The organism is Streptomyces zaehneri (assembly GCF_032248645.1).
GTDB lineage: Bacteria > Actinomycetota > Actinomycetes > Streptomycetales > Streptomycetaceae > Streptomyces > Streptomyces coriariae.
Genome location: NZ_JASTTJ010000027.1, coordinates 57,672 through 114,176, shown reverse-complemented (window position 1 = coordinate 114,176; position 56,505 = coordinate 57,672). Strand labels below are relative to the sequence as shown.

At 71.3% G+C, this 56,505-nt stretch carries 52 protein-coding genes (2 of these 52 running past the window's edge); 33 read left to right on the top strand and 19 right to left on the bottom strand.

Features of this window, described 5'->3' with window-relative positions; genetic code table 11:
- Positions 1-466, bottom strand: partial view of a hypothetical protein gene (locus QQM72_RS34300; protein ID WP_314224735.1) — the 5' portion only. 407 nt of this gene lie to the left of the window's left edge; only the first 466 of its 873 coding nucleotides appear in the window; its start codon is at positions 464-466; its stop codon lies beyond the left edge, outside the window.
- 439 nt (positions 467-905) lie between these two features.
- Here QQM72_RS34300 and rplM point away from each other — a divergent pair, with 439 nt between their 5' ends.
- The 3 genes from rplM to glmM all read left to right on the top strand — a co-directional run bounded on the left by rplM (position 906) and on the right by glmM (position 3,542).
- Positions 906-1,349 carry a 50S ribosomal protein L13 gene (gene rplM / locus QQM72_RS34295; protein WP_020132189.1) on the top strand — a complete coding sequence of 148 codons (444 nt, stop codon included), beginning with the start codon at positions 906-908 and terminating at the stop codon, positions 1,347-1,349.
- Positions 1,350-1,389: 40 nt separating this feature from the next.
- A complete protein-coding gene (gene rpsI / locus QQM72_RS34290; protein WP_020132188.1) occupies positions 1,390-1,911 on the top strand; it encodes a 30S ribosomal protein S9 in 522 nt (173 codons plus the stop codon).
- A 272-nt stretch (positions 1,912-2,183) separates the two neighbouring features.
- The gene (gene glmM, locus QQM72_RS34285) at positions 2,184-3,542 is read left to right on the top strand and encodes a phosphoglucosamine mutase (RefSeq protein WP_314224734.1); all 1,359 of its coding nucleotides are present in this window, start codon (positions 2,184-2,186) and stop codon (positions 3,540-3,542) included.
- Positions 3,543-3,792: 250 nt separating this feature from the next.
- Here glmM and QQM72_RS34280 read toward each other — a convergent pair whose 3' ends face one another.
- Both QQM72_RS34280 and coaA read right to left on the bottom strand, forming a co-directional pair.
- Positions 3,793-4,731: a DUF389 domain-containing protein gene (locus QQM72_RS34280; RefSeq protein ID WP_314224733.1), complete on the bottom strand. Its 939-nt coding sequence runs from the start codon at positions 4,729-4,731 to the stop codon at positions 3,793-3,795.
- Positions 4,732-4,747: 16 nt separating this feature from the next.
- Complete coding sequence (gene coaA / locus QQM72_RS34275) at positions 4,748-5,716, bottom strand: type I pantothenate kinase (protein ID WP_314224732.1); 969 nt, start codon at positions 5,714-5,716, stop codon at positions 4,748-4,750.
- A 162-nt stretch (positions 5,717-5,878) separates the two neighbouring features.
- Here coaA and glmS point away from each other — a divergent pair, with 162 nt between their 5' ends.
- Entirely contained in the window at positions 5,879-7,726 is a 1,848-nt protein-coding gene (gene glmS, locus QQM72_RS34270) for a glutamine--fructose-6-phosphate transaminase (isomerizing) (RefSeq protein ID WP_314224731.1), read from the top strand.
- Between the two features lie 306 nt (positions 7,727-8,032).
- On the opposite strand, the gene QQM72_RS34265 is transcribed toward glmS, so the two are convergent.
- Both QQM72_RS34265 and QQM72_RS34260 read right to left on the bottom strand, forming a co-directional pair.
- Positions 8,033-9,787: a M16 family metallopeptidase gene (locus QQM72_RS34265; protein ID WP_314224729.1), complete on the bottom strand. Its 1,755-nt coding sequence runs from the start codon at positions 9,785-9,787 to the stop codon at positions 8,033-8,035.
- Entirely contained in the window at positions 9,784-10,773 is a 990-nt protein-coding gene (locus QQM72_RS34260) for a hypothetical protein (RefSeq protein ID WP_314224728.1), read from the bottom strand. The genes QQM72_RS34265 and QQM72_RS34260 overlap by 4 nt, the downstream gene beginning before the upstream one ends.
- Positions 10,774-10,918: 145 nt before the next feature.
- Here QQM72_RS34260 and QQM72_RS34255 point away from each other — a divergent pair, with 145 nt between their 5' ends.
- The 6 genes from QQM72_RS34255 (at position 10,919) to tsaE (ending at position 16,930) form a co-directional block, all read left to right on the top strand.
- Positions 10,919-11,290 carry a holo-ACP synthase gene (locus QQM72_RS34255; RefSeq protein WP_314224727.1) on the top strand — a complete coding sequence of 124 codons (372 nt, stop codon included), beginning with the start codon at positions 10,919-10,921 and terminating at the stop codon, positions 11,288-11,290.
- Positions 11,291-11,459: 169 nt separating this feature from the next.
- A complete protein-coding gene (locus tag QQM72_RS34250; protein WP_314224726.1) occupies positions 11,460-12,899 on the top strand; it encodes an NAD(P)H-hydrate dehydratase in 1,440 nt (479 codons plus the stop codon).
- Between the two features lie 194 nt (positions 12,900-13,093).
- On the top strand, positions 13,094-13,924 hold the full coding sequence (locus QQM72_RS34245) for a L,D-transpeptidase family protein (RefSeq protein ID WP_314224725.1): 831 nt from the start codon (positions 13,094-13,096) through the stop codon (positions 13,922-13,924).
- Positions 13,925-13,958: 34 nt separating this feature from the next.
- Entirely contained in the window at positions 13,959-15,122 is a 1,164-nt protein-coding gene (gene alr / locus QQM72_RS34240) for an alanine racemase (protein WP_314224723.1), read from the top strand.
- A gap of 55 nt (positions 15,123-15,177) precedes the next feature.
- Positions 15,178-16,431, top strand: coding sequence for an alpha/beta hydrolase (locus tag QQM72_RS34235; protein ID WP_314224722.1), 1,254 nt, complete (start codon positions 15,178-15,180; stop codon positions 16,429-16,431).
- A complete protein-coding gene (gene tsaE, locus QQM72_RS34230) occupies positions 16,397-16,930 on the top strand; it encodes a tRNA (adenosine(37)-N6)-threonylcarbamoyltransferase complex ATPase subunit type 1 TsaE (protein WP_314224721.1) in 534 nt (177 codons plus the stop codon). The genes QQM72_RS34235 and tsaE overlap by 35 nt, the downstream gene beginning before the upstream one ends.
- 72 nt (positions 16,931-17,002) lie before the next feature.
- On the opposite strand, the gene QQM72_RS34225 is transcribed toward tsaE, so the two are convergent.
- Positions 17,003-17,173, bottom strand: coding sequence for a hypothetical protein (locus tag QQM72_RS34225; protein WP_314224720.1), 171 nt, complete (start codon positions 17,171-17,173; stop codon positions 17,003-17,005).
- A 163-nt stretch (positions 17,174-17,336) separates the two neighbouring features.
- A complete protein-coding gene (locus QQM72_RS34220; protein WP_314224719.1) occupies positions 17,337-17,888 on the bottom strand; it encodes a hypothetical protein in 552 nt (183 codons plus the stop codon).
- Between the two features lie 111 nt (positions 17,889-17,999).
- Between QQM72_RS34220 and tsaB the strand changes: the two genes are divergently transcribed.
- The 4 genes from tsaB to QQM72_RS34200 are packed head-to-tail and all read left to right on the top strand — an operon-like array spanning position 18,000 to position 20,590.
- Positions 18,000-18,653 (top strand): tRNA (adenosine(37)-N6)-threonylcarbamoyltransferase complex dimerization subunit type 1 TsaB, encoded by a 654-nt coding sequence (gene tsaB / locus QQM72_RS34215; protein ID WP_314224718.1) that lies wholly within the window; start codon positions 18,000-18,002, stop codon positions 18,651-18,653.
- A gap of 41 nt (positions 18,654-18,694) precedes the next feature.
- A complete protein-coding gene (locus QQM72_RS34210; protein ID WP_314224748.1) occupies positions 18,695-19,225 on the top strand; it encodes a GNAT family N-acetyltransferase in 531 nt (176 codons plus the stop codon).
- Positions 19,218-20,321 (top strand): tRNA (adenosine(37)-N6)-threonylcarbamoyltransferase complex transferase subunit TsaD, encoded by a 1,104-nt coding sequence (gene tsaD / locus QQM72_RS34205; RefSeq protein WP_314224717.1) that lies wholly within the window; start codon positions 19,218-19,220, stop codon positions 20,319-20,321. The genes QQM72_RS34210 and tsaD overlap by 8 nt, the downstream gene beginning before the upstream one ends.
- A complete protein-coding gene (locus QQM72_RS34200) occupies positions 20,318-20,590 on the top strand; it encodes a hypothetical protein (protein WP_314224716.1) in 273 nt (90 codons plus the stop codon). The genes tsaD and QQM72_RS34200 overlap by 4 nt, the downstream gene beginning before the upstream one ends.
- 186 nt (positions 20,591-20,776) lie before the next feature.
- Here the strand turns inward: QQM72_RS34200 and QQM72_RS34195 are convergent, their stop codons facing one another.
- Entirely contained in the window at positions 20,777-23,080 is a 2,304-nt protein-coding gene (locus QQM72_RS34195; RefSeq protein ID WP_314224715.1) for a beta-xylosidase/alpha-l-arabinosidase, read from the bottom strand.
- 152 nt (positions 23,081-23,232) lie between these two features.
- On the opposite strand from QQM72_RS34195, the gene QQM72_RS34190 reads away from it, so the two are divergent.
- The 6 genes from QQM72_RS34190 to QQM72_RS34165 all read left to right on the top strand — a co-directional run bounded on the left by QQM72_RS34190 (position 23,233) and on the right by QQM72_RS34165 (position 31,214).
- The gene (locus tag QQM72_RS34190; RefSeq protein ID WP_314224714.1) at positions 23,233-24,291 is read left to right on the top strand and encodes a LacI family DNA-binding transcriptional regulator; all 1,059 of its coding nucleotides are present in this window, start codon (positions 23,233-23,235) and stop codon (positions 24,289-24,291) included.
- A gap of 112 nt (positions 24,292-24,403) precedes the next feature.
- A complete protein-coding gene (locus QQM72_RS34185) occupies positions 24,404-25,759 on the top strand; it encodes an endo-1,4-beta-xylanase (RefSeq protein WP_314224713.1) in 1,356 nt (451 codons plus the stop codon).
- Between the two features lie 117 nt (positions 25,760-25,876).
- Positions 25,877-26,932: an LCP family protein gene (locus tag QQM72_RS34180; RefSeq protein ID WP_314224712.1), complete on the top strand. Its 1,056-nt coding sequence runs from the start codon at positions 25,877-25,879 to the stop codon at positions 26,930-26,932.
- Between the two features lie 161 nt (positions 26,933-27,093).
- Positions 27,094-27,450, top strand: a complete 357-nt coding sequence (locus tag QQM72_RS34175) for a YciI family protein (protein ID WP_314224711.1) — start codon at positions 27,094-27,096, stop codon at positions 27,448-27,450.
- Between the two features lie 232 nt (positions 27,451-27,682).
- Positions 27,683-28,912 (top strand): RNA polymerase sigma factor, encoded by a 1,230-nt coding sequence (locus QQM72_RS34170; RefSeq protein WP_314224747.1) that lies wholly within the window; start codon positions 27,683-27,685, stop codon positions 28,910-28,912.
- A gap of 250 nt (positions 28,913-29,162) precedes the next feature.
- Positions 29,163-31,214: a cell wall-binding repeat-containing protein gene (locus tag QQM72_RS34165; protein WP_314224710.1), complete on the top strand. Its 2,052-nt coding sequence runs from the start codon at positions 29,163-29,165 to the stop codon at positions 31,212-31,214.
- Here the strand turns inward: QQM72_RS34165 and QQM72_RS34160 are convergent.
- Positions 31,192-32,388, bottom strand: a complete 1,197-nt coding sequence (locus QQM72_RS34160) for a class I SAM-dependent methyltransferase (protein ID WP_314224709.1) — start codon at positions 32,386-32,388, stop codon at positions 31,192-31,194. The genes QQM72_RS34165 and QQM72_RS34160 overlap by 23 nt on opposite strands.
- A gap of 141 nt (positions 32,389-32,529) precedes the next feature.
- On the opposite strand from QQM72_RS34160, the gene QQM72_RS34155 reads away from it, so the two are divergent.
- From QQM72_RS34155 to QQM72_RS34135, 5 genes are all read left to right on the top strand, one after another.
- The gene (locus QQM72_RS34155) at positions 32,530-33,519 is read left to right on the top strand and encodes a polysaccharide deacetylase family protein (RefSeq protein WP_314224708.1); all 990 of its coding nucleotides are present in this window, start codon (positions 32,530-32,532) and stop codon (positions 33,517-33,519) included.
- Entirely contained in the window at positions 33,516-34,340 is an 825-nt protein-coding gene (locus QQM72_RS34150; protein WP_399079685.1) for a polysaccharide deacetylase family protein, read from the top strand. The genes QQM72_RS34155 and QQM72_RS34150 overlap by 4 nt, the downstream gene beginning before the upstream one ends.
- 404 nt (positions 34,341-34,744) lie before the next feature.
- Positions 34,745-35,053: a co-chaperone GroES gene (gene groES, locus QQM72_RS34145; protein ID WP_020132158.1), complete on the top strand. Its 309-nt coding sequence runs from the start codon at positions 34,745-34,747 to the stop codon at positions 35,051-35,053.
- Between the two features lie 111 nt (positions 35,054-35,164).
- Positions 35,165-36,790: a chaperonin GroEL gene (gene groL / locus QQM72_RS34140; protein ID WP_020132157.1), complete on the top strand. Its 1,626-nt coding sequence runs from the start codon at positions 35,165-35,167 to the stop codon at positions 36,788-36,790.
- 961 nt (positions 36,791-37,751) lie between these two features.
- On the top strand, positions 37,752-38,078 hold the full coding sequence (locus tag QQM72_RS34135) for a DUF397 domain-containing protein (RefSeq protein ID WP_314224707.1): 327 nt from the start codon (positions 37,752-37,754) through the stop codon (positions 38,076-38,078).
- A 273-nt stretch (positions 38,079-38,351) separates the two neighbouring features.
- On the opposite strand, the gene QQM72_RS34130 is transcribed toward QQM72_RS34135, so the two are convergent.
- The 4 genes from QQM72_RS34130 to QQM72_RS34115 all read right to left on the bottom strand — a co-directional run bounded on the left by QQM72_RS34130 (position 38,352) and on the right by QQM72_RS34115 (position 41,050).
- Positions 38,352-38,789: a hypothetical protein gene (locus tag QQM72_RS34130; protein ID WP_314224706.1), complete on the bottom strand. Its 438-nt coding sequence runs from the start codon at positions 38,787-38,789 to the stop codon at positions 38,352-38,354.
- A 45-nt stretch (positions 38,790-38,834) separates the two neighbouring features.
- Positions 38,835-39,695: a helix-turn-helix domain-containing protein gene (locus QQM72_RS34125; RefSeq protein ID WP_314224705.1), complete on the bottom strand. Its 861-nt coding sequence runs from the start codon at positions 39,693-39,695 to the stop codon at positions 38,835-38,837.
- Between the two features lie 569 nt (positions 39,696-40,264).
- Complete coding sequence (locus tag QQM72_RS34120; RefSeq protein ID WP_314224704.1) at positions 40,265-40,693, bottom strand: hypothetical protein; 429 nt, start codon at positions 40,691-40,693, stop codon at positions 40,265-40,267.
- Positions 40,694-40,708: 15 nt separating this feature from the next.
- Positions 40,709-41,050 carry a PadR family transcriptional regulator gene (locus QQM72_RS34115; protein WP_314224703.1) on the bottom strand — a complete coding sequence of 114 codons (342 nt, stop codon included), beginning with the start codon at positions 41,048-41,050 and terminating at the stop codon, positions 40,709-40,711.
- A 134-nt stretch (positions 41,051-41,184) separates the two neighbouring features.
- Between QQM72_RS34115 and QQM72_RS34110 the strand changes: the two genes are divergently transcribed.
- The gene (locus QQM72_RS34110; RefSeq protein ID WP_314224702.1) at positions 41,185-41,391 is read left to right on the top strand and encodes a hypothetical protein; all 207 of its coding nucleotides are present in this window, start codon (positions 41,185-41,187) and stop codon (positions 41,389-41,391) included.
- A 494-nt stretch (positions 41,392-41,885) separates the two neighbouring features.
- Here the strand turns inward: QQM72_RS34110 and QQM72_RS34105 are convergent, their stop codons facing one another.
- The 3 genes from QQM72_RS34105 to QQM72_RS34095 all read right to left on the bottom strand — a co-directional run bounded on the left by QQM72_RS34105 (position 41,886) and on the right by QQM72_RS34095 (position 44,460).
- Positions 41,886-42,593 carry an ester cyclase gene (locus tag QQM72_RS34105; RefSeq protein WP_314224701.1) on the bottom strand — a complete coding sequence of 236 codons (708 nt, stop codon included), beginning with the start codon at positions 42,591-42,593 and terminating at the stop codon, positions 41,886-41,888.
- Positions 42,594-42,682: 89 nt separating this feature from the next.
- A complete protein-coding gene (locus QQM72_RS34100) occupies positions 42,683-43,456 on the bottom strand; it encodes an SDR family NAD(P)-dependent oxidoreductase (protein ID WP_314224700.1) in 774 nt (257 codons plus the stop codon).
- Between the two features lie 305 nt (positions 43,457-43,761).
- Complete coding sequence (locus QQM72_RS34095) at positions 43,762-44,460, bottom strand: MOSC domain-containing protein (RefSeq protein WP_314224699.1); 699 nt, start codon at positions 44,458-44,460, stop codon at positions 43,762-43,764.
- A gap of 80 nt (positions 44,461-44,540) precedes the next feature.
- Between QQM72_RS34095 and QQM72_RS34090 the strand changes: the two genes are divergently transcribed.
- Positions 44,541-45,476, top strand: a complete 936-nt coding sequence (locus tag QQM72_RS34090) for a LysR family transcriptional regulator (protein ID WP_314224698.1) — start codon at positions 44,541-44,543, stop codon at positions 45,474-45,476.
- Positions 45,477-45,558: 82 nt separating this feature from the next.
- Here QQM72_RS34090 and QQM72_RS34085 read toward each other — a convergent pair whose 3' ends face one another.
- Positions 45,559-45,888, bottom strand: coding sequence for a WhiB family transcriptional regulator (locus QQM72_RS34085; protein ID WP_020132152.1), 330 nt, complete (start codon positions 45,886-45,888; stop codon positions 45,559-45,561).
- A 379-nt stretch (positions 45,889-46,267) separates the two neighbouring features.
- Here QQM72_RS34085 and QQM72_RS34080 point away from each other — a divergent pair, with 379 nt between their 5' ends.
- The 4 genes from QQM72_RS34080 (at position 46,268) to QQM72_RS34065 (ending at position 50,832) form a co-directional block, all read left to right on the top strand.
- Positions 46,268-46,879, top strand: a complete 612-nt coding sequence (locus QQM72_RS34080; protein ID WP_003948568.1) for a response regulator transcription factor — start codon at positions 46,268-46,270, stop codon at positions 46,877-46,879.
- A gap of 443 nt (positions 46,880-47,322) precedes the next feature.
- Positions 47,323-47,910 carry a sigma-70 family RNA polymerase sigma factor gene (locus QQM72_RS34075; RefSeq protein WP_028807228.1) on the top strand — a complete coding sequence of 196 codons (588 nt, stop codon included), beginning with the start codon at positions 47,323-47,325 and terminating at the stop codon, positions 47,908-47,910.
- A gap of 164 nt (positions 47,911-48,074) precedes the next feature.
- A complete protein-coding gene (gene guaB / locus QQM72_RS34070; RefSeq protein WP_314224697.1) occupies positions 48,075-49,580 on the top strand; it encodes an IMP dehydrogenase in 1,506 nt (501 codons plus the stop codon).
- 127 nt (positions 49,581-49,707) lie between these two features.
- On the top strand, positions 49,708-50,832 hold the full coding sequence (locus tag QQM72_RS34065) for a GuaB3 family IMP dehydrogenase-related protein (protein WP_020132149.1): 1,125 nt from the start codon (positions 49,708-49,710) through the stop codon (positions 50,830-50,832).
- A 671-nt stretch (positions 50,833-51,503) separates the two neighbouring features.
- Here the strand turns inward: QQM72_RS34065 and QQM72_RS34060 are convergent.
- On the bottom strand, positions 51,504-52,712 hold the full coding sequence (locus QQM72_RS34060; RefSeq protein WP_054242381.1) for a nucleotide sugar dehydrogenase: 1,209 nt from the start codon (positions 52,710-52,712) through the stop codon (positions 51,504-51,506).
- Positions 52,713-53,091: 379 nt separating this feature from the next.
- Here QQM72_RS34060 and QQM72_RS34055 point away from each other — a divergent pair, with 379 nt between their 5' ends.
- Complete coding sequence (locus tag QQM72_RS34055; RefSeq protein WP_314224696.1) at positions 53,092-54,798, top strand: glycerol-3-phosphate dehydrogenase/oxidase; 1,707 nt, start codon at positions 53,092-53,094, stop codon at positions 54,796-54,798.
- Positions 54,799-54,992: 194 nt separating this feature from the next.
- On the opposite strand, the gene QQM72_RS34050 is transcribed toward QQM72_RS34055, so the two are convergent.
- Entirely contained in the window at positions 54,993-56,036 is a 1,044-nt protein-coding gene (locus tag QQM72_RS34050) for a serine hydrolase domain-containing protein (protein ID WP_314224695.1), read from the bottom strand.
- Positions 56,037-56,289: 253 nt separating this feature from the next.
- Here QQM72_RS34050 and QQM72_RS34045 point away from each other — a divergent pair, with 253 nt between their 5' ends.
- Positions 56,290-56,505, top strand: partial view of a serine/threonine-protein kinase gene (locus tag QQM72_RS34045; RefSeq protein ID WP_314224694.1) — the start only. Its footprint extends 1,974 nt past the window's final position; the window shows 216 of its 2,190 coding nt (coding positions 1-216); the start codon lies at positions 56,290-56,292; its stop codon lies beyond the right edge, outside the window.

Sequence of the window (56,505 nt, the reverse complement as noted above, 5' to 3'; positions counted from 1 at the left end):
CGCAGGTGGTGCTGTCGGCCTTGGGGCCCTTCTTGTACACGGCCGATCCCATGGTCAGCTGCGTGCCGGGGAAGAGCAGGTCCGGCCCGTTGGGGGCGGTGTCCTTGGCCTTGCTGGCGACGAACTCCTTCGGGTCCAGCGGGGGCGGGGCGCTGGTCGGCGCGAAGGAGGGCGTGGTGGACGCGCTCGGCAGGCCGGTCGCGGGCACTGAGGAAGTCGGCTTGTTCGCCTCGTCGCTGCCGTTCGCCGACACCACGGCCATGGCCACGGCGGTGCCGATGGCGACCGTGGCGAGCACGCCGCCGCCTATGAAGAACAGCCGACGGCGTCTGTTGCGCGTCTCGGACGCCTCCGCGAGCGCGGCCCAGTCCGGGGTCCTGCCGTCATCACCGCTGGTCCACGGCTGCTGGGAGTTCGGTTTCCACGGATCCCACTGGGACTGAGGTCCCCCCTGCCCATAGCTCATGGGCCGCATCTTAGACGGGGAGCGGGGGATGCTGTTCCGCCTCAACCGGCGCCGAAGTCCGCGGTGTTCCCGGCGCGAGTGCGGGCAAACGTGACATCTCCGGGTGGTTGGTGCGGCATATTCGCAGGCCGCGACCTGTAGTGTGGCGCAGGCCACTCCGGGAGGGGGTTTCCGGGGGCGGGTTCCGGTCAGGCTGACATGCTCACGTGTGATCGGATGGCAGGCCCGTTTTGACCCGGCCCCCGAGACGCGGGTATCCTGCATCTTCGTTGTGTATTGGCTTGCTCTTCTCACGGGACGGGCCCTTACACCGGTCCACCGGGCCGATGACCAGCGACCAGCACGCGGTTTGCGTCACCGCAGTGCGGTCTGGGCTGTCGTGATCGTCTTCGGTGACCTTGTCAGGACCAATTCACTGAAGAAGCGAAGGCTACGAACCGTGCGTACGTACAGCCCCAAGCCCGGCGATGTGACGCGCCAGTGGCACGTCATCGACGCTCAGGACATCGTCCTGGGCCGTCTCGCCACCACTGCCGCGTCCCTCCTCCGGGGCAAGCACAAGCCGATCTACGCGCCCCACGTCGACACCGGTGACTTCGTCATCATCATCAACGCCGACAAGGTGCACCTCTCCGGCAACAAGCGGACCCAGAAGATGGCGTACCGCCACTCCGGGTACCCGGGCGGTCTGCGCTCCGTGCGCTACGACGACCTTCTCGCGAACAACCCCGAGAAGGCCGTCGAGAAGGCCGTCAAGGGCATGCTCCCCAAGAACACGCTGGGCCGTCAGATGCTGTCGAAGCTGAAGGTCTACAAGGGTGACGTGCACCCGCACGCGGCTCAGCAGCCCGTGCCGTTCGAGATCACCCAGGTCGCGCAGTAATTCCGGCCACACCCCTAGCTGAAAAGAACTGAGGAGAACCGTGGCCGAGACCACTGCCGAGCAGCCGCTCGAAGAGACCGAGCTCGTCGACATCGACAGCTACACCACCGAGTCCGAGGTCCCCGTCGAGGGTGAGTACACCTCGGAGTCCCTGGCCTCCCGCTTCGGCGAGCCCCAGCCGGCCGCCGGCCTGGGTCGCCGCAAGAACGCCATCGCCCGCGTCCGGATCGTTCCGGGCACCGGCAAGTGGAAGATCAACGGTCGCACCCTCGAGGACTACTTCCCGAACAAGGTGCACCAGCAGGAAGTCAACGAGCCCTTCAAGGTGCTCGAGCTCGAAGGCCGCTACGACGTCATCGCCCGTATCTCGGGTGGCGGCGTCTCCGGTCAGGCCGGTGCGCTCCGTCTCGGTGTCGCCCGCGCGCTGAACGAGGCCGACGTCGACAACAACCGCGGCGCCCTCAAGAAGGCCGGCTTCCTCACGCGTGACGACCGTGCGGTCGAGCGCAAGAAGGCCGGTCTCAAGAAGGCCCGCAAGGCCCCGCAGTACAGCAAGCGCTAGGCTTCGCTGCCTGCTCGTACGTATTCCGGGTCGGACCCGCGCGGTTCGCTCGTACGTACTCCGAACGCCCCGGCGGCACGCCACAGTGTCGCCGGGGCGTTCGTTTTCTCGCAGCCGTGGGCGTATAACGGCACAAGGTGCTCAAAGGCTTGTGTGATCGGATGTTCAGGGCATCCAATGCCTGGACGCGGAGCCGCCGTCGACCGACTGATCGGTCGATCGTCCGACGCACCCGCACGGCTTTTGAAACTGACGCTTCCTCAGGAGGACAAGTGGGACGACTCTTCGGCACGGACGGCGTGCGCGGTGTCGCCAACGCGGATCTGACGGCGGAGATGGCGCTCGGCCTGTCCGTCGCGGCGGCGCATGTGCTGGCCGAGGCGGGCACGTTCGAGGGTCACCGGCCGGTGGCAGTCGTCGGACGGGACCCGCGCGCGTCCGGGGAGTTCCTGGAGGCCGCCGTGGTGGCAGGCCTGGCGAGCGCCGGCGTGGACGTGCTGAAGGTCGGCGTGCTGCCGACGCCCGCGGTCGCCTATCTCACCGGAGTGCTGGGCGCCGACCTCGGCGTGATGCTCTCCGCCAGCCACAACGCCATGCCCGACAACGGCATCAAGTTCTTCGCCCGCGGCGGCCACAAGCTGGCCGACGAGCTCGAGGGCAGGATCGAGTCCGTCTACGACGAGCACCGCACCGGCGCGCCCTGGAGCCGGCCGACCGGCAGCGGCGTCGGACGCGTGCGGACGTACGACGAGGGCTTCGACCGCTACGTCGCGCACCTCATCGCCGTGCTGCCCAACCGGCTGGACGGGCTGACGATCGTCCTCGACGAGGCGCACGGCGCCGCCGCCCGGGTGTCGCCGGAGGCGTTCACGCGGGCCGGCGCGGAGATCGTGACCATCGGGGCCGAGCCGGACGGGCTCAACATCAACGACGGGTGCGGGTCCACGCACCTGGACAAGCTGAAGGCCGCGGTCATCGAGCACGGGGCCGCCTTCGGCATCGCGCACGACGGGGACGCCGACCGGTGCCTCGCCGTGGACCACACGGGTGACGAGGTCGACGGCGACCAGATTCTCGCCGTGCTCGCGCTGGCCATGCGGGAGCGGGGCGCGCTGCGGTCCGACACCGTTGTCGCGACCGTCATGTCCAACCTCGGCTTCAAGCTGGCCATGGAGCGGGAGGGGATCCAGCTCGTGCAGGCCGCCGTCGGCGACCGGTATGTGCTGGAGGAGATGAAGGAGCACGGGTACGCGCTCGGCGGCGAGCAGTCCGGGCACGTGATCATCCTCGACCACGCGACGACCGGTGACGGGACGCTGACGGGGCTGATGCTGGCGGCTCGGGTCGCCGAGAGCGGGCGTTCGCTGCGGGAGCTGGCCTCGGTGATGGAGCGGTTGCCGCAGGTGCTGATCAATGTGCCCGACGTCGACAGGTCGCGGGTGGGGGACTCCGCCGAGCTGGCGGCTGCCGTCGGCGAGGCGGAGCGGGAACTCGGTGCCACCGGGCGGGTGCTGCTGCGGCCTTCCGGGACCGAGCCGCTCGTGCGCGTGATGGTCGAGGCCGCGGATATCGACCAGGCTCGGTCTGTCGCCGGGCGGTTGGCCGATGTCGTCAAGTCGGCGCTGGGTTAAGCGGCGGGGCCGGTCTTCGGGGCGGGTTCGGGGCGGGGTTCTGTGTGTTGCGGGCTGCGGCAGCGTCGTGGCTTGTCGCGCGGTTCCCCGCGCCCCTGAAGGTGCTGCGCCTGGGCGGTGTTGACCGTTGCGTCGTGCCTCTGAAGGCCGTGTGGCCGGCGGTGTCGACCCGTTGCGTGGTGCCTTTGACGGCCGTGTGGCCAGTGGCGACGACCCGTTGCGTCGGGCCCTTGAGAGCAGGGCGCTCGCGCTAGGTCGCGTCGACCCGTTGGCGTTGTCTGGACCAGAGCCATTTCTGGGCCAGCAGGGTCAGGGTGCCCGCCAGGATGATGCCCAGGAGGTTCAGCAGGAGTTGTTCTGTCGAGCCCCGGGTCTGTGTCATGTCGCCGAAGCTGAGGGCCACGGCGGCGTTGGCGGCTGCCGGGACCGTCGTGACCGAGATGGCCACGCCCACCAGGGCGCCGGACTTCGCCGAGGTCAGGGAGAGGGTGCCGGCGGCGCCCGCCAGGACGGCCACGATGAAGGAGAAGGCGTCGGGGGCGTAGACGAAGCCGGTCTGGGGGCGGTCGGCCTCCAGTTGCTCCTTGCTGAACAGGTCGATCGCGTCCATGAAGAGGCTGAAGCCCACCGTCGCCGCCATCGCCACCGCGAAGCCGACCAGCAGGGCGATCAGCGAGCGCAGGGCCAGGCGGGGAGCGCGCTGAACGATCGAGGTGCAGACGCCGGCCAGGGGGCCGAACTCCGGGCCCACGGCCATCGCGCCCACGATCAGGACCGCGTTGTCGAGCACCACACCGCAGGCCGCGATCATCGTGGCGAGCGTGATGAACGCGAGATAGGTGACGGAGAGCGTCGACTCCTCGTGGGTGGCGTCCGTGAGGTGCTCCCACAGGACCGCGTCGGCGCCTTCGCCCGGCGCCTCCGCCTCGGCCTTGTCGGCACGCAGCGAGAGCGACAGGTCGATGTTCTCCACGGCGATCGAGCCGGTCTCGTCGAGGCCCAACTCCTGTAGTTTGGTGAGGAGTTCGTCGCCGGCTTCGCGTGCCACGTCGCACATCACGACATCGCCGGCCGGGTTGCGGGCCGCCCCCGGCACCACCACGAGGTGGGTGGTGCCGACGGTGTTCTCGATCAGGGCGACCACGTCGTCGGTTCTGCCCGACGGGGTGATCAGACGCAGGTGCAGCATGGAGGCAGGGTAGCCGTCAGAGTTTTCGCAGGCTCAGGCGCTGCACCTTGTGATCCTGGCCCTTGCGGACGATCAGGGTGGCCCGGCCCCGGGTGGGCGCGATGTTCTCCACCAGGTTGGGCTTGTTGATGGTGCGCCAGAGGGTGCGGGCGTAGTCGACGGCCTCGTCCTCGGAGACCTGGGTGTACTTCCTGAAGTACGAGTCCGGCTTCTGGAAGGCCGTCTGACGGAGTTTCCGGAACCGGCTGAGGTACCAGCGCTCGATGTCCTCGGCGCTCGCGTCGACGTACACGCTGAAGTCGAAGTAGTCGGCGAGGCCGACGCGGGTGCGGCCGTCCTTGCCGGGCAGGGCGGGCTGAAGGACGTTCAGGCCCTCGACGATGAGGATGTCGGGGCGCCGGACGGTGAGCTTGCGGTCCGGGACGATGTCGTAGATCAGGTGGGAGTAGACGGGCGCGGTGACCTCGCCCTTGCCCGCCTTGATGTCGGCCACGAAGCGGGTCAGCGCGCGGCGGTCGTAGGACTCGGGGAAGCCCTTGCGGGACATCAGCCCGCGGGCCTCCAGTTCCCTGGTGGGGAGCAGGAAGCCGTCAGTGGTGACCAGCTCCACGCGGGGGTGTTCCGGCCAGCGGGACAGCAGGGCCTGGAGGAGCCGGGCGACGGTCGACTTGCCGACCGCCACCGAGCCCGCGACGCCTATCACGAACGGGGTGCCGGACTGGGAGCCCTGCTCGCCGAGGAAGGTGTTGAGGGCGCCGCGCAGGCCGTCGGTGGCGCCCACGTAGAGATTGAGCAGGCGCGACAGCGGCAGGTAGATGTCACGTACCTCGTCGAGGTCGATGACGTCACCGAGGCCGCGCAGCTTCTCGACCTCCTCGGCGGTCAGCGGCAGCGGAGTCTTCTCGCGCAGCGCGCTCCACTCGGATCGGGTGAGGTCGACGAAGGGAGTCGCCTCCGGCCTGTGCCGGTGGGCGCTCCGGGGCATCGGGGAGACCGGAGAGATCACAGTCCATTGTTAACGGAGTTTGAACAGGATGGTGGGTGGGGTCCGTCACGCCCGGCCGAGAGGGCGTACAGCCGTGGGAATTTCCGAAATCGGGCACGCGGAGGCTCTTTGTGGGCGTGATTCGGTCGTAGGCTGCCGCGCATGTGCGGAATCGTGGGATACGTGGGGTCTCAGTCGGCGCTGGAGGTCGTGATGGCCGGGCTGAGGCGGCTGGAGTACCGGGGCTACGACTCGGCGGGCATCGCCGTGCTGGCGGACGGCGGGCTGGCCGCCGCGAGAAAGGCGGGCAAGCTCGTCAATCTGGAGAAGGAGCTCGCGGCCCGGCCACTGCCGACCGGGACGACGGGCATCGGGCACACCCGGTGGGCCACACACGGCGGGCCGACGGACGCCAACGCGCATCCGCATCTCGACAACGCCGGGCGGGTCGCCGTCGTGCACAACGGGATCATCGAGAACTTCGCCGTACTGCGGGCCGAACTGGCCGAGCGGGGGCACGAGCTGTCCTCCGAGACCGACACCGAGGTCGTGGCCCATCTGCTCGCCGAGGAGTTCTCGGTGACGGCCGACCTCGCCGAGGCCATGCGGCTGGTGTGCCGGCGGCTGGAGGGGGCGTTCACGCTGGTCGCGGCGCATGCCGACGAGCCGGACGTGGTGGTCGGCGCGCGGCGGAACTCGCCGCTCGTGGTGGGCGTCGGGGAGGGCGAGGCGTTTCTCGCCTCGGACGTCGCCGCGTTCATCGCGCACACCCGGTCGGCTATCGAGCTGGGTCAGGACCAGGTCGTCGAGCTGCGGCGGGACGGTGTGACGGTGACCGGCTTCGACGGGCGCCCGGCGGACGTCCGGTCGTACCACGTCGACTGGGACGCGTCGGCCGCGGAGAAGGGCGGCTACGACTACTTCATGCTCAAGGAGATCGCCGAGCAGCCCAAGGCCGTCGCCGACACCCTGCTCGGCCGCATCGACGCCTCCGGCGCGCTGTCGCTCGACGAGGTGCGGATCCCGGCCTCCGAGCTGCGGGAGGTCGACAAGGTCGTCATCGTCGCGTGCGGTACGGCCTTCCACGCGGGCCTCATCGCCAAGTACGCCATCGAGCACTGGACGCGGATCCCGTGCGAGGTGGAGCTGGCCAGTGAGTTCCGCTACCGGGACCCGATCCTCGACTCGCGGTCCCTCGTCATCGCCATCTCCCAGTCCGGGGAGACGATGGACACGCTCATGGCGCTGCGGCACGCGCGGGAGCAGGGGTCCAAGGTGCTGGCGATCTGCAACACCAACGGCTCGACGATCCCGCGGGAGTCGGACGCGGTGCTGTACACGCATGCCGGGCCGGAGGTGGCCGTCGCCTCGACCAAGGCGTTCCTGACGCAGTTGGTGGCCTGCTATCTCGTCGCGCTGTATCTGGGCCAGGTGCGCGGCACCAAGTGGGGCGACGAGATCCGGGCCGTCATCCGGGACCTCGCGCAGATCTCCGGCGCGGTCGAGCGGGTGCTGGAGACCATGGGGCCGGTGCGGGAGCTGGCGCGGTCCCTCGCCCACAAGGACACCGTGCTGTTCCTCGGGCGGCACGTCGGGTATCCCGTCGCGCTGGAGGGCGCCCTGAAGCTGAAGGAGCTCGCCTACATGCACGCGGAGGGGTTCGCCGCGGGTGAGCTGAAGCACGGGCCGATCGCGCTCGTGGAGGAGGATCTGCCGGTCGTCGTGGTGGTGCCGTCGCCGCGGGGGCGGTCCGTCCTGCACGACAAGATCGTGTCCAACATCCAGGAGATCAGGGCCCGGGGGGCGCGGACGATCGTGATCGCGGAGGAGGGGGACGAGGCGGTGGTGCCGTACGCCGACCATCTCGTGCGGATCCCGGTCACGCCGGTGCTGTTGTCGCCGTTGGTCGCGACGGTTCCGTTGCAGGTGTTCGCGTGCGAGCTGGCGACGGCGCGGGGCAACGAGGTGGACCAGCCCCGGAACCTGGCGAAGTCGGTGACGGTGGAGTGAGGCGGTTCTGAGCGGGGGCGCCTGAGGGGGTGGGGGTCCGCACCCGCGCGCGGGTGCGGGTGCGCCGTGGCCGGCCGCGCCCACGCTGCGGAGCCGCAGATCGACAGGGCCTCGCGCCCCTGGGGGCTGGCCCGTCTGCGACGGCCTCGGGCTCCTGGGGGCTGGCCCGTCTGCGACGGCCTCGGGCTCCTGGGGGCTGGCCCGTCTGCGACGGCCTGGCGCCTCTGGGGGCTGGCCCGTCTGCGACGGCCTCGCGCCCTGGGGGCCGGCCCGTGCGCGACGGCCCCGCGCCCCCAGGGGCGATTGTCAGCTCCGGACGCGTTGTCTTCTGGCCGCGTAGACCTTCCAGGTCGCGAAGGCGAGGGGGAGTTCCAGGATCCAGACGCCGACCACCGCGTCCCACTCCGGGGCGGTGGCCGAGGACTCGTCGGCGGTGATGACCGCGCACAACAGGCCCCACACCACGGCGAGCAGGCCGACCAGCCAGAGCGCGATGGTCCAGCCCACCGTGGAGCGGCCGTTGCCTGCGGTTCGGGGGCCGGAGGCGCGCTTGCGCGGCTGGGGGATGTGGTCGGGCTCGCGGGCCGGCATCCGGACCACCGCCCCGGCCGGCACGGCCGCGTCCAGCGCGGCGACGCGTTCCGGCGTCACCCCTCGGAACAGGGTGGGCTCCACGGTGACCGAGAAGCCGTCGTGGCCGGTCAGGGTGCGGGCGCCGTCGGGGCGGGCGGTCATCGCCGCGCAGGCGTCGTAGCGGACGGTGACCGGGCCCCTCGGGGTCAGCAGGCTCACCCCGTCGGCGCCGATGACCAGGGTGACCTCCTCGTCCTCCAGGGACTGGTGGCGGGTGCCGGTCAGGGCGGCCTGCGAGTGCTGCGGGGCGAGGGTGAGACCCGCCCAGTCGACGCCCCGGCCCGGTACCTGGAGGAGCGCGTTGTCCCAGGTCTCCCGAGCGACCTCGCGCAGGTCGTCCGTGGTCACCGCGTTCAGCTCGGCCCGGTGCTGCTCGGGGGTGAGGATCCGGTGCCCGAGCAGCAGGCTCAGCGCGTACGAGGGGAGCGCGGCCGCCGCGAGGTCGGGGGTGTCGTACATCTTGAGGAGCTTGGCGCGGACGGAGTCCAGTTCGGACTGCTCGATGCGGCCCGCGCGCAGCCGGGCGAGGGTGTCGACGAAGCCGCCGACGACCGCGTCCTGCTTCTGCGGGAGGGAGTCCGCGTACGCGGTGAGGGTGGCGAAGTCGGCGTCGCGCGGGGCGTAGTCGGCCTCCGCGGAGTAGGAGTAGCCGCCCTCCTGGCGCAGGTCCTGGAAGAGGGCCCGGCCGAGGACGTCCGCGAAGACGCTGGCCGCGGTGGAGCGGCGGAGCACCGAGGTGAGGACGACATGGCCGTCGTCGCCGCTGATGAACGCGGGGGTGGTGGGCAGTGCGCTGGTCGCGGCCGGAGCGGGGAAGCGGGTGCCCTGGGGGAGCGTGAGGTCCAGGCCGTCGGGGACCCGGTCGCTGGTGATCCACAGCACCGCGTTGTCCCTGGTGAAGCGGGTCTCGGCCCAGTGGCGCACCTGGTCCGGGGTCAGGCTCCAGGTGCCGAGCTCGTTGTAGCTGGACAGGCCGTAGCCCTGGGCGCCGTACCGCCACAGCGGCATCTGGTGCTGGGGGCCGTTGCCCCGGCCGGCCGCCTCGGTGCGCAGGATCTCCTTCTCGGTCTCCAGCCGCTCCATCGGCAGGTCCCGCAGTCCCGCGCACACGCTGTTGAGGTACTTGACGACCTCCTCCTCGCTGCCGGTGACGTGGAAGAGGGTGTACGCGTTCGCCGTCGCGCCGTTGTAGTGCAGGTCGGACAGGCCGAGGCGGTGCAGGGCGAGGTGTTCGACGAGGTGCGTGAGGCCGGCGGTGGCCAGGGTCTCGTCGGCGCGGCCCACCCGGAAGAAGAGGCCGGCGGTGATCTCGTTGCCCGAGGCGGGGGCGTGGAGGGTGGGGATGTGCTGCGTGGTGGTGTGCGAGACGAGGCCGGCGAGGGCGGCGAGATCCGCGCGGTCGTCGTGCTCGTGCAGGTCGGTGCTCATCGGTTGCCGCCTCCTCGGGATTCCAGTGCGGCCTTGCGGGACTTGAGGAACGAGGACTTCTTGTCGGGCACGTAGTGCCACGGGGACTCGGTCGCGCGGTCGCCGATGAAGGCGAAGTGCGGGGCCGCGTACTCCCAGTGGTTGCCGAGCGAGAAGGCGAACGCGAACGCGTTGTGCGCGCCGAGCGAGTTCCAGTCGGGCCGGTGGGCCGGGTGCAGCACGGAGACCTGGGCGGCGTTGCGCAGGTCGTCGCGGACCGACAGGCCCCTCATGTAGGCCGCGTCCTCGCCGCTGTCCAGGTCGAGCCAGCGCTCGATGTGCGCGAGGGCGACCAGGGCGCCGGAGTTCGAGCCGTCGGGGGCCGCGGTCGCGCATTCGCGGGCGAAGCCGTGCGCCGCCTCCCAGGAGCCGCTCCACTTCGGGCACAGCTGCTGGAGCAGCTGCACCTGCGCGTGGTACTGGTGCGGGTGGTGGGCGGACAGACGGTCGTAGCGGCGGCGCGCCTCGGCCTGTCCCAGCTGGAGACCGCGCGCGGTCATCAGCCGGGCGGTCCAGGCGGGGGCGTACGAGGGGTGCTCGGCGCAGATCTCGATCAGCAGCTGCTCCGCCCTGCGCAGCCAGTCGTGGAACTGGGTGAACTGGTCCCGCGAGACGTGCTGGGCGCGGGCGCCGCTGCGGATGTCCCAGCCGATGTAGACGTACCGCTCGGCCAGCAGCGTGCGCGGCAGCGGGTCGCCGGGCGATTCGGCCGCCGCCCGCTCCAGGAAGTTCTCGACGCCGGGGATGTCGGCGAGGAGGCCGACGGCGGAGGAGAGCTTGTCGACCGAGTCGAGCCCCGCGAAGAAGGCCCGCACCGTCGGCCAGTGTCCGGCCTGCGCGGCGGTGCGCATCGGGATCAGCTCGGGTGTGTTGTCGTACGGGTCGAAGGTCGGTCCCCAACCGCTCGTGGGTCCGCCGCCGGCCATGCCGTTGGTGGTGCTGGTCATTCCTCCGCCCCCTGGCGTCACTGTCCGCGGCACGCGGGCTGGCCCCCCAGGGCGTGCGGCGGTGAGATCCTGCATTTCGACTGACGTGATCAAGTCGCCGCAGGCTAGCAGCAGGCTGTGACAGCCCGGCCGTAGGGTGCTCGGCATGAGCATCATCGGGGTCGGTATCGACGTGGCCGAGATCGAGCGGTTCGCGGCGTCCATGGAGCGGACGCCCGGGCTGGCCAGGCGGCTCTTCCTGGAGAGCGAGTTGCTGCTGCCGAGCGGGGAGCGGCGGGGTACCGCCTCGCTGGCGGCCCGGTTCGCCGCCAAGGAGGCTCTCGCCAAGGCGCTGGGGGCGCCCCCCGGGCTGCTGTGGACGGACGCGGAGGTGTACGTCGAGGACAGCGGGCGGCCCCGGCTGCGGGTGCGGGGGAGTGTCGCGGCGCGGGCGGCCGAACTGGGGGTGCGGAGCTGGCATGTGTCGCTGAGTCACGACGCGGGCGTCGCCTCGGCGGTGGTGGTGGCCGAAGGCTGATCCGAAGGGCGCACCGCACGGTGAACTGAGGGTGCGCACCACACGGTGAACTGAGGTGCGCACCGCAGGGCCGGGCTGAAGTGCGCACCGCAGGGCCGGGCTGAGGTGCGCACCGCAGGGTGGGCTGACGGCGTGCGGTGGCGGGGGAGTCCGGGGGAGACTCGACCGTATGCGTACTGCCTACCGCGTTGAGACCGTCCGTCGTGCCGAGCGGGAGCTGATGGCCCGGGTTCCGCAAGGGGCCCTCATGCAGCGGGCCGCCGCCGGACTCGCCGCCGCCTGCGCCGACCTGCTGGGGCGGGTGTACGGGCGGCGGGTCGTGCTGCTGGTCGGCAGCGGCGACAACGGGGGTGACGCCCTGTACGCCGGCGCCCGGCTCGCCCGGCGCGGGGCGGGCGTGACCGCGGTACTGCTCGCGCCCGGGCGGGCGCACGCCGCGGGGCTCGCGGCCCTGCGGCGGGCGGGCGGGCACACGGTCGCGCCGGCCGGCGCCGAAGCCGTCGTCCGGCGGGCCGACCTCGTGCTCGACGGCATCGTCGGGATCGGCGGGAAGGGCGGGCTGCGGCCGGACGCGGCCTCGCTGGCCGCGGTCGTCGCCGACGCGCGGGCCGCCGTCGTCGCCGTCGATCTGCCCAGCGGCGTCGACGCCGACACCGGCGAGGTGCACGGGAGCGCGATCCGTGCCGACCTCACCGTCACCTTCGGCACGCACAAGCCGGGCCTGCTCGTCGATCCGGCGCGGGAGTACGCCGGGTCGGTGCGGCTCGTCGACATCGGGCTCGGGGACGAGTTGCCCGCCGAACCCGAGCTTGCGGCCCTTCAGCACGCGGACGTGGCCGCCCTGCTGCCCGTGCCCGGCGGAGAGAGCGACAAGTACCGGCGGGGCGTCGTCGGGATCGCCGCCGGCTCCGCCCGGTATCCGGGGGCCGCCGTGCTGGCCGTCGCGGGGGCGCTGCGGGGCGGGGCGGGGGCCGTGCGGTACGTGGGGCCGGCCGGGGACGCGGTCGTCGCGCGGTTCCCCGAGACGCTCGTGTCGGACCAGGGGCCCCGGCGGGCCGGGCGGGTGCAGGCCTGGGTCGTCGGGCCGGGCGCCGGGGACGACGCCAAGACGGTGGCGGAGGTGCTGTCCGCCGATGTGCCCGTGCTGATCGACGCCGACGGGCTGCGGCTCGCGGACGCCGACGCGGTGCGCGGGCGGACCGCGCCGACGCTGATGACACCGCACGCGGGTGAGGCGGCCGCGCTGCTGGGGGTGGCGCGGGAGGAGGTGGAGGGGGCCCGGCTGCGCTCCGCGCGGGAGCTGGCGGCCCGCTACCGGGCGACCGTGCTGCTGAAGGGGTCGACGACGCTCGTCGCGGACGCGGGTGGTGCGGGAGTGGTGCGGGTGAACGCGACGGGGACGGCGTGGCTGGCCACGGCCGGGAGCGGGGATGTGCTGTCGGGGCTTGCCGGGTCGTTGCTGGCGGCAGGGCTGAGTGCGTTGGACGCGGGGAGCGTGGGGGCCTATCTGCACGGGCTGGCGGGGCGGTTCGCCGCGGAGGGGGCGCCGGTGGGGGCGCATGAGGTGGCTGCGGCGGTCGCGGGGGCCTGGCGGGATGTGCGGCGGTAGGGGCGCTGGGTTTTCTCGCCCCCGCCGCCCCTACCCTTCCCGTCCCTGGGGACTGCCGCCCCCAGCCCCCCGCTTTCGGCCTGGACGGCCTCGTCCTCGAGCGCCGGACGGGCTGGAGCCGCTCACCCCGCTGAAAGGGTGAAGGCGCCGCGCGGCAGCCGTGCTCGCCGTGGGTTGCGCGCTTGTCTGATCGGATGTTCAGCACACGAACCGTGGCTCTCGTTCTTGCTGCCGTCGCGCTTCTTCCCCTGGGCACGCCCGCTCGCGCCGCTCCTCCTCCGTCACCTCCGTCCTGGGAGATCGACACGCCCGACCAGGTGCTCGCGCCGAGGGTGTACACGCCCACCGCCGCCGAGGACGCCGTCGAGCCGCGGGACGCCGTGGAGGGGACGTACGCGCTCGTCGAGTACGTGCCGCTGGACGAGGTGATGACCCGGGTGGCGTGCAGCAAGCGGGCCGGGCCGTACCAGCGGGCGGTCGAGCGGTGGCTGAAGCTGACCGTGGACGGGAAGCAGTCCGCCGCCGACTGCAAGGCGATCCGGGCGTTCCAGCGGCAGCAGGGGATCGAGCCCGCGATCGGGTTCGCCGGGCCCGTCACCTGGGCGCGGATGCAGCTCGTGGCCGCGAGGAAGAACCCCAACGCCCGGAAGAGGTGTCCGGTGCGCACCCACCGGGTCGCCTGCGTCGATCTCGACCGGCAACTGACCTGGGTGCAGAAGGGGACGAAGGTCGTCTTCGGACCCGTCCCGATGCGCAGCGGACGGGCCGTGCACCCGACCCGCAAGGGATGGCACACCGTCTACTGGCGGCACAAGAACCACATCTCCACGCTCTACAACGCCCCCATGCCGTATGCGCAGTTCTTCGACGGCGGCCAGGCCTTCCACGCCGTCTACGACAGCATCCACACCACCATCGGCTCCATGGGCTGCGTCAATCTCACGGTCGGTGACGCGCGCAGGCTGTGGGGTGTGCTGAAGAAGGGCGACCGGGTCTACGTGTGGGGGCACCGGCCCGGTACCTAGGGGGCTGTCCGGGCCCTCTGAGACACTGGGCGCGATGAGTGAGACTGCCAAGCCGCCCGCCACCCCGTCGCGCGCCCGTGCCGAGATCGACCTGGCCGCGCTGCGGGCCAACGTGCGTACGTTGCGCGCCAAGGCGCCGGGCGCGGAGTTCATGGCCGTGGTGAAGGCCGACGGGTACGGGCACGGGGCCGCCCCCTGTGCCCGCGCGGCGGTGGCGGCCGGCGCCGGCTGGGTGGGCACCGCCACGCCCGAGGAGGCGCTGGCGCTGCGCGCGGACGGCGGGCTGCCGGCGGACGTCAGGATCATGTGCTGGCTGTGGACGCCGGGCGGCCCCTGGCGGGAGGCGGTCGAGGCCGGTCTCGACGTGTCGGTGAGCGGGCTCTGGGCCCTGCGGGAGGTCGTCGAGGGGGCACGGGCCGCCGGGCGGGCCGCCCGCGTGCAGCTCAAGGCCGACACCGGGCTCGGGCGCAACGGCTGCCAGCCCGCCGACTGGCCCGAGCTGGTGGGCGAGGCGCTGCGGGCCGAGGGCGAGGGGCTGCTCCGGGTCACCGGGCTGTGGTCGCACTTCGCCTGCGCCGACGAGCCCGGGCATCCCTCCGTCGCGCCCCAGCTCGACCGCTTCCGCGAGATGGTGGCGTACGCCGAACGGCAGGGCGTGCGGCCCGAGGTGCGGCACATCGCCAACTCCCCGGCCACGCTCACGCTCCCGGAGACCCATTTCGACCTGGTCCGTCCGGGCATCGCGATGTACGGCCTGTCGCCCAGCCCCGAGCTGGGCTCCGCCGCCGACTTCGGGCTGCGGCCGGTGATGACCCTCGCGGCCTCGCTGGCCCTGGTGAAGCACGTCCCGGGCGGCCACGGCGTGAGCTACGGCCACCACTACGTCACCCCGGGCGAGACGACCCTGGGCCTGGTCCCCCTCGGCTATGCGGACGGTGTCCCCCGGCACGCCTCCGGGAGCGGTCCGGTGCTGGTCGCCGGCAAGTGGCGGACGGCGGCCGGCCGGATCGCCATGGACCAGTTCGTCGTCGACCTCGGCGGCGACGAGCCCGGCCCCGGCGCGGAGGCGGTCCTCTTCGGACCCGGCGACCGCGGTGAACCCACGGCGCAGGACTGGGCCCAGGCGGCCGGCACCATCGGGTACGAGATCGTCACGCGCATCGGTTCGCGCGTACCGCGCGTCTATGTGAACGAGTGACCAGGACGGGTAACCCGCAGTCAGTACAGGGGCATCGGCCAAAGAGGAGCGGTACGTGAGCGAGAGCAGCGCGGAGGCGGTGGCGAGTGCCGCCTCGGCGGTCGTTGCCGCCTCCGCCACGGGGGCGGGCGGGGGGTGGCGCCGGGCGACCGGCATCGCCGGCGCCGCGATAGGCGTGATCGCCGCGGGCGCCGCGGCGGGCGTCGCCCTGGAGCGGATGACCGTCGGCCGCGGCATGCGGGCGAAGGCCCGGCTCGCCCTCGACTCGACGGGGCCGTACGGCGGCCTGCGCGGCACCCCCGGCAAGGCGTACGCCGAGGACGGCACCGAGCTGTACTACGAGGTCGACGACGTCGAGCCGCAGGGCGGACCGGCGAACCGGCGGCGCAGGCTCTTCGGGCGCAAGGCACCGCTCCCCGTCACCGTGGTCTTCAGCCACGGCTACTGCCTCAACCAGGACTCCTGGCACTTCCAGCGGGCGGCCCTGCGGGGCGTCGTACGGACCGTGCACTGGGACCAGCGCAGTCACGGCCGGTCGGGGCGCGGCAACGCCCAGATACGGGACGGCGAGCCGGTCACCATCGATCAGCTGGGGCGCGACCTGCGGGCCGTGATCGACGCGGCCGTGCCGGAGGGGCCGGTCGTGCTCGTCGGGCACTCCATGGGCGGGATGACGGTGATGGCCCTGGCCGCGCTGTACCCCGAGCTGATCCGCGACCGGGTCGTCGCCACCGCCTTCGTCGGTACGTCCTCGGGGCGGCTCGGCGAGGTCAACTTCGGGCTGCCGGTCGCGGGCGTGAACGCGGTGCGGCGGGTGCTGCCGGGGGTGCTGAAGGCGCTGGGGCAGCAGGCGGCCCTGGTGGAGAAGGGGCGGCGGGCCACCGCCGATCTCTTCGCGGGGATCATCAAGCGGTACTCGTTCGCGTCGCGGGACGTGGATCCGGCGGTGGCGCGGTTCGCCGAGCGCATGATCGAGGGCACGCCGATCGACGTGGTCGCCGAGTTCTACCCGGCGTTCACGGATCACGACAAGACCGAGGCGCTGACCTGTTTCACCGACATGCCGGTCCTGGTGCTCGCCGGGATCGGTGACCTGGTCACGCCGAGCGAGCACAGCGAGGCGATCGCCGACCTTCTGCCGGACGCCGAGCTGGTCCTCGTCCCCGACGCCGGACACCTCGTGATGCTGGAACACCCGGAAGTGGTCACCGACCGCCTTGCCGACCTGCTCACCCGCGCGGGTGCCGTGCCCGCAGGAGCTACCGTGAACGGCTATGGAAGCACCAGCAGCAGCACACGACCCGGCTGAGCCCGGACCTCTCGGAAACCGCGTCGAGATCGTCGTCAACTCCCCCGAGCAGATGGGTGAGCTGGGCCGTCGTCTCGCCGAGCTGTTGCGCGCGGGTGATCTCGTGATGCTCAGCGGGGAACTCGGCGCGGGCAAGACGACGCTCACCCGCGGGCTCGGTGCGGGGCTCGGGGTCCGGGGTGCCGTCACCTCCCCGACGTTCGTGATCGCCCGCGTGCACCCCTCCCTCGGGGAGGGCCCGCCGCTCGTCCACGTCGACGCGTACCGCCTGGGCGGCGGGCTCGACGAGATGGAGGACCTCGACCTCGACGTGTCGCTGCCCGCGTCGGTGATCGTCGTGGAGTGGGGCGAGGGCAAGGTCGAGGAACTGACCGACGACCGGCTCCAGGTCCTCATCCACCGTGCCGTCGGCGACACCACGGACGAGGTGCGGCACGTGACGGTGACGGGGCTCGGCGAGCGCTGGGCCTCGGCGGACCTCGGCGTGCTGTCGGCCTGAGCGGCGGGCGGTCGTCCTGACCGTCGTGCGGTCGGCCGGACGGGTGGCCGCGGGGCCGGTCGCCCGTGGGGCTCACGCCGCCTTGGGGCGCTCCGCCGGCCGCTCCGTGAGTGCCGGGTCGGGCAGCCGCGGCGGCGTCGAGACGGCTTCCGCGGCCGCGCACGAGGCCAGCAGATCCCGCATGGACACACCGGCGAGCGTGAACGGCCTCGACGGCCGGCCCTTGGGTTCGGTGACCGACATGGACGCCTCCTGAGGTTCGGGGGCGGGCGTAGTTAGGTAGACCTAACTACGAAGTTGATACCATGTGACCACGCACCGGACGCCCGACGCAACATTTTGCCGACGTCTCGTCGGAAACGTTCGCGGTATACCAGGGCGCCGCACCCGGGGCCCCCGGTCACCCCTACGGGATCACGACGACGGCCTGTCCGATCGTCGCGAAGTCCCACATCGCGTCGCCGTCCGCGACGCTCTGCCGGATGCCGCCCGTCTTCACCGTCGGGTCGGGCTCGGGCAGCGAGCCGTCCAGCGCCGCGCTGAAGCCGATCGTCACGTCGTTCACGGTGGCGAAGCGCACGACGTGCTCGATGGGGGTGCCGTCGGTGCCGGTGACCGCACCCGCGCGGGAGGTGACGGCGTACGTGCCCGGGAGCGGGTCCACGCTGCCGGGGGCGACCTTGAACGTGCGCTTGACCCCGCCGTTCGACCCGACCAGCCACACCCGGTCGTCGTCCAGGGAGTACACGACCCGCGCGCCGAGGCCGGAGTACGCCGGCAGCGCGGCGGGGTGGCCCTTGTCCCGGGGCGCCTTCGCCGCGTTCGCGGGGGAGCCGCTGCGCTGCGGCCGGGACAGGTCGGCGGGTGCGCTCGCCGACGCCTGGAAGGTGAGGAACGCGACCGTCGCCAGGGCCGCCGCGGTGAGCCCGGCCACGAAAGTCGAGCTGTTGCTTGGCATCGACTACCACCCAGTCTGTCCGGTACGTCACGTTTCGCGGTGACGTTAGCAGTCGTCACGCCTCCGACCGGCGCGGCCATGTCCGGGGCACGGGAGCCGTAGGCTGTTTGCGTGCTCTTGCTCGCTCTGGATACCGCCACCCCCGCCGTCACCGTCGCGCTGCACGACGGGACAGACGTCGTCGCCTCATCGAGTCAGGTGGACGCGCGCCGGCACGGCGAGCTGCTGCTGCCGACCGTCGACCGGCTGCTCGCCGGGGCCGGCCGCAGTCTCGACGCCGTCACCGGGATCGTCGTCGGCATCGGCCCCGGCCCGTACACGGGGCTGAGAGTCGGCCTGATGACCGCCGACACCCTCGGGCTCGCGCTCGGCGTCCCGGTGCACGGTCTGTGCACGCTCGACGGCCTCGCCTACGCGTCCGACCTCGAAGGCCCCTTCGTCGTGGCGACCGACGCCCGCCGCAAGGAGGTCTACTGGGCGCGTTACGACAACTCCCGGACCCGGGTCTCGGGCCCCGCGGTGGACCGGCCCGCCGACATCGCCGACGAGGTGGCCGGGCTGCCGGCCGTCGGCGCGGGCGCGCTGCTGTACCCGGACACGTTCCCCGAGGCGCGCGAGCCGGAGCACGCCTGCGCCTCGGCCCTCGCCTCGCTCGCCGCCGAGCGGCTCGTCCGGGGCGAGGAGCTGCCGGCCCCGCGCCCGCTGTACCTGCGCCGGCCCGACGCCCAGGTGCCGAAGAACTACAAGGTGGTCACCCCCAAGTGACCGAAGCCGCCAACCCGACCGGCCTGCCCGTGCTGCGGGAGATGCGCTGGTGGGACATCGAACCCGTGCTGGAGCTGGAGAAGGACCTCTTCCCCGAGGACGCCTGGTCACGGGGCATGTTCTGGTCCGACCTGGCCCATGCCCGGGGCCCCGAGGCGACCCGGCGCTATCTCGTCGCGGTCGAGACCACGGCCGACGGCGAGCGGATCGTCGGGTACGCGGGCCTGGCCGCGGCCGGCACCGGGTCCGACAGCGGCTTCGCCGCGGTCGCCGACGTCCAGACCATCGCCGTCGCCCGCGGCCACTGGGGCACCGGGCTCGGCGGCCGCCTGCTGACGGAGCTGCTCCGCGCGGCGACCGCCTTCGAGTGCGCCGAGGTCATGCTGGAGTGCCGGATCGACAACGTGCGCGCCCAGAAGCTCTACGAACGCTTCGGCTTCGAGGCCATCGGCTTCCGGCGCGGCTACTACCAGCCGGGGAACGTGGACGCCCTGGTGATGCGGCTGACCGATCCATCGACATCAGTACCGACCCCGGTACAAGGGACACAGGAAACCGAGAACAATGGCTGACGAACCCCTGGTTCTGGGGATCGAGACCTCCTGCGACGAGACCGGCGTGGGCGTCGTGCGCGGCACGACCCTGCTGGCGGACGCGATCGCCTCCAGCGTCGACGAGCACGCCCGGTTCGGCGGGGTCGTGCCGGAGGTGGCGTCCCGGGCCCACCTCGAGGCGATGGTCCCGACCATCGAGCGGGCCCTGAAGGAAGCGGGGGTGAGCCCGAAGGACCTCGACGGCATCGCGGTCACGGCAGGTCCCGGTCTCGCCGGTGCCCTGCTGGTCGGCGTCTCGGCGGCGAAGGCGTACGCCTACGCCCTCGGCAAGCCCCTCTACGGGGTGAACCACCTCGCCTCCCACATCTGCGTGGACCAGCTGGAGCACGGCGCGCTGCCCGAGCCGACGATGGCGCTGCTGGTGTCCGGCGGCCACTCGTCCCTGCTGCTGTCCAGCGACATCACCTCCGACGTCCGCCCGATGGGCGCGACCATCGACGACGCGGCGGGCGAGGCCTTCGACAAGATCGCCCGGGTGCTGAACCTGGGCTTCCCGGGCGGCCCGGTCATCGACCGCTACGCGCGTGAGGGCGACCCCTCGGCGATCGCGTTCCCGCGCGGCCTGACCGGCCCGCGCGACCCGGTGTACGACTTCTCCTTCTCCGGGCTGAAGACGTCGGTCGCCCGCTGGATCGAGGCGAAGCGGGCGGCGGGCGAGGAGGTCCCGGTCCGTGACGTGGCGGCCTCCTTCCAGGAGGCGGTCGTGGACGTCCTGACCCGCAAGGCCGTACGGGCCTGCAAGGACGAGGGCGTCGACCACCTGATGATCGGCGGCGGCGTGGCCGCGAACACCCGGCTGCGGGCCCTGGCCAAGGAGCGCTGCGAGGCCGCCGGCATCCGGCTGCGCGTCCCGCGCCCCAAGCTGTGCACGGACAACGGCGCGATGGTGGCGGCCCTGGGCGCGGAGATGGTGGCCCGGGGACGCGCGGCGTCCGACTGGGACCTGTCGGCGGACTCCTCGCTGCCGGTGACCGACCCCCATGTGCCGGGCCGTCCGCACGGCCACGACCACGTCCACGCCCACGAGACCGGCAAGGACAACCTCTACTCGTGACGGTCGCGCTGATGTGGGAGGCCCGGGCGGTCACCGGCCGGGGCGAGGACCTGCTGGCCTGGGCGCGGGCGCAGGAGCTCGCGCCCGCGCCCAGGCGCAGGGAGACCTTCCGCGCCCCGCAGGACCGGGTACTGGTCATCACCTGGTGGGACGCCGACTACGACGCCGTCCTGCCCGAACTCCCGGATCCCGAAGCGGCGTTGGTGAGCCGGGCCGCGCACCGGTGGCGGTTCGAGCCGGTGCCGGACCCGACGTGGGCGGCCGGGTGAGCCGTGGACGGTGAGCGGGGCCCCGGTGGGCACGGCGTCCAGGGGCGGGTGCCACAACCCGCTGCCGGTGGTCCGTGCCCTCGGGGGAGGTGAGCCGGGCGTACGACGCGCCAGGGCAGGGCTCCCGGTGTCCTGCGTGCACCCCACGTGACGATGGCGGCGAAGAGGACACCGCCCGCGAACACGTCAATCTCGCAGGACGTCCGCCTCGCACCGCAGCCGTCGCTCCGCCCCCACCTCGCGCACCGGCCCGGCGAGCCGCACCCGCGCCACCTCCCGCACCTGCCCGCTGGACGTCCCCAACCGCAGCTCCAGATCGCCCGGTTCGACCACCCGGCGCCCCGCGCGGTCGGTGAACGCCGTCAGGTCGGCGTGGAAGCGGAAGGTCACCCGTGCCGAACCGCCCGCCGCCAGCTCCAGCCGCTGATAGCCGATCAGCCGTACGTCGGGACGGGTGACGCTCGCCACCGGGTCGTGCAGATACAGCTGCACGACCTCCGCGCCCGCCCGCCCGCCGGTGTTGCGGACCGTGACGGACAGGTCGTACGAGCCGTCCGTGCCGATCTCCGCGTCCGGGCCGGAGAAGTCCTCCCACGCGAACTCCGTGTACGAGCGCCCGTGTCCGAACGGGTACAGCGGGGTCGGGTCCAGGTTGCTGACCTCGCCCGCCAGACCCAGCGGCGGCTGGAGGTACGTCCAGGGCTGACCGCCCGGCACGCGCGGCACGCTCACCGGGAGGCGGCCCGAGGGGTTCACCCGGCCGGAGAGCACGCCCGCCACCGCCGGACCGCCCTCCTCGCCCGGGAAGAACGCCTGGACGACCGCCCCCAGCCGCCCGTGCCAGCGGCCGAGCGCGTACGGGCGGCCGGTGAGCAGGACCAGGACGACCGGGACGCCCGTCGCGACCAGCGCGTCCAGCAGTTCGCCCTGGACGCCGGGCAGGGTCAGGTCGGCCACGTCGCAGCCCTCGCCCGAGGTGCCCCGGCCGAACAGGCCCGCCCGGTCGCCCAGGACGGCCACGCAGACGTCCGCCTCCGCGGCGCGGGCGATGGCCTCGGCGAAGCCGGACGGGTCCGGGTCCGAGACCCCGCACCCTTGCGTGAACGTGACCTTCGCGTCGGGGAGTTCGCCCCGCAGGGACTCCAGCACGGTGGGGATGTCGATGCCCAGGTCCACCTCGGGGTGGTGGGTGAGGACATGGGACGGGAAGGAGTAGCAGCCCAGCATCGCCAGCGCGTCGGCGGCCCGCGGGCCGACCACGGCGACGCGGGTGTCGGGGGCGAGGGGGAGCAGCCCGTCGGGGTTGTCCAGCAGGACCACCGACTCCTCCGCCAGCCGGCGGGCCAGGGCGCGGTTCGTCGCCGGGTCGAGGTCGACCGACTCGGGGCTCGGTGGCTGCCAGTCCTCGTCCAGCAGGCCCAGTTCGCACTTCTGGAGCAGGACGCGGTGGGCGGCCCGGTCGACCAGTTCCTCGGGGAGATCGCCGGCGCGCACGGCCGTGACCAGGGTCTCGCCGTAGTACTTCACGGTGGGCAGTTCGACATCGATGCCGGCCGCCAGGGCGAGGTGGGCCGCCTGCGCGGGAGTGCCCGCGACCCGGTGCAGGGTCTGGAGGAAGCCGATGCCGAAGTAGTCGGCGACGACCGTGCCGGTGAAGCCCCACTCCTCCCGCAGGAGGCGGGTCAGCAGTTCGGGGTCGGCGGAGGCCGGGACGCCGTCGCGTTCCGTGTAGGCCGCCATCACCGAGCGGGCGCCGCCCTCGCGCAGGGCCATCTCGAAGGGCGGCAGGGTCACGTCGGCGAACTCCCGGGTGCCCGCCCGCACCGGGGCCAGGTTGCGGGCGCCCGCCGAGGAGGCGTACCCCGCGAAGTGCTTGAGCGTGGCGACGACCCCGGCGGACTCGAGCCCGCGGACGTAGGCCGTGCCGACCGTGCCGACCAGGTACGGGTCCTCGCCGATCGTCTCCTCGACCCGTCCCCAGCGCGGGTCGCGGACGACGTCCAGGACGGGGGCGAGGCCCTGGTGGACGCCGACCGCGCGCAGGTCGCGGCCGATCGCCCGGCCCATCTCCTCCACCAGCGGCGGGTCGAAGGCGGCGCCCCAGGCCAGTGGGACCGGGTAGGCGGTGGCCCGCCAGGCGGTGAAGCCGGCCAGGCACTCCTCGTGGGCGACGGCCGGGATGCCGAAGCGGCCGGCCGCGGCGATCCGCCGTTGGGCGAGGGCCAGCGCGCGGGCGCCGAGCGCGGGGTCCACGGGCGCGGTGCCGAAGGACCGGGTCAGCTGGCCGAGCCCCCGGGTGATCAGCTCGTTCCAGTCGTAGTCGGCGGTCATGTCGTGCTGATGCGGGGCGACTCCGTCGCCGTCCGTCGCGGCGCCGACCCACACGCCGTACAGCTGGGCGGTCTTCTCCTCCAGGGTCATCCGGGAGAGGAGGTCGTCGACACGGGCGGCGGCGGGCAGGGCGGGGTCACGCCAGGGGGCGGTGGTCATGAAACTCCTGTCAGAGGTCGGTGAGCCACCAGGTGGACAGTCGGTGCGGGGAGCAGGGGTACGAATGTTTCGAGCTTTACTTCGAATGTTCCGGGAACCTATGGCGTCGCAATAGGTTCGTCAAGAGGTCGCGTGGCGATACGATCGCCGCCATGACACCCTCGGAGCCCATGGAAACGCGGACAGAAGCGCGGCCGACACAGACCGCGACGCTCGCGGAGATCGCCCGTGAGGCCGGCGTATCGGCACCGACTGTTTCGAAGGTCCTCAACGGCCGCGCCGACGTCGCCCCGACGACCCGCACCCGCGTCGAGGAACTGCTGCGCGCCCACGGCTACCGCCGCCGCCGCGCCGAGGCGACCCGCTCCCCCCTGATCGACCTGGTCTTCCACGAGCTGGAGAGCGCCTGGGCGATGGAGGTCATCCGGGGCGTGGAGAACGTGGCGCGCGACGCCGGGCTGAGTGTCGTGCTGAGCGAGAGCGCCGGACGGCTCACGCCCGGCCGGACCTGGGCCGACCAGGTGGCGGCCCGCCGCCCGCACGGGGTCGTGCTGGTCCTGTCCGGGCTCGACGAGTCCCAGCGGGCGCTGCTGACCAGCCGGTCCATCCCGTTCGTGGTGATGGACCCGGCCGGCGACCCGGGCGCCGACGTGCCGTCCATCGGGGCCACCAACTGGCAGGGCGGCCTCGCCGCGACCCGGCACCTGGTCGAGCTGGGGCACCGGCGGATCGGGGCGATCAGCGGGCCGCCGCAGATGATGTGCAGCCGCGCCCGGATCGACGGCTACCGGGCCGCGCTGGAGACGGCCGGGCTGCCGGTCGACCAGCAGCTGATCAAGACCGGCGACTTCCATCACGAGACCGGCTACCGGCTCGGCCGCGAGCTCCTCGACCGTCCCGACCGGCCCACCGCCGTCTTCGCGGGCAACGACCTCCAGGCGCTCGGCTGCTACGAGGCCGCCCGTGAGCTCGGGCTGCGCATCCCGGAGGACGTGAGCGTGGTCGGCTTCGACGACCTGCCGGTGGCCCGCTGGGTGGGCCCGCCGCTGACGACCGTACGGCAGCCGCTCACGGAGATGGCCGAGGCGGCGGCCCGGCTGGTGCTGGAGCTGGGGCGCTCGGCGTCCCGGGAGACGCCGACGGCGACGCGGGTGGAGCTGGCGACGAGCCTGGTGGTGCGGACGAGCACCGGGGCGCCGCCCGCCCGGTAGGGCGTGGGGACGCGGGTGGCCGGAAGTTGACGTATTGACGGGTGTGACGGACGCCTCCACACTCCTCCGAAGTCAATCGGTTGCACGACCGAAACTTTCGGAGGCACCCGCAATGAGATCCTCCAGTTCGTCGATACGTGCACGTCTCGCCGCCCTGCTCGCCGGGGCGGCCACCGTCGGCGCCCTCCTGGGCGGAGTGGCGCACGCCGCCGACACCCCGCTGCGCGAGCTCGGGGCGGCCAAGGGCAAGGTCGTCGGCACGGCGGTCACCGGCTCCAAGCTCACCGGGACCTACGGCGACATCGCCGGGGCGCAGTTCGGCTCGCTGACCCCCGGCAACGCCATGAAGTGGGGCTCGGTGGAGCCGAGCCAGGGCTCCTTCAACTGGGCGGAGGCCGACCAGATCGTGGCCTTCGCGCAGGCCCACGACCAGCAGGTGCGCGGCCACACCCTGGTCTGGCACAGCCAGAACCCCAGCTGGCTCACCAACGGCACCTGGACGTCAGCCCAGTTGAGCACCCTGCTGCAGAACCACATCAACACCGAGGTCGGTCGCTACCAGGGGAAGATCGCCGCCTGGGACGTCGTCAACGAGCCCTTCAACGAGGACGGCACCTACCGCTCGACCCTCTGGTACAACGGCCTCGGCACCGACTACATCGCCAACGCGCTGACCTGGGCGCGGGCCGCCGACCCCGCCGCCAAGCTGTACATCAACGACTACAACGTCGAGGGCGTCAACGCGAAGAGCACCGCCCTCTACAACCTGGTCAAGTCGCTGAAGGAGCGGGGAGTCCCGATCGACGGGGTCGGCCTCCAGGCCCATCTCATCCTCGGTCAGGTCCCGTCCACGTTCCAGCAGAACATCCAGCGCTTCGCCGACCTCGGCGTCGACGTGGCCATCACCGAGCTGGACATCCGGATGACGCTGCCGTCCGACAGCGCCAAGCTGGTCCAGCAGAAGGCCGACTACAAGGCGGTCACCGCGGCCTGTGTTGCGGTGGCGCGCTGCGTGAACCTCACCGTGTGGGGCTTCACCGACTCCGACTCCTGGGTGGAGAGCACCTTCCCGGGACAGGGGGCGGCGACGCCGTACGACGCGAACTACGCGCCGAAACCGGCGTACTACGGCATCGCGGAGGCGCTGGGCGGCACGACGACGCCTCCGCCGACAGGCGCGTGCACGGCGGCGTACAGCGTCGGCAGCCAGTGGAACACCGGGTTCACCGGGAACGTGACGATCTCCTGCTCGGGCGCTGCGCTGTCCTCCTGGAAGGTGACCTGGACGTACGGCGCGGGCCAGCAGATCACCCAGGCCTGGAACGCCGGCTGCACCCAGTCGGGGGCGGCGGTGACCTGTGTGAACGCCTCGTACAACGGGTCGGTCCCGGACGGGGGTTCGGTGAGCTTCGGGTTCAACGCGAGCTGGAGCGGCAGCAATCCGGTACCGACGGTGACGCTGGGCTGACGGTGACGCCGGGTCGGGGGTGACACCGGGCTGAGGATCGTGAGATTTTCACAAGAAGTTCGCCGTGGGACGGCTGTCCTAACAGTTCGCTCATAATTCGGACTTACGTTCCTGTGCGTGACGCGACACGAGGAGCAGGACGACGCGGGCAGACAGCCGGGCCGGCGGTCGAGAGTGCTGAAGGCCGCCGGTCTCACCCTGGCCGCCGCCCTGGTGGTGGGCATCGGGACGGCGGGCTGGGCCTACTGGCACCTCAACGACAACATCAAGAGCGTCGACATCGACAACGCGCTCGGCGACAACCGCCCCGCGAAGGCGGTCACGGCCCCGTCCCCGTCCGGCTCGGCGTCCGCCTCCCCGCTGCCCACCGAGGCCGTCAACATCCTGGTGCTGGGCTCGGACTCGCGCAGCGGCGAGGAGAACCAGGCACTCGGCGGCGGCGACAGCTCGGGAGCCCGTTCCGACACCGCGATGGTCGTGCACGTCGACGCGGGCCGCACGACCGCCACCGTCGTCAGCATCCCGCGCGACACCCTCGTCACCCGCCCCTCCTGCCCGCTGTCCGACGGCGGCTCGACGGCGGTGGCGTACGGGGTGATGTTCAACACCGCCTACTCGGTCGGCGGTCCCGTCTGCGCCGTCAAGACGGTCGAGTCGATCACCGACGTCCGCATGGACCACTACGTCGAGGTCGACTTCTCGGGCTTCGCGAAGCTCGTGGACGCGCTCGGCGGGGTCACCGTCACCACCGACGAGGACATCGACGACGACGACAGCCATCTGCACCTCGCGGCCGGCACCCACCACCTGGACGGCACCCGGGCGCTCGCGCTGGCCCGCACCCGGCACGGCATAGGCGACGGCAGCGACCTCGGCCGCATCGGCCTCCAGCAGACGCTGGTGAAGGCCCTGCTGGAGCAGATCGCCTCGACCGACCTGCTGACCAGCCCCACCAAGCTGTACACGGTCGCCGACGCGGTCACCGGCAGCCTCACCACGGACACCGGCCTCGACTCCCTCACCGCGCTGACGGAGCTCGGCCAGAGCCTGCAGGGCCTCTCGGCCGACCGCCTCAAGACGGTGACCATGCCCGTGGTGGCGGCCGCCTCCGACCCCAACCGGGTGGTGGCGCAGGAACCGGCTGCGAGCGAACTGTGGACGTCGCTGAGGTGAACCGGCCCGGCCGGCCGCGGAAGGGGGCGTGAGCTGCGGAGACGCCGGCCGGAAAAGTTTCCGCGAAAAAGTCCGGCGGGGGTGTCGATCCGGTCGTCCCCCGTTCGACGAAGGGGTGAGAGGCCGGGAAGGACCCGGCTCACCGCATCCGAGGAGTCACCATGCCCCGCTACCTGTCGCTCGTGAAGATCGACGAGGCCACCGTCCCCGCCGAGGGCCCCAGCCCCGAGCTGATGCAGCGGATGGGCGAGCTGATCGAGGAGGTCACCAAGGCCGGCGTCATGCTCGACACCGCCGGGCTCACCCCGTCCGCGCAGGGTGTCCGCGCGCACTGGGAGGGCGGGAAGATCTCCCTCACCGACGGCCCCTTCACCGAGTCCAAGGAGGTCGTCGGCGGCTACGCGCTCATGCAGTGCAAGGACATGGCCGAGGCCATCGAGTGGACGAAGCGGTTCCTGAAGGTGCACGAGGAGCACTGGACGGTGACCTGTGAGGTACGGGAGATCGCGGAAGGCTGAGCCCTTCCCTGCCTTCGCTGCCTTCCTTGGCCTGAACGACCGCCGGGGTGTTCGATGGTGGGCTGTGGAACAACAGCCCTCCTCGGACCCCCGCACCGCCTCGGACTCCGGCACCGCCTCGGACTCCGGCACCGCCTCGGACTCCGGCACCGCCTCGGACCCCCGCACCTCCTCGGACCCCCGCGGCGCCTCGGATCCGCGCGCCGCGCGACCGACGGATCCCCGTGCCGCCATCGAGACCGTCTTCCGCCTCGAGTCGCCCCGCGTCATCGCCGCCGTCGCGCGTGTCGTGCGGGACGTCGGCATCGCGGAGGAGCTGGCGCAGGACGCCCTGGTCGCCGCCCTGGAACAGTGGCCGCGCGACGGGGTGCCGGACAACCCCGGCGCCTGGCTCACGTCCACCGCCCGGCACCGCGCCGTGGACCTGGTCCGGCGCCGGGAGAACTACGCCCGCAAGCTCCAGGAGATCGGCCGCGGTCTGGACCCGGCGGCCCCGCCGGTGGAGCCCGCCGACCCGGACGCCATCGACGACGACCTGCTCCGGCTCGTCTTCACCGCCTGCCACCCGGTGCTCTCCGCCGAGGCCCGCATCGCCCTCACCCTGCGCCTGCTCGGCGGCCTGAGCACACCCGAGATCGCCCGCGCCTTCCTGGTCCCCGAACCGACCGTCGCCCAGCGCGTCGTCCGCGCCAAGAAGACCCTGGCCACCAGGAACATCGCCTTCGAGGTGCCGTACGGACCCGACCGCGAGGCCCGGCTCGGTTCGGTCCTCGACGTCATCTACCTCATCTTCAACGAGGGATACGCGGCCACCGCGGGCGACGACTGGCTGCGCCCGGCCCTGTGCGAGGACGCGCTGCGGCTGGCCCGGCAGCTCGCGGCCCTGATGCCGAAGGAGCCCGAGGTCCACGGCCTGGTCTCGCTGCTGGAGTTCCAGGCGTCCCGTACGGCCGCCCGCACCGCCCCCGACGGCAGGCCCGTCCTCCTCAGGGACCAGGACCGGCGCCGCTGGAACCGCATGCTCGTCGCCCGTGGCATCGCCGCCCTGGACCGGGCCGGAGCCACGGCCACCGGCGCTCCCGGCCCGTACGCACTCCAGGCGGCCGTGGCCGCCTGTCACGCGCACGCCCCCACCTACGAGGACACCGACTGGACGGCCATCGCCACCCTGTACGGACTGCTGGCCGCCCGGACCCCGTCCCCGGTTGTCGAACTCAACCGCGCTGTCGCCGTGTCGATGGCGGACGGCCCGGGGCCCGCGCTGGAGATCGTCGACCGTCTCGTCGCCGAACCGACCCTGCGCGACTACCACCTCCTCCCCAGCGTCCGGGGCGACCTGCTGCTGCGGCTGGGCCGGACGGCGGAGGCGAAGGCCGAGTTCGAACGGGCCGCGGAGCTGACGGGCAACGAGCGGGAGCGGGAGCTGCTGCGGGCGCGGGCCGACGAGTGCCGACCGAGGTGAGGGGGCCTCGCAGCGCGCACACCCGAAGCGTCGCGCACACCCGAAGCCTCGCGCACACCCGAAGCCGTGGCAATGTCGAACGCCTGTAGGTCGAAAACGCGTTCCCTTTGTGGCGGGGGCGACATAGAGTGACCCGGCCGCTGTGAAACGACTGTGCGGCCGAGGGGGAACGGCGACGGGGGACGACGCCGACCCGACCCGGCCCACGCGCGGCTCCGACGACATCATGTGATCCCCGGGGGTCGACAACTTGAGACTGTTCACGCGCCGCCGTGCCGCGGCGCTCGCCACCGTGGCGGCGATCGCCGCCACGAGCACCCTGGCCGCCGTACCCGGCGCCGTCGCCGACGACGCCGGACCCTGGCCGGGCACCGAGGGCAAGATCCTCAACGACGGCGGGTTGCTCATCGACCCCGCCACCGGCCAGACCAGCACCATCCCCAACGTGGGCAGTTACGCCACCTGGGCACCGGACGGAAGCCGCGTGGTCAGCGTGTCCGGCCAGATCTCCAGCGTGCTGCCCAACGGCACCAAGAAGATCACCCTGCCGTGGGCGCAGGGCCTGCGCTCCAGCGCTCCTTACGAGGACCTGACCTTCTGGAACGGCGGCCGCTACGTCGTCTTCGCCAGTGGCGGCCAGCTCGCCTACGGCCCCTCCGACGCTTCGTGGGCGCCCGGCCCGCTGCTGCCGGCGAACCTGGAACCGGCCACCGTCTGCGACTCCGAGCCGAGCGTGAGCGTCAACGGTCTGGTCGCGTTCGAGCGCCGCGCGGGCAGTTGCAACGCCGGTGCCGGCGTGTACGTCTACGACGGCGCCGCGAACACGGTCAAGCTCGCCCTGGCCGACGCCGAGCAGCCCGCCTGGTCGCCGGACGGCACCAAGCTGGCGTTCGTCCGCAAGGACACCGACGGCAACCCGCAGATCTTCACGGCGAACGCCGACGGAACCGACGTCAAGCAGCTCACCACCGGCCCGCGCCGCTACGCCGCCCCGTCCTGGTCGCCCACCGGCAAGCGGATCCTCTTCGACGCCCACACCTCGCCGAACAGCGACGACGTGCACACCGTCGAGTACGTCGACACGACGACCGGCGAGCTGACCGCGGTCACCGGCGCGACGCAGAGCAACCACGTCGGGAACCCCAGCTGGCAGCCGCTGCGCAAGAACAGCACCGGACGGGTCTGGGGTGCCAACGCCTACCTCACCGCGACCGCCTCGTCCCGCTGGACCTGGAACACCGTCGGCCACAGCGAGCCCGGTCTGATGAACGCCAAGTCCGCCGTGCTGGTCAACCAGGACGACCCGGCGTACGCCGTCACCGCGCCCGCCCTGGCCGGCCGGAAGGAGGGCCCGGTGCTGATGACGCAGAAGACCGGTCTCTCGTCGACGACGAAGAACGAGCTGAAGCGGATCCTGGCGCCGGGCAAGCCCGTCTACCTGACCGGCAGCGCGTCCGTCCTCGACAACACGGTCTTCAGCCAGGTGAAGGCCCTCGGTTACGTCCCCGTGCGGCTGACCGGTGCGGACCGCTACGCGACCTCGGTGATGGTGAGCAAGACCATCAGCTCCGCCCCCAGGTACGTCTTCCTGGCCGGCGGTACCGAGTACCGCGCGGCTCTCTCGGCGGCGGCCGCGGCCGGCTCCGACGGCTCCGCCAGCGCGGCCGGGATCGTCCTCACCAACGGCAACAAGCTGACCGCGTCGGTGCAGGCGTACCTGAACAGCCTCAACCCGGACAAGACCATGATCATCCCGGTCGGTTCGGCGGCGAGTTACGCGCTGACGCACACCAGCTTCTCGCGGTGGCCGTCGACGTACTCCTACTACCCGATCTCGGGCACCACGGACGGGTCCATCTCGGTCGCCATCGCGATGTTCTGGTGGACCGCGCCGAACATGACCGGCCTCGCCTACTCCGGCGCCTGGCGCGACGGAGTGTCGGCCGCCGCGGCGATGAACGTCTTCGGGCCCCTCCTGTGGAGCAGCAGCGCCACCGCCCTGTCGCCCGAGGTGAACAACTACCTCGTGCGCGAGACCGCCAGCGTCAACTCCATGGTGGGCTTCGGCGGCACCGGCTCACTCGCCCAGGCCGAGCTGAACACCGCGGGCACCTCGATGAGTGCGGGCAGCGCCTACTTCACGTACCGCCCGTACTACAACGGCCTCGTCCCGGCGACCACGTCGGCCCGGGCTCTCGCCGCGCCCACCGACGGCGACGCCTCCGGCACCACCGGGCAGCGCCCCGACCAGGTCGGCGCCCAGCCGAACCTGGCACCGCTCAAGACGCTCCACCGGCAGTAACGGCCTGCCCGGCGGGGGCCCCGACGAGCATCGTCGGCGCCCCCGCCACCCGCGTCAGGAACACGGTCGCCGAGTGCGGCCCCTGACCCTTGGGGAGCACCTTCCTGCGCAGCTCCTCCGGTTCCACCGCCGATCCCCGCTTCTTCACGGTCAGGATCCCGACCCCGCGCTCCCGCAGCAGCGCCTTCAACTTCTTCACGTTGAAGGGAAGCCGGTCGGTGATCTCGTAGGCGGTGGCGTACGGGGTGGGCCGCAGGGCGTCGGCGGTGACGTAGGCGATGGTCTCGTCGATCAGCCCGCCGTCCACCTCCCGGGCGACGTCGGCGACCAGATGGGCCCGGATGACGGCGCCGTCGGGCTCGTACAGATACCGCCCGACCGGCCGGACGTCCGGGTCGGGCAGTCCGGCGCCGAGCAGGGTCCGCGGCCCCGGGAGCAGGGTGGCCCGCACGGCCCCCGGCGCGGTGCCGAACCACAGCACCGCCTCCTTCACGTCCCCGCCGTCCGAGATCCACTCGGCCTCGGCCTCGGCCGGGATCATCTCGTGCGGCACGCCCGGCGCGATCTTCAGGGCGGCGCGCGGGGCGGCGAGAGCGGCGCCGACCGCCCACGACAGGGGAGGCGAGTACGCCTCTGGATCGAAGATGCGCCCGCGGCCGCCCCGGCGCGCCGGATCGACGAACACGGCGTCGTAGCCGGCGGTGTCCACCTCGGTGACGTCCGCCTCCCGCACCTCGATCAGCGCGCTCAGCCCCAGCGCGTCGGCGTTCGCGCGGGCCGCCTCCGCCGTGACCGGGTCCCGGTCCACGGCCAGCACCCGGATCCCGGCCCGGGCGAGCGCGATCGCGTCGCCGCCGATCCCGCAGCACAGGTCGGCGACCGACGTCACGCCCTGTGCCCTCATCCGCTCGGCCCGGTATCCGGCGACACTCGCCCGCGTCGACTGCTCCACCCCGTTGGGTGTGAAGAACATCCGCTCCGCGTCCTCGGCCCCGAACTTCGCCGCCGCCCGCTGTCGCAGCCGGGCCTGGCCGAGCGCCGCGGACACCAGTCCGGCCGGGTGCTCGCGGCGCAGCCGGGTGGCGACGGCGAGTTCGTCGGCGGGAGCGGTGCCACGCACCAGGTCGAGGAGGGCACGGCCCTCGGCGGTGAGGAGGGGAGCGAGGTCGTTCACCACCTCATTGTCGACCAGCGGCCCGTGGCGCCGGTCACCGCCCGCCGCTGCCGGTCCCTTTGGGCCAGTCGGTGGACGGCGTGTCCTCGGCGGCGGTGTCGGACGGGGTTGCGGGGGCGCTGACTGCGAGGATCCGGCGCCATGGGACCTGTCGTACAAAACGATGAAAAGCGCGGCTGTTCTCGGGTACCGCGCCGACGCGGGCCGGTCCGTCGGCGCACGGGCGTCCGGAGCCTGATCGCCGTCCTCGCCCTGGCCACCATCGCCTCGGGCTGCGCGGGAGACGGCGAGGCCCCCGGCCGCGCGGCCCGCCCCGCGCCGGGGCAGCAGCCCCGGAAGGCGGGGCCGCCCCCCGCCGCGCCACCCGCCCGCGCCCTGCACTCGTACGCCTCCAGGCTCCGCGCCGCACACCGGGCCCGGGTCGCCGCGGCGAAGCGCTGGGGCCTGAGGCAGGTCCCGTTGACACCCCCGCCGCCGCCCGCCGACAAGCCGGAGATCACCACCCGCAAGGGCTTCGAGGTCGACGATCACGAGGAACTCGGCCTCCCCCCGGTCTTCACCACGATCCCGACCAGGGACCGGATCGTCTTCCTCACCATCGACGACGGCGCCGAGAAGGACCCGGCGTTCCTGCGCATGATGAGCGAGCTGAAGATCCCGTACACCGCCTTCCTCAGCGACTACCTGGTCAAGGACGACTACGGCTACTTCAAGAGGATGCAGGACCGGGGCGTGGGACTGAACAACCACACCCTGCACCACCCCTACCTGCCCGCCCTCTCCTACGCCCGCCAGAAGCGCGAGATCTGCGGCATGCAGGACGTGATCGAGAAGCGCTACGGCAAGCGCCCCACCCTCTTCCGGCCGCCCTTCGGCAACTACGACCAGGACAGCCTGCGCGCCGCGAAGACCTGCGGCGTGCGCTACGCCCCGCTCTGGGCCGAGGAGGTCTTCGTCGACCACTGGGAGTACCGCGAGTGGGACCAGGACCTCCACCCCGGCGACATCGTCCTGAGTCACTTCCGCGGCCGCGGCGACTGGAAGGGCACGATGCCCGACATGGTCCGCCGGTTCCTGAACAAGGTCACGGCGAAGGGATACGCGGTGGCACGGCTGGAGGACTACCTGTGAGGACGCGGGGGCTGCCGGCCGTACTGCTGATCCTGACGACCCTCACGACACTGGCGACCCTGGCGGGCTGCGCCCAGTCCGTCGACCCGATCGAACGGCTCGGCAAGAAGGCCGCCGCCCGGGTCCGCCCGCACGGCCCGGCCGGGCGGGACGCGTACCGCCACTGGGGTCTGACGGCCCCACTGGCCCCCGCGCCGCGCCACCCCGCCCGCTCCCTGGCGGGCAGCCCGGGAGCGGCCTTCCCGCCGGTCGTCGACCACGTCCCGACCACCGACAGGGTCGTCTTCCTCACCTACGACGACGGCGCCGAGCGCGACCCCCGTTTCGTCGACATGGTCCGCGAACTGCGTCTGCCGGTGAGCATGTTCCTCACGGACAGCGTGGTGGGCCCGGGCTACGCCCACTTCGCGCGCCTGCGGTCCGTCGGCGCGAACATCCAGAACCACACCCTGGACCACCCGGCCCTGCGCGGCCTGCCCTACGCCGGCCAGCGCGCCGAGATCTGCGGCCAGCAGGACAAGCTCCGCGCCCGCTTCGGCCTGCGCCCCCGCCTCCTCCGTCCGCCCTACGGCGCCTACGACACCACCACCCGACGCGCCGCCGCCGACTGCGGCATCGCGGCCGTCGTCCTGTGGCGCGCCTCGATGGGCCCCATCGGCCTCACCTACACGCACGGCCCGCACCGCCTCCACCCCGGCGACATCATCGCCGTGGCCCCGGACGAGTCGACGGGCCCGGGCCTGAGGGAACGGACAACACGCCTGCTGCGACGGGTGCAGGAGCAGGGCCTGACGGTGGGCCGCTTGGAGGACTACGTCTGAGAGTTCTTCCCGGCCTCGGGCAGGTGCCCGCCCTTCGGCCCGTCCGGCGGGGGTCTGCCCTTCAGCACCGACCGCGTGACTGTCCCAGCCCGTCCGGCGATTGAGGACGAGGCACCCCCAGGGCCCGAGCGGGGGCCCGGGGGCGGCAGCCCCCGGTACGGGACTCACGCGGGCGCACGACGGCGAAAGGGCCACTCGCCCCAGCTGAAATCCGGCCGACGCGCCGCCGTCATTGGCACTCCGCTTGACCGAGTGCTAATCGCGGTCATAGTCTCAGTTCTGGCACTCCCCCCTGGAGAGTGCCAACACGCGACGGGCAGGTCCGGCACCCGCGACGACGGATCCACCTGGTCGCCACCTCAGACAGTTAGCCCCGTGAGATCTCCGAAGGGGGAGGTCGGATCGTGACGACCACCAGCTCCAAGGTTGCCATCAAGCCGCTCGAGGACCGCATTGTGGTCCAGCCGCTCGACGCCGAGCAGACCACGGCCTCTGGCCTGGTCATCCCGGACACCGCGAAGGAGAAGCCCCAGGAGGGTGCTGTCCTCGCGGTGGGCCCGGGTCGCTTCGAGAACGGCGAGCGCCTGCCGCTCGACGTCAAGGTCGGCGACGTAGTCCTGTACAGCAAGTACGGCGGCACCGAGGTGAAGTACAACGGCGAGGAGTACCTCGTCCTCTCGGCTCGCGACGTGCTCGCGATCATCGAGAAGTAATTCACCCAGTTTTGCAGTGAACTGCGCTCCTGGCCCCGCGACTTTGTGAAGCCGGGTGCTGGGGGCGCAGTTCGTTTCTCCCACGTTTTCCGAGAGGGCTGAACCGCTCCCATGGCGAAGATCCTGAAGTTCGACGAGGACGCCCGTCGCGCCCTCGAGCGCGGCGTCAACAAGCTTGCCGACACGGTCAAGGTGACGATCGGCCCCAAGGGCCGCAACGTCGTCATCGACAAGAAGTTCGGCGCCCCCACCATCACCAACGACGGTGTCACGATCGCCCGCGAGGTCGAGCTCGACGACCCGTACGAGAACCTCGGCGCCCAGCTGGTGAAGGAGGTGGCGACCAAGACCAACGACATCGCGGGTGACGGTACGACCACCGCCACCGTGCTCGCCCAGGCGCTCGTACGCGAGGGTCTGAAGAACGTTGCCGCGGGTGCCTCCCCGGCCGCCCTGAAGAAGGGCATCGACGCCGCCGTCAAGGCCATCTCCGACGATCTGCTGGCCACCGCCCGCCCGATCGACGAGAAGTCCGACATCGCCGCCGTCGCCGCGCTGTCCGCCCAGGACCAGCAGGTCGGCGAGCTCATCGCCGAGGCGATGGACAAGGTCGGCAAGGACGGTGTCATCACCGTCGAGGAGTCCAACACCTTCGGTCTGGAACTGGACTTCACCGAGGGCATGGCCTTCGACAAGGGCTACCTGTCGCCGTACTTCGTGACGGACCAGGAGCGCATGGAGGCCGTCCTCGAGGACCCCTACATCCTCATCAACCAGGGCAAGATCTCCTCCATCGCCGATCTGCTGCCGCTGCTGGAGAAGGTCATCCAGACCAACTCCTCCCGCCCGCTGCTGATCATCGCCGAGGACCTCGAGGGCGAGGCCCTGTCGACCCTGGTCGTGAACAAGATCCGCGGCACCTTCAACGCGGTCGCCGTGAAGGCCCCCGGCTTCGGTGACCGTCGCAAGGCGATGCTGCAGGACCTCGCGGTCCTCACCGGCGCCACCGTCATCTCCGAGGAGGTCGGCCTCAAGCTCGACCAGGTCGGCGTCGACGTGCTCGGCTCCGCCCGCCGCGTCACCGTCACCAAGGACGACACCACGGTCGTCGACGGTGCCGGCGACTCCGCCGAGGTCCAGGGCCGCGTCGGCCAGATCAAGGCCGAGATCGAGAACACCGACTCCGACTGGGACCGCGAGAAGCTCCAGGAGCGCCTCGCGAAGCTGGCCGGCGGCGTGTGCGTGATCAAGGTCGGCGCCGCCACCGAGGTGGAGCTGAAGGAGAAGAAGCACCGCCTCGAGGACGCCATCTCCGCGACCCGCGCCGCGGTCGAGGAGGGCATCGTCTCCGGCGGTGGCTCCGCGCTCGTCCACGCCGCCAAGGTGCTCGAGGGCGGCCTCGGCAAGACCGGCGACGAGGCGACCGGTGTCGCCGTCGTCCGCCGCGCCGTCGTCGAGCCGCTGCGCTGGATCGCCGAGAACGCCGGCCTCGAGGGCTACGTCATCACCTCCAAGGTCGCCGAGCTCGACAAGGGCCAGGGCTTCAACGCCGCGACCGGCGAGTACGGCGACCTGGTCAAGGCCGGCGTCATCGACCCGGTCAAGGTCACCCGCTCCGCCCTGGAGAACGCCGCCTCCATCGCCTCCCTCCTCCTGACGACCGAGACCCTGGTCGTCGAGAAGAAGGAAGAGGAAGAGCCGGCCGCCGCGGGCCACTCACACGGCCACTCCCACTGACGTAGCGCGTCGGTACCCACGGCAGTACCGAGGCCCGGCACCCCCGCAGACAAGGGGTGCCGGGCCTCGGCGCGTTCCGGTGGAAGCGCGGGTGTCGGGTGTGCGGGGCTGCCGCGCTGACCTCTCGGGGGAGGTAGCGCGGGCAGTACGACGGGCGATGGACGGGGGTGCCGTCGTTGGGCCGGGCGCGCGGGACGTGGGTCGGCGGTGGGCGGACGCCCTGCGGCGAGTCGGCGAGCGGTGAGCCGCATCAACTTGTCGTGCATGTCGACGGGTTGTCCCTGAAGTACGCGTCATGCGCACAGGCCCACGGCCCACCGCCCGATCCTGTCGGCCCCTCACCTGGGCCCTACGGAAGGATCTGCATCCCGGAGCGGAACACCTCAGGAGCTTCACCGTCACCGCCGTCCTGCGGGACAGCCGAGGGCGGGTCCACCGATGGTCCGCCCGGCCCGACAGCCGCACCGGCAAGCCGGAGGCGAGGAAGGCGACCGCCCAGGAGGTCCTCGACATCCTCGACGCCCCCACCTCCGACAGCGCCGTCGACGCCCTCACTCTCCGCCGACGCGACCTACTGACGGGTCTGCTCCGCGCCCAGTTGGACGGCTTGGGCACCACGACCGAACGCCAGCGCATCCGCATCCTCGCCCGGGGCGACCTTGGTGCCGACCTCCTTGCCACGGGGGACACGGAGGCCTTCCTGGCCTGCTGCGGCTGCACGGGCAGCCGGACCCGCACGCACTGTCACCGCTGGCGGATGCAGGCGTGCGGGCGTACGTGTCATGAGGGGGCATGTGACGCCGATACCGCGTTCGGCGTATTCACAGAGGCCGGGCGGATGGCCGCCGGTAGCCGCTGGGTAGTGAGGCGGCAGTGCCGGTTGACCCCGCGGTCATTGGGCTGGATCTCGTATGGCGTGTGGAGAGCAGGTTCGCCTAACCTGGAGAGGTTGTAGCTCTTTGTGCCTGCTCGAACACTATGGGCGAATGTTCGCCCAGGGGTTTTTGGGTACTCGCCTGCGGTAGTGCACAACCGTCCACTACGCTCGAAGGGCACCATTCATGCAGCTCGGGGGATCGGGGGGACTGCGGTGGTTCATGAGGGGGAACCCTTATGGCGCAGGAGCAGCGCTTGCGGCAACGAGACTGAGTGTGTGGAGATAGCCGAGCAGGCGGGACTTGTCCTCGCTCGCGACTCCAAGACACGTGTCACGACCGTGCTGTACTTCACCGCCGTCGCCTGGGAGGGCTTTCTTCGGGCTCTGTCACAGGGGGAGCTGAAAGACTGATGACTTTCTTCTTACAGGCCGTCGGCAGGAGGTGTGGGGCCGTTATGGACACCGAAAGGTCTGCAGTGCCGCGCCGGGGGCAGGGGGGTCCTTCCCGGGTCACCGCCGTAGGCGGCGTCGCGGTCTTCCTGCTCACCGTCGGAGCGGTAGCCACGACGACAGCCGCCGCCGCATCCCTGCTTGTGGAGAGCGTACTGGCCAAGCGGGTCCTGTGGGGGGTCGTGCTCCTGACTGTGTCGGTGAGCGCGGGTCTGTGGCGCGGAACTCAATCCGTCACGGCATCCCCACCGAATTCTGATCGTCTTCCGTATGTCCCGCGCGCGGGCTCCCCTCAGTAGGGCGCCTCATTCGCCGCCGCAAGGTCCTGCCTGCCCACCAGGCGACGGCGGTCAGACATATCGCGGTCACCAGGCCGAGCGTCAACGTGAAGACGCTTCCCCAGGGGAGCTTCAGGTGTCCGAGCAGAGCCTGGCTCACGAGGATGATGCCTGATATGAGCGGCAGGGCGAGCACGAAGCAGCAACCGACGAAGGCGGCGTCATCGGACTTCCGTTGTGCGTGCGGTTCTTCTTCCTCGGCGGGGTCCTCCGTCGGGACGGCTCCTTCGAGGTTCTGCCCTTCGGGTTCCTCGTCGGTGGAACCAGTACGGTCCGCCTCTCGTCCGTAAGCGAGCGTCAGCTCACGCAGGAGCTGCCACGCTGACCTGGCCACGTCGATCCTCCCCCTGGTCCACCACTGGCGGTTGGTGTTGCGGGTCTAACCCACGCCGAGGTCCTGCTTGACGCGGTCGATCAGGCTGAGTGACTCGGACTCACCGAGCGCCAACTCCCCGATGTCCTGGTAGCACTTCTGGTAGCGCTTCAGCAGCTCCACGTCCTCGCCCCCCGTCATGCTGCCGGCGGCGTGTTCGAGGTACAGCAGATCCTTGTCGTCGGTGAAACCGAGAAGGACGAAGCTGCCCAGGGTGCTGTAGTGCGCGCCGGCGGCGAAGGGCAGCACACGGATCGTCACATCGCTGCGGGCGCCGAAGTCCAGCAACTGCTGGAGCTGCTCGGCCAGGACCTCCTTCCCGCCGATCTCGCGTCGCACGGCGGCCTCGTCGAGGACGAACACGGAGCTGAGCCGCCCTGCGGCACCGAACATCCGCGTCTGGCGCTCCATCCTCAGCTGGACCACGCGGCTGACCCGGTCGGCGTCGAGGCCGCGAGGGGCGAGGAGCGCCTCCGCGTACCTGCGGGTCTGCAGGTGCCCCGGCACCACGATGGGGTGGTACGTGTGCAGGCGGACCGCCGCGGTCTCGTAACCCAGGTACTGAGCGAACTGAGGGTTGAGGACGTCGTGGAAGGTGGACCACCAGCTGGGGCCTTTGCTTCGCCGGGCCGCTTCCTCCAACTCCGCGGTCACCGCGCGGTCGGTGATCCGGTAGACCTCCATGAGCGCACGCAGGTCACTGACGGAAACGCTGACCGCGCCTGTCTCCACCCGGATCAGCTTCGACTGCGACCATTCGACTCGCTCGGCCGCCTCACGCTGCGTCAAGCCGACCGCCTCCCGCGCTTCGCGCAGCGCGATGCGCAACTTGCGTCGACTGAGACTGGGATCAACAGAGGGTGTCATCGCCGCTCCTTCCGTGGTCCACGTACCCTGAACTTCTTCTGCCATGCTCTGAAAACTTGTGGCGTTCGACTCTATCCATTATGCCAAAGGCCATGAGCTAGTAGCTGAATGACATGTTCATGCAGGTGATGAGGTGCCTGGGGGCTGTGGGGAGGACGGGGCGGGGGTGCTCTCGGCCCAGGTGCCGGGGTGGAAGCCGACCGGCCCGGTCGGCTCGGCGGTGATCCGGTCGTCGAGCCGGAGCGTGTTCCCGCTGTGCGGCGGGGTGCACGACGCACTCGCCGTCATGGCGTGTTCTCGGCCGCGCTGACGGGGCTCACTCGGCGTGTGTCGGCGACGCGGCTCTCGCAAAGGACGCCGTCCTGTCGGATGCGCAGGCCGACAGCCCCATGGCGGAGCCCGGAGAACTGCTCGCCCTCGCGCCGGCGCCTTGAGCGCTCCATCCGCTTCGGCGTCGTCGAGACGTGCCACGGCCTTTTGCTGGGTAGGAGTGTGCCCGGCATGCGTCAGGGCCCCCACGTCTGGTGGGGGCCCTGCCTCGCACAGTGGCTCTGCCGTCTTCCGCGATCTCAGTCGACCCGCCTCTCGGGATCCGTCCACGTCTCCCATCGGATCGTGCACACTCCCAGAAGAAGGCGCAGGTAGTGGAATCTGGGTATGCGCCCGTGCTGTTGTCGCAGTACGTTCCGGTGGTTCATCATCTCCTCCAGACGCCATTCGTCACCTCTCGGAAGCAGCGTCCCGATGAAGCGCAGCCTGACGCCGACTCGGGTGTCTCGGCGGTTCGGCCGGGCGGTGTGATGCGGTGTCGAGAAGCGAATGGCCAGCTTGCCCACTCGAGTGAAGAAGCTGCTCAGTGCTGTGGGCAGTAGACCGATCAAGGTGTTCACCACCTGGGTCACTGATTCGCCACGCTTCCGGAACAGCATCAGGAGCGCCAGCAGGACGAGCAGGGTCGCCGAGAGCGACACGATGGCGGCGGCTAGAGCGGTGGCCATGGGTGTGGAGTCCGATCAGAAGTCCGTGATGGGTGTGGCCGCATTGTTGGTTCCTGATGAGGGCTTGCTCTTGTAGGCGCGGGCCAGGGCCAGCCGGGCTTGCTCGGCTCCGTCCGTGGTGAATCTGTAGTACCGGCGCCGCGGGCGTGGGGGATTGGCTGCGGCGTGATCGTCGGGGTCCTCCCAGGAGCTCTCCAGTATTCCCGCGCGCTCGAGCCGGGCCAGGATGGGATGGATGGTTCCACTCTGCAGCCCCACCGCCTGGCCGACTGTCAGCCCGTACTGGGGCTGAGTCGGGTTCTGGAGCAGCTCCTTGAGGACCAGCTGGGTCTGCATGGTCATTCGGAGTCCACTCATAACCCTAACTCTACCTAACTTGTGCATGACCTAGATAGTCCACGCCCCTCAATCCCGAGCTATCTCTACTTAGGTTGTTTATGACCTAGGTAGAGTGTAGCGTCCGGCGGAGAACGCGATGAGAGGACCGTGACATGGCCGCACAGGAGATGGGCGGGAACGGCATCGGTGAGCCCGGTGGCGAGCCGTCGACCTGGGACTTCCGGCTCGACCGTGCTGGATTGGTCGTCAAGGCGGGGCGCCATCTGCAGCTCCACGTGTCCCTGGCGCTGCTGCTGTGGCTGATCGCAGCGGTGGCTGGTATGGGCGCCTTTCACTGGGAGTTGCCCCCTGCCCCGTAGAGATGTGCCGAAGGTTCCGCTGCTCGACGACGTGTGAGAGATCCCCGTTCCGGTGAGGGAGCTCTCACACGTCGTCGCACACCACGGCAGTCGGCGACCACCATGTCGCCCCGCTCGCCCGGTGTCGCCACCGCCGAGGCGCAGCCCGTCCCCGGACCGTCGGCCGAAAACGCCGCGCCGAGTTTCCCGACCCGGTCAGCCAGGATCGCCGCCAGCTTTCTTCGCGCACCCGCGCGAGGCACGACAGTCCGGCCGACTGCTCGACGGCCGCCTGCCGGTTTCCGGAGGCGGTGGGCCGGCTCATGCCCAGCATCTGTGCGCAGCGCTCAGAGCCCCTGATGGCCGGCCCGAAACCCTGGTCGGCTCCTACGACGATCAGCCCGTTCAGCCCGTGAGGGGCAGCCGCCCACTGAGGCGAGGAGTGCCCGAGGACGTCCTCGCTCCATTGCGGAACGCGGGCTCGTCCCTTCGCGGGCGGCCCTTTCGACCCGGATTCAGGCCTCCAGCGCGTCCAGCGCCCCCAGCTGTTCCATCAGTCCCAGCCGGTCGTACTGCCACCAGGCCTCGACGATCTTCCCGTCGTCCCGGCACCGGAAGACGGTCGTGCCGGTCATGCCGACCTGCTTGCCGGTGGCCGGGATCCCCATGAAGTCGCCCTTGTGGGTGCCGCTCCAGGTCCACCGGTTGCACACGCGGTCACCCTGCTCGATCTGGTCGTCGAGGGAGAAGTCGAAGTCGAACCCGCCCCGCCACATCTCGACCTCCCGGCGCATCGCGTCCATCCCCATGGTGTCCTGCTCGTTGGCGGGATCGTGGTCGTGATACTCCTCGGCCAGCAGGCCGTCGAGCGGCGGCAGTTCGCCGCGGGCGCCGATCGCCTCGAAGAACCGCCGCGCCGTCCCGGCGTACAACTGCTCGTCCCGTACGACATCGAGATCCGTGAAGGTCGGCATCTCGTCGCACAGGGCCACCAGCTCCCGGAAGACCTTGTCGGTCTCCGGAAGGTTCGAGTTCCGCATCGCCTCCTCGTACGAAGGGAACTCCACGATCTCGATGAAGTGCGAGGCGTCCGAGCGGTCCTTGCCGACCACCGCGTGCGACGCGGTCCGCTTGCCCCGGGTCTGTTCGACCCAGGTGTCCATCAGCCGGTCCATCTCGTCGAACCGGCTGGTCTTGCAGTCGATGAGCTGTACGAACGTCATGACGCCGCCTCCGGCCCCCCTGGGTCCGGCCCCTGTCACGCCTATTTTCCCACCGGAGCGCCGACGCCACCCGCCCACCGCCGGGCCCGCTACTGCGGCCCGTACTTCCGGCCCGTCCTCGAACTGATCCCGCCCAGCAACGAGCGGGGCGTCACCTTCACCAGGCCCATCAGCGCCTTGTAGCGCGGGTCGGGGATGGACAGCGACTTCCCGCGCGCCAGATCGTGCAGCGCCGCCGCGACCAGCTTGTCCGCGTCCAGCCACATCCAGCCCGGAATGTTGTCCGTGCCCATCCCGGCCCGCTCATGGAACTCCGTGCGCACGAACCCCGGGCACAGCGCCATCAGCCGCACCCCGCTGCCCGCCAGGTCCTTCGCCGCGCCCTGGGTGAACTGCACGACCCAGGCCTTGGACGCCCCGTACGTCCCGCGCGGCACGAAGGCCGCCACCGAGGCCACGTTGACGACACCCCCGCGCCCGCGCTCGCGCATCGCCGCCGTCGCAGCGGACGTCAGCCGCAGCACCGCCTCGCAGTGCACCTTGAGCATCTTCAGCTCATCGGCCATGGACACGTCGAGATAGCGGCCCTTGTTGCCGAAGCCGGCGTTGTTGATCAGCAGGTCGACGGGGTTCTTGCGGTCACCGAGCCGGGCGGCCACCGCCTCGATGCCCTCGTCCGTGGCGAGGTCGGCGGTGAGCACCTCCGCCTCGATGCCGTGCCGGTCGTGCAACTCGGTCGCCTGCTCGCGCAGCCGCTTGATGTCCCGTGCCACGAGGACGAGATCATGCCCGTCCGCCGCCAGTCTGCGCGCGAACGCGGCACCGATGCCCGCGGTCGAACCCGTAATCAGAGCCGTTGTCATGGCAGAAGATTAGTGACCCGGAGTACCGGCGTCCGTTCCCTGCACGCGGCCTCCCGAAGGTGAAGACTCCGTGCGCACGCCCGCGCACGCCGTGCCGCGCCCCGCCCCGTGAAACCGGCTCGGCTGATGCCGACTCAGCACCCTTCACCGTCAACGGACTTGTCCCCGGATCCACCTCTGAGCCTGTCCAGGACCTGTCTCCAACCTGTACCCGACCACCTATCCGATGGTCGACCTGCGGCACTGTGGATCCTGACCGCGGCCGTCGCCCCGGACCTGGACCGGAACCCGGACCCGAACCCGGACTAGGACCCCGCCCCGTCCCCGTCCCCGCCCCCGTCCCCGTACTTCGCCACGTACTCCCGGGCCGCCGCCAGCGACTCCGAGTGGAGCGCCTCGCCCGCCGCGAGCAGCCGGGGCAGCAGTTCCCGGTGGGTGGTGGCGGCCTGGAACTGCATCCTGGCCGTCACCTCGTGCTCCGGCAGGTGGACGATCCGCACCGGATCCCCCGCGCGGATCTCACCCGGCACGACGACCCGCAGATAGGCGCCCGTGGCCGCCTTCTCGGTGAACCGCCGCACCCACCGCTTCTCGCCCACGTGGCCCTGGAAGGTGCGGCACGGTATCCGCCCGGACGTCACCTCCAGCACCACCTCGGGGCCGATCCGCCAGCGCTCGCCGATCCGCGCGCCGGAGACGTCGAGACCCGTGGTGGTGAGGTTCTCGCCGAACGCGCCGTCGGCCAGCGTGCGCCCCAGCTCGCGTTCCCAGTCGTCGAGGTCCTCGCGGGCGACGGCGTACACCGCCTGGTCGTCGCCGCCGTGGTGGCGCAGGTGGCACACGGTGTCCCCGGCCAGTCCGCTCCCCCCGACCCCCTTGGGGCCGGGGGGAGCGACCCGCACGGGTCCCTCGACCGGCCGCTTGTCGATCCCGGTCAGGCCCTGCGGCTGGTCGGTGTACGGCACGGCCTTCGGGCGGCCCACATTGACAGACAGAAGCCTCATGGCGGCACGGTACGAGCCCGGAGGTCAAAGTGTCGACGCATTATTCGCGCAGCTGTCCAAGGCTCGCTTATGCTCGGTGAATGATCGAGGCCCGTCATCTCCGCGTCCTGCGTGCCGTGGCCGCCACCGGGTCCTTCTCGGCGGCCGGGCGTGAACTGGGCTGTACCCAGCCGGCGGTCAGCCAGCAGATGAAGGCGCTGGAGGCGTCCGTCGGCACACCCCTGCTGATCCGCAGCGGACGCGAGATGCGCCTGACCCAGGCGGGCGAGGCCCTCGTCCGGCACGCGGCCGGCATCCTGTCCGGGCTTACCGCCGCCGAGGAGGAGGTCGCCGCCATCGCGGGGCTGCGCGCCGGCCGGGTCCGTCTGGTGTCGTTCCCCAGCGGCAGCTCCACCCTCGTCCCCACCGCGCTCGCCGCCCTGCGCGCGGCTCACCCCGGCACCCGGGTGTCCCTTGAGGAGGCCGAGCCGCCGAAGTCGGTCGAGCTGCTCCGCGAGGGCGACTGCGACATCGCCCTCGCCTTCCGCTATGAACGCGCGACGGGCACGGGCGACGCCGAGCCGGCAGGCGAAGGCGAATGGGACGACCTGGTCGTACGGCCGCTGCTGACGGACCGGCTGGTCGCCCTCGTCCCCGAAAGGCACCGCCTGGCGCGCACGGGGCCCTCGGGGTCCGTCGCCATCGGCGACCTCGCCGCCGAGCCGTGGATCGCGGGCTGTCCGCGCTGCCGCGGTCAGTTGGTCCAGGTGTGCGAGAGCGCCGGCTTCACGCCCCGCATCGACTTCGCGACCGACGACTATCCGGCGGTGGTCGGCCTGGTGGGCGCCGGCCTCGGCGTCGCCGTGCTGCCCCAGCTCGCGATCGAGTCCGTCCGGCCGCGTGGCGCCCGCGCGGTGACCCTGGAACCGGCGGTGCGGCGGGAGATCGTCGCGCTCACCCTGCCCGACCTGGCCCAGGTGCCTGCGGTGTCGGCCACGCTCGAGCAGCTCGGGCGGGCAGCGGCGCGCCTCGGCTGACGGCAGCTGAAAAAGGCGGGCACACACGTGTGCCCGCCGTTTTGGGAACCGCCGCTTCACAGCGCTTTGCAGAAACGTTCCTTCATGTGTTCGAGGAGGCGTCTCTCGCGCCCGACGACGCCGACACCAGGCGATTGCGCGCCCGGCCCATCAGCTCCTCGCGCTCGTCCTCGGTCAACCCGCCCCACACGCCGTACGGCTCGCGTACCGCCAGCGCGTGCGCCGCGCACTGCGCGCGGACGGGGCACCTCATGCAGACCTCCTTGGCCGAGTTCTCTCGAGCGCTCCGAGCCGCCCCGCGCTCACCCTCCGGATGGAAGAAGAGCGAACTGTCCACCCCGCGGCAGGCGGCCAGGAGCTGCCAGTCCCACAGGTCCGCGTTCGGTCCGGGAAGGCGGGAGAAATCTGCCATTGCGTGACCCCTTGTAGCCGTTCAGAGCGGATACGGTGCCCACGACCGTACAACTACGATCTAAGGAGATGAAAATATGACTCATTGCGAATCTAGCCTCAGACACCAGTAAAAGGGAAGAAATAGGGCCGAATGGGGCATGGCTTGTGATGAAAGCTTGAGGGTCCGTGTGGTTGCCTCCTCTGTATCCGCCCCCTCACGTAGAGTGCCGAAGAATGCATGCAGCCCCGTAACTCTTTCGAGTGACCGTCGTTGAGAGTGCGGTGGCGGTTGAAAACACAAACGCTCGGGCAGGCGTCCGAGACGGTCGACCGCACAGGTGACGATTCGTAACAGCCTGGAGGCACAAGGTGACGCGCATCAGCTGCGGAGGGCGGCCATGACTTCCGTCCTCGTCTGCGACGACTCCCCGCTTGCCCGAGAGGCGCTCCGCCGCGCGGTCGCGACCGTGCCCGGCGTCGAGCGCGTGACGACGGCGGCCAACGGCGAGGAAGTCCTCCGCCGCTGGGGTGCCGACCGCTCGGACCTGATTCTGATGGACGTACGCATGCCCGGACTGGGCGGCGTCGAGACCGTGCGGCGGCTTCTGTCCGCCGACCCTGGAGCACGCATCATCATGCTGACCGTCGCGGAGGACCTCGACGGCGTCGCCCTCGCGGTGGCCGCCGGCGCCCGTGGCTATCTGCACAAGGACGCCTCGCGCGCGGAACTGCGGGCTACCGTCACGCAGGCGCTGGCCGACCCGACCTGGCGGCTCGCCCCGCGTCGGCTGCGCTCGGCCGAGATGGGCGCCGCGCCCACACTCACCGCGCGTGAGATCCAGGTCCTCGAGGGCATGAGCCACGGCCGCTCCAACGCGGAGATCGGCCGTGAGCTGTTCCTCTCCGAGGACACCGTCAAGACGCACGCCCGGCGGCTCTTCAAGAAGCTCGGCGCCTCGGACCGCGCGCACGCGGTGGCGCTCGGCTTCCGGTGGGGACTGGTCCGTTAGGCCGCGTCCCCGCCTTCCCGTCCCCGCCGCCCGCCCGCCCGTGCGGGTCCGGACCTGTCCGGAGCGGGACGGGGCCTGGACCGTTCGAGGCGGGGCGGCCCCCGGCCGTCCGGCAGATCCGACCGGGTTCGGGTGACATCCGTCATTCAGTGAGGAGAGCGGGGTCATGGGTGAACCTCCCTGCTCAGACGCGGTGCGGAGGTCGGACGAGGACCCCTCCCACCGCATGGCGGACGGGGGCGGCACAGGCTCTCGCCGGGTGCCCGCTGCTCGTTTCGCCGCGGATGCCGCATCCTTGAGGTGTGGAGTTCCTCGGGGACGAGTCGGTCGAGCGGGAGGGGAGGGCGCAGGGGATGAGTTCCGGCGCACCTGCTCATAACGCTTCGGTGCACAACGACGGGCACGGTGCCGCGGCCGGTCCGGCCGCAGTGCACCATGGACCGATGCGCGATGACGAGGCGGTCACTGCCGTGGGGACGATCGGGTCGCTCGTCCATCGCGCCGTGGACGGCGACGAGCAGGCCACCCACGACCTGCTGGCTCATGTCCACCCGCTGGCGCTGCGCTACTGCCGAACCCGGCTGTCCCGGCTGCCCGGCGACGCGCGCCACTTCGTGGAGGACCTCGCCCAGGAGGTCTGTGTCGCGGTTCTCCTCGCGCTGCCCCGCTACCGGGACACCGGCAGGCCCTTCGAGGCCTTCGTCTTCGCCATCGCCGCGCACAAGGTCGCCGACCTCCAGCGCGCCGCGATGCGTCACCCGGGCTCGACGGCGGTCCCCTCCGACGAGATGCCCGAGCGGCCGGACGACTCGCTCGGCCCCGAGGAGCGCGCCCTGCTCAGCAGTGATGCCGAGTGGGCCAAGAAGCTCATGGCCAACCTGCCGGAGAACCAGCGGGAGCTGCTCCTGCTGCGCATCGCCGTGGGTCTCACCGCCGAGGAGACCGGCCAGATGTTGGGAATGTCACCCGGGGCGGTCCGCGTGGCCCAGCACCGGGCACTGAGCAGACTGCGGGCGCTCGCCGAGCAGTAGCAGTCCGTAACAGCCCCTTCGGGACAGGCGTCGATGAACAGGGCGCCGACCGTTTCCGTACGAACATACGAAGCCCGGAGTCACGCTCGACCGTGGAATTCGGGAGGTGCGCTTCCCGTTAGCATGGACATCCGCACCGATCAAGGCCATTTGGGGAAGGTGTCATGACTGCCAACGTCGACGGAGTGCCCGGAAAATTCGCGACCCTCGGGCTGACCTACGACGACGTGCTGCTGCTGCCGGGCTCGTCGGACATGGCTCCCGACGAGATCGACACCGCCTCGTACGTCTCCAAGAACGTGCGGGTGAACATCCCGCTGCTGTCCGCCGCCATGGACAAGGTCACCGAATCGCGCATGGCGATCGCGATGGCCCGTCAGGGCGGCGTCGGTGTTCTGCACCGCAACCTCTCCATCGAGGACCAGGCCAACCAGGTCGACCTCGTCAAGCGCTCCGAGTCCGGCATGGTGACCGACCCGATCACCATCCACCCGGAGGCCACGCTCGCCGAGGCCGACGCGCTGTGCGGCAAGTTCCGCATCAGCGGCGTCCCGGTCACCGACGGCAACAAGCGGCTGCTCGGCATCGTCACCAACCGCGACATGGCCTTCGAGACCGACCGTACGCGCCGTGTGCACGAGGTCATGACGCCGATGCCGCTGGTCACCGGCAAGGTAGGCATCTCCGGTGTCGAGGCCATGGAGCTGCTGCGCAAGCACAAGATCGAGAAGCTTCCGCTGGTCGACGACGAGGGGGTCCTCAAGGGCCTCATCACGGTCAAGGACTTCGTCAAGGCGGAGAAGTACCCGAACGCCGCGAAGGACGCCGAGGGCCGTCTGCTGGTCGGCGCCGCGGTCGGCGTCGCCGGTGACTCCTTCGAGCGGGCCCAGGCCCTGATCGAGCGCGGTGTCGACTTCATCGTCGTGGACACCGCCCATGGCCACTCGCGGCTCGTCGGCGACATGATCGCCAAGATCAAGTCGAACCACACGCGGGTGGACGTCATCGGCGGCAACATCGCCACCCGCGACGGAGCCCAGGCCCTGGTGGACGCGGGCGCCGACGCCATCAAGGTCGGCGTCGGTCCGGGCTCCATCTGTACGACCCGCGTGGTCGCCGGCATCGGCGTTCCGCAGGTCACGGCCATCTACGAGGCCGCGCTCGCAGCCAAGGAGGCCGGTGTCCCGGTCATCGGCGACGGCGGCCTCCAGTACTCCGGCGACATCGCCAAGGCCCTGGTCGCGGGCGCGGACACGGTGATGCTGGGTTCGCTGCTCGCGGGCTGCGAGGAGTCGCCGGGCGAGCTGCTGTTCATCAACGGCAAGCAGTTCAAGTCGTACCGCGGCATGGGCTCCCTGGGCGCCATGCAGACCCGCGGCGAGCGCAAGTCGTTCTCCAAGGACCGCTACTTCCAGGAGGGCGTCGCCTCCGACGAGCAGCTGATCCCGGAGGGCATCGAGGGCCAGGTGCCCTACCGCGGTCCGCTGTCCTCCGTCGTCCACCAGCTGGTCGGCGGTCTGCGCCAGTCCATGTTCTACGTCGGCGGCCGGACCGTGCCCGAGCTCCAGGACAACGGCCGCTTCGTCCGGATCACGTCCGCGGGCCTGAAGGAGAGCCACCCGCACGACATCCAGATGACGGTCGAGGCGCCGAACTACAGCCGCAAGTGACCCCCACGCGCGCGTGAAGCGTTCGTAAGGCGTACCGAGGGCGGCCCCCAGGACTCCGGGGCCGCCCTTGTCGTACCCGTCGGCGATACTGGAAGACGCTGCAACGCATCAGGGAAAGGCCACACACGTGACTGAGATCGAGATCGGGCGCGGCAAGCGCGGCCGCCGGGCGTACGCCTTCGACGACATCGCCGTCGTCCCCAGCCGCCGTACGCGGGACCCGAAGGAGGTCTCGATCGCCTGGCAGATCGACGCCTACCGATTCGAGCTGCCCTTCCTGGCCGCCCCCATGGACTCGGTCGTCTCCCCGGCCACCGCCATCCGCATCGGCGAGCTGGGCGGCCTCGGCGTCCTCAACCTCGAGGGCCTGTGGACCCGGCACGAGGACCCGCAGCCGCTGCTCGACGAGATCGTCGAGCTGGACGCGGAGACCGCGACCCGCCGCCTCCAGGAGATCTACGCGGCCCCCATCAAGGAGGAGCTGATCGGGCAGCGCATCAAGGAGGTGCGCGACTCGGGCGTGGTCACCGCGGCCGCGCTCTCCCCGCAGCGCACGGCCCAGTTCTCCAAGGCCGTCGTGGACGCGGGTGTGGACATCTTCGTCATCCGCGGTACGACCGTGTCGGCGGAGCACGTCTCCGGTTCGCACGAGCCGCTGAACCTGAAGCAGTTCATCTACGAGCTCGACGTGCCGGTGATCGTCGGCGGCTGCGCCACCTACACGGCGGCCCTGCACCTGATGCGCACGGGCGCGGCGGGCGTCCTGGTCGGCTTCGGCGGCGGCGCGGCGCACACCACGCGCAACGTGCTGGGCATCCAGGTCCCGATGGCGACGGCGGTCGCGGACGTGGCGGCGGCCCGCCGCGACTACATGGACGAGTCCGGCGGCCGGTACGTGCACGTGATCGCGGACGGCGGCGTCGGCTGGTCCGGCGACCTGGCCAAGGCGATCGCCTGCGGCGCCGACTCGGTGATGATGGGCTCGCCGCTCGCGCGCGCTACCGACGCGCCGGGCCGCGGTCACCACTGGGGCATGGAGGCGGTCAACGAGGAGCTGCCGCGCGGGCAGAAGGTCGACCTCGGCACGGTCGGCACCATCGAGGAGGTCCTCACGGGCCCCTCGCACACGCCCGACGGCTCGATGAACCTCTTCGGCGCCCTGCGCCGCGCCATGGCCACCACCGGCTACAGCGAGCTCAAGGAGTTCCAGCGCGTCGAGGTGACGGTCGCGGACTCGGTGCACCGACGGTAGGCGCTTTTCCGTAGGACGTCGGCAGGGGCCGGTCAACTCACTCGGGTGAGGGGGGCCGGCCCCTTTCGCTTGCCTCCTCCACGTGCCCTGACGGACCAGGGCGTGTGGCGTGAGGTGGGGGCGCTCAGTTGCGTTCAGGGCGGAAATGGGCTGGTCAGGGGGGTCGCTGGCGGTAGCGTGCGGGTCGGCGCCCCAGTTGTGTGGGGTGCCCCCTTCCAAGGACATGGTTCCGGACCCCGGCCCTCGGGGCCCGGCCCGAGTTCCTGAACGTGCCGTTCACCGGGTCATGGCGGCGTCGTGGAAGGGGGCGCCCATGGGACGTCACCGCAAGCCCACCCGCTGGGACCGACTCCGTCTTCGGACGGTGCAGTGCCGGAGGAGGTGGATCTTGCGCCTTTTCGGATGGTGAGCGGCCGCCCCCAAACACAGTAGGGGCGGACACTCCGTGACCCATCCTGGAGCCTGCCGCAGTGGCCACTGCGGTGGGCTCCGCCTGTTTTCGGATGGCGAGCGGCCGCCCCCAGACACATTAGGGGCGGACACTCCATGATCCATCCTGGAGCCTGCCGCAGTTACCGGCTGCGGTGGCTCCGCCTGTTCCGTACGGTACCGGCGGGCCGTGGCGCACGCCACCAGCCCCCGGAGCCCGGGGCGGTCACGTGCGCCCCGTCTCACAACCGGTGCGCCGCCCCCGTAGGGGTGGCACCCCGCGTGTCCAGCAGCAGCTGTGCCTTCACCGACAGGCCCTGGAGGTCGTACGTCCGGTGCTGCTGGAGGAGGATCGTGAGGTCGGCGTCGGCGGCGGCCTCGTAGAGGGAGTCGGCGCGCGGCACGGGGCGGTCCAGGACGTTCCAGGACGGGACGTGCGGGTCGTTGTAGCTGACGGCGGCGCCGAGCTCCATCAGGCGGATCGCGATCTCGCGCGCGGGGGTGTTCTGCTGGTCGGCGAGGTCGGGCTTGTAGGTGACGCCGAGCAGCAGCACGCGTGCGCCCCGGGCCGACTTGCCGTGCTCGTTGAGGAGGGCGGCGGCACGCTGGACGACGTAACGGGGCATGCGGCTGTTGACCTGCTGGGCCAGTTCGACCATGCGCAGCGGGCTGCCGGGGTGGCCGGTGCGGTCCAGGGGGACGGAGTGGCCGCCGACGCCGGGGCCGGGGCGGAAGGTCTCGAAGCCGAAGGGCTTGGTCTCCGCGCAGCGGACGACGTCCCAGAGGTCGACGCCCAGGTCGTGGCAGAGGACGGCCATCTCGTTGACGAGGGCGATGTTGACGTGCCGGAAGTTGGTCTCCAGGAGCTGCACGGTCTCGGCCTCCCGCAGGCCACGCGCGCGTACCACCTTGTCGGTGAGACGGCTGTAGAAGGCGGCGGCGGACTCGGTGCAGGCGGGGGTGAGGCCCCCGATGACCTTCGGGGTGTTGGCCGGGTTGAAGGCGCGGCTGCCGGGGTCGACCCGGCTGGGGGAGTAGGCGAGGTGGAAGTCGCGCCCCGCGCGAAGGCCGGAGGTCTCCTCCAGCAGCGGCCGCAGGAACTCCTCCGTGGCCCCGGGGTACACGGGCGACTCGAGGATCACGGTGGTGTGCGGGCGCAGGTGTCCGGCGAGGGTGCGGGCGGCCGTCTCCAGCTGGCTCAGATCGAGTCCGCCGTCCGCGTCGCGCGGGGTGGGGGCGCAGATGACGGCGGTGCGTACCCGGCCCAGCTCTGCGGGGTTGGTGGCGGGCCGGAAGCCTCCCGAGAGCATCCGGCGCAGTTCGGCGGGGCTGAGGGAGCCGGCCTCGGGGCCGGTGCGGTAGCCGATGGTGGGGATTCCGGCGGCCACGGCGGCCTGGGCCAGGGGCAGGCCGAACGGGCCGAGTCCGATGACGGCGAGATCTGCGGGCATGGCGTATGCCGTCCTTCCCAGTAACCGAGGTGGGACAGGTGCGCAAGCCCGGTGGACAGAGTGGACGAGCGCAATGTCAGACTAGGAGTAAATATGACCGTTATGCGGGATTGATCGACTGTGTTGGCCGGTTGTGTCGACCGGCCCGCTCGGGCGGTGTGCCGACCGGCTGTGACCGGCCGTGTCGTCCGCTGCGTTCTGCGCCGTGTTCTCCGCCGTGTTCTCCGGAAGGCCGGTTCGGGTTCCGTGAGAGTTGTCCACAGGCTGGGGGCGACTGGTGGCTGAAGCCGGGCATCAAGGTCAGAATTTGGGCATGAGGGATACGAACCGGATCTCGCCCTGAGGGTGCGGCCGGCGCGACCTACAGCGGGAGGCAGTGGTGAGGACAGCGACACTGGGGCCGGCACAGCGAGCCGAGTCACTGGCAGCCATGGCCGAGCGGGAGCTGGACGTGCTGGTGGTGGGAGCCGGTGTGGTCGGCGCGGGCACCGCCCTGGACGCCGTGACGCGCGGCCTGTCCACGGGGCTGGTCGAGGCGCGCGACTGGGCGTCGGGCACGTCGAGCCGGTCGAGCAAGCTGATCCACGGTGGCCTGCGCTATCTGGAGATGCTCGACTTCGCGCTCGTACGGGAGGCGCTGAAGGAGCGCGGGCTGCTGCTGGAGCGGCTCGCTCCGCACCTCGTGAAGCCCGTGCCCTTCCTGTACCCGCTCCAGCACAAGGGCTGGGAACGGCTGTACGCCGGTTCGGGCGTCGCGCTCTACGACGCGATGTCCATGGCCCGCGGGCACGGCAGGGGCCTGCCGACGCACCGCCACCTGACCCGCGGTCATGCCCTGCGGGTCGCCCCCGCCTTGAAGAAGGACGCGCTGGTCGGCGCGTTGCAGTACTACGACGCCCAGATGGACGACGCCCGCTTCGTCGCCACCCTCGTACGCACGGCCGTGGCCTACGGGGCCAAGGCGGCCAACCGCGCGCGGGTGAAGGGTTTCCTCCGCGAGGGTGAACGTGTCGTCGGCGCGCGGGTTCAGGACGTCGAGGGCGGCGGGGAGTACGAGATCCGCGCCCGGCAGGTCGTCAACGCCACGGGTGTGTGGACCGACGACACCCAGGCGATGGTGGGGGAGCGCGGGCAGTTCCACGTCCGCGCGTCCAAGGGCATCCATCTCGTCGTGCCGAGGGACCGGATCAGTTCGTCCACCGGTCTGATCCTGCGCACCGAGAAGTCCGTGCTGTTCGTCATCCCGTGGGGCCGGCACTGGATCATCGGCACCACCGACACCGACTGGGACCTCGACAAGGCCCACCCGGCCGCCTCCAGCGCGGACATCGACTATCTGCTGGAGCATGTGAACTCGGTCCTGCGGGTGCCGCTGACCCGCGACGACGTCGAGGGCGTGTACGCCGGGCTGCGGCCGCTGCTGGCCGGCGAGTCCGACGCCACCAGCAAGCTGTCGCGGGAGCACACCGTCGCGCATCCGGTGCCGGGACTGGTGGTCGTGGCGGGCGGCAAGTACACGACGTACCGGGTGATGGCGAAGGACGCCGTCGACGAGGCGGTGCGCGGGCTCGACCAACGGGTCGCCGACTGTGTCACGGAGGACGTGCCGCTGATAGGCGCGGAAGGCTACCGGGCCCTGTGGAACGCGCGGGCGCGAATCGCCGCGCGGACCGGGCTGCACGTGGTGCGGGTGGAGCATCTGCTGAACCGCTTCGGGGCGATGGCGGAGGAGTTGCTGGACCTCATCGCCGCTGACCCGACGCTGGGCGAGCCGCTCCAGGCCGCCGACGACTATCTGCGCGCCGAGATCGTCTATGCCGCCTCGCACGAGGGGGCACGGCACCTGGACGACGTCCTGACGCGCCGTACCCGCATCTCCATCGAGACCTTCGACCGCGGCACGCGCAGCGCCCGCGAGGCCGCCGAGCTGATGGCGCCCGTCCTCGGCTGGGACAAGGACCACATCGAGCGCGAGGTCCAGCACTACGAGAAGCGGGTGGAGGCCGAGCGCGAGTCCCAGCGCCAACCCGACGACCTGACGGCCGACGCGGCACGCCTGGGAGCACCGGACATCGTGCAGCTCTGACGTTCCGCTGCCTTGCCTTGACTGCTCGGGTCCGGGCTGGTTCCTGTCCGGGTCCGGGCTGGTTCCTGTCGAGGTCCGGCCTGGTCCCCGTCCGGGCCCTGACCGAGTCCTGCCCGGCCGGGTTCGGCTTTCGCGTGGTCGTTTCACTCGAACGGGTGTCGCGATCCGGGATCTCCGTTCGGGATCGGCTCGTTCTACGTATTGCGAGGGCAGAACTCGGCGGCGAGCAGGGCCGGTTCGAGGGCGGGGTCTGCGATCGCCGTCGTGTTCACCCGGAACGTGAGGACACGCCGACCGTCGACGGTGGCCGCGGTGCGCACGTAGCTGCCGGAGATCCGGCCGTTGTGCCCCCACACCGTGACGCCGCACGGGAGCTTCGCGGGGAACAGGCCCATGCCGTACGAGCCGTGTGCGGTACGGGTGTCGAGCATCTCGCGCAGCCGGCGCGGGGGCAGAAGTTCGCCGCCGAGCAGCGCCGCGTAGAAGCGGTCCAGGTCGGTGAGCGTGGTCACCAGTTCGCCCGCGGCCCCGGCCACCCGCGGGTCGAGTCCGGTGACGTCGGTTCCGTCCGGGTCGTAGGCGCGACCGTGCGGGGAGGGCAGAGAGGTGCGGGAGCCTGGGAAGGAGGTGCCCGTCAGACGTAGGGGAGCGATGATCCGCCGCTCCGCCTCCGTGGCGTACGAACGGCCGGTGACCTGCTCGACCACCAGGCCGAGCAGGACGTAGTTGGTGTTGGAGTAGGCGAAGCGGCCGCGGTCGGCAGGAGGGTGGGTGACAGCGATACGGACGGCTTGCAGCGGGAGGACGGGGACGGTGCCCTCGGTGTCCCGGGTGAAGTCGTACAGGCCACTGGTGTGGGTGAGCAGGGAACGCAGGGTCAGCGCGCGCCCGTCGTTGCCTGCCCCGCGCACCAGGCCCGGCAGGTGCGACTCCACCGTGTCGGACAGCGACAGCCGGTGCTCGGCGGCCAGTTGGAGCACGACGGTCGCGAGGAAGGTCTTCGTGATACTGCCGGCCCGGAAGTGGTCGGACCGGGAGACGCCTGGGCCCGCCTCCGCGTAGCGGGTGCCGCTCTCCTCACGGGCCAGCAGGGCGGCGGCGGGCGCCTTGCCCCGGCTGAGGAGCAGCGGGAGGAGGGAGTCCGTGGGGGGAACGGGGTTCGCCTGTGAGCCGGTCGTGAACAGGCCGAGGAGTGTGAGGGCCACGGGTACGGCCACCATGCTGCGAAGCGGTCGCATCACGGCTCCTCCCTTCCACTCTTCTCTCCCGGCAGGCTCATCATCCAGGGCCGGTCGTGCCTCGCTTCATCCGGTCCCCGACCGACGAAAGGGGCTCGTGGGGGCTCCGTGGCCGGAGCGTGCTGCACCTTCTGGCCGGAATGCACCGCTCCTGAGTGCGGCCGGGAGCAGATGAGGGGCACCCTGGGCGTCGGGCACTTGTCGGGTGAGGGACAATGGAGGCTCTGTCAGGGCGGGTTGCATGAGGGGACGCATGTCGGAGGCGGAGCGGGCGGGAGCATCCCGTCAGGACAAGAGCGCACGTCTCCTCGCCGGGCGGTACCGGCTGGGAGACGTACTCGGCCGCGGCGGCATGGGGACGGTGTGGCGCGCCGAGGACGAGACCCTCGGACGCACGGTCGCCGTCAAGGAGCTGCGGTTCCCGGGGAACATCGACGAGGACGAGAAGCGCCGGCTGATCACGCGGACG

Bases quoted from the DNA above. Each gene is read 5' to 3' on its own strand.
- QQM72_RS34225 (WP_314224720.1), bottom strand. From the start codon at position 17,173: ATGTCGGTCACCGAACCCAAGGGCCGGCCGTCGAGGCCGTTCACGCTC.
- QQM72_RS34175 (WP_314224711.1), top strand. From the start codon at position 27,094: ATGCCCCGCTACCTGTCGCTCGTGAAGATCGACGAGGCCACCGTCCCC.
- QQM72_RS34110 (WP_314224702.1), top strand. From the start codon at position 41,185: ATGGCCGCACAGGAGATGGGCGGGAACGGCATCGGTGAGCCCGGTGGC.
- groL (WP_020132157.1), top strand. From the start codon at position 35,165: ATGGCGAAGATCCTGAAGTTCGACGAGGACGCCCGTCGCGCCCTCGAG.
- QQM72_RS34075 (WP_028807228.1), top strand. From the start codon at position 47,323: ATGCGCGATGACGAGGCGGTCACTGCCGTGGGGACGATCGGGTCGCTC.
- glmS (WP_314224731.1), top strand. From the start codon at position 5,879: ATGTGCGGAATCGTGGGATACGTGGGGTCTCAGTCGGCGCTGGAGGTC.
- QQM72_RS34265 (WP_314224729.1), bottom strand. From the start codon at position 9,787: ATGAGCACCGACCTGCACGAGCACGACGACCGCGCGGATCTCGCCGCC.
- QQM72_RS34155 (WP_314224708.1), top strand. From the start codon at position 32,530: ATGGGACCTGTCGTACAAAACGATGAAAAGCGCGGCTGTTCTCGGGTA.
- guaB (WP_314224697.1), top strand. From the start codon at position 48,075: ATGACTGCCAACGTCGACGGAGTGCCCGGAAAATTCGCGACCCTCGGG.
- QQM72_RS34125 (WP_314224705.1), bottom strand. From the start codon at position 39,695: ATGACACCCTCTGTTGATCCCAGTCTCAGTCGACGCAAGTTGCGCATC.
- QQM72_RS34100 (WP_314224700.1), bottom strand. From the start codon at position 43,456: ATGACAACGGCTCTGATTACGGGTTCGACCGCGGGCATCGGTGCCGCG.
- QQM72_RS34280 (WP_314224733.1), bottom strand. From the start codon at position 4,731: ATGCTGCACCTGCGTCTGATCACCCCGTCGGGCAGAACCGACGACGTG.
- QQM72_RS34210 (WP_314224748.1), top strand. From the start codon at position 18,695: ATGCGCTGGTGGGACATCGAACCCGTGCTGGAGCTGGAGAAGGACCTC.
- QQM72_RS34050 (WP_314224695.1), bottom strand. From the start codon at position 56,036: ATGCGACCGCTTCGCAGCATGGTGGCCGTACCCGTGGCCCTCACACTC.
- QQM72_RS34080 (WP_003948568.1), top strand. From the start codon at position 46,268: ATGACTTCCGTCCTCGTCTGCGACGACTCCCCGCTTGCCCGAGAGGCG.
- QQM72_RS34260 (WP_314224728.1), bottom strand. From the start codon at position 10,773: ATGACCAGCACCACCAACGGCATGGCCGGCGGCGGACCCACGAGCGGT.
- QQM72_RS34185 (WP_314224713.1), top strand. From the start codon at position 24,404: ATGAGATCCTCCAGTTCGTCGATACGTGCACGTCTCGCCGCCCTGCTC.
- QQM72_RS34095 (WP_314224699.1), bottom strand. From the start codon at position 44,460: ATGAGGCTTCTGTCTGTCAATGTGGGCCGCCCGAAGGCCGTGCCGTAC.
- alr (WP_314224723.1), top strand. From the start codon at position 13,959: ATGAGTGAGACTGCCAAGCCGCCCGCCACCCCGTCGCGCGCCCGTGCC.
- QQM72_RS34250 (WP_314224726.1), top strand. From the start codon at position 11,460: ATGCGTACTGCCTACCGCGTTGAGACCGTCCGTCGTGCCGAGCGGGAG.
- QQM72_RS34060 (WP_054242381.1), bottom strand. From the start codon at position 52,712: ATGCCCGCAGATCTCGCCGTCATCGGACTCGGCCCGTTCGGCCTGCCC.
- QQM72_RS34245 (WP_314224725.1), top strand. From the start codon at position 13,094: ATGTTCAGCACACGAACCGTGGCTCTCGTTCTTGCTGCCGTCGCGCTT.
- tsaE (WP_314224721.1), top strand. From the start codon at position 16,397: ATGGAAGCACCAGCAGCAGCACACGACCCGGCTGAGCCCGGACCTCTC.
- QQM72_RS34105 (WP_314224701.1), bottom strand. From the start codon at position 42,593: ATGACGTTCGTACAGCTCATCGACTGCAAGACCAGCCGGTTCGACGAG.
- QQM72_RS34255 (WP_314224727.1), top strand. From the start codon at position 10,919: ATGAGCATCATCGGGGTCGGTATCGACGTGGCCGAGATCGAGCGGTTC.
- QQM72_RS34190 (WP_314224714.1), top strand. From the start codon at position 23,233: ATGACACCCTCGGAGCCCATGGAAACGCGGACAGAAGCGCGGCCGACA.
- QQM72_RS34220 (WP_314224719.1), bottom strand. From the start codon at position 17,888: ATGCCAAGCAACAGCTCGACTTTCGTGGCCGGGCTCACCGCGGCGGCC.
- coaA (WP_314224732.1), bottom strand. From the start codon at position 5,716: ATGCCCCGGAGCGCCCACCGGCACAGGCCGGAGGCGACTCCCTTCGTC.
- QQM72_RS34090 (WP_314224698.1), top strand. From the start codon at position 44,541: ATGATCGAGGCCCGTCATCTCCGCGTCCTGCGTGCCGTGGCCGCCACC.
- QQM72_RS34115 (WP_314224703.1), bottom strand. From the start codon at position 41,050: ATGAGTGGACTCCGAATGACCATGCAGACCCAGCTGGTCCTCAAGGAG.
- QQM72_RS34195 (WP_314224715.1), bottom strand. From the start codon at position 23,080: ATGACCACCGCCCCCTGGCGTGACCCCGCCCTGCCCGCCGCCGCCCGT.
- tsaD (WP_314224717.1), top strand. From the start codon at position 19,218: ATGGCTGACGAACCCCTGGTTCTGGGGATCGAGACCTCCTGCGACGAG.
- QQM72_RS34120 (WP_314224704.1), bottom strand. From the start codon at position 40,693: ATGGCCACCGCTCTAGCCGCCGCCATCGTGTCGCTCTCGGCGACCCTG.
- QQM72_RS34085 (WP_020132152.1), bottom strand. From the start codon at position 45,888: ATGGCAGATTTCTCCCGCCTTCCCGGACCGAACGCGGACCTGTGGGAC.